A 57671-nucleotide genomic window follows, 5' to 3' on the forward strand; every position below is an offset into this window, starting at 1 on the left:
TAAGCGTGTGGCTACCTCTTTCGTGATCGACCAGGCAACCAACGATCTGATTATTAAGATAGCCAATCTCCTGCCGGTGAGCGTAGCTTCTACGATCGACCTGTCGAATATGGAACCGGCCGAAAACCAGGCAGCCGTATATGTGCTTCAGGGAGATCCGGAAGACCGGGATGCCAGACCGACCGCATCAAGCCTCGAAGTTTCTTCACAGCTCAAGTATGAACTGCCGGCTTATTCATTTTCTGTCATACGTCTGAAAATAAAATAAGAAAAGATGAAGAAAAATAAATGGACAATCTTTGTATTCCTCCTGTTGTTCGGCACTGCGCTGAGCTACGGGCAGGAATACAAAACCGGTCCGGAGGAAAAGGATTTTGCCGGTTATCTGTTTGCCTATTTCTTAGGCAATAAAGTGGAACAGGAAGCGGTTTGCTACGCCATCAGCCGGGATGGTTACAACTACCTCGCGCTCAATAATAACCAGCCTATCCTGGACTCCAAGCAGATCAGCTCTACCGGAGGTGTTCGCGACCCGCATATCCTGCGCGCGGCAGATGGCAAGACATTCTATATGGTGGTGACCGATATGACCTCTTCCAAGGGGTGGGACTCCAACCGGGCGATGGTATTATTGAAGTCCAACGACCTGATCAACTGGACATCGAGTGTGATCAACATCCAGCAGAAGTATCCGAACCAGGAAAACCTCAAACGTGTCTGGGCGCCACAAACCATTTTCGACCCGCATGCCGGGAAATATATGGTTTACTGGTCTATGAAACATGGAGATGGTCCGGATATCATCTATTATGCATACACCAATGAAGACTTTACTGATCTGGAGGGCGAGCCGAAGGTATTCTTCACGCCCAAGAACGGGAAATCCTGTATTGATGGTGATGTGGTCTATAAAAACGGACTTTATTATATGTTCTACAAAACGGAAGGACATGGTAATGGGCTTCGTCTGGCGATCACCGACGAATTGGGCGTCGACAAATGGATCGAGCAGCCAGGGTATAAGCAACAGACACGCGATGCGGTGGAAGGATCGAGCCTGTTCAAATTGATCAACTCCGACACCTACATCCTGATGTATGATGTCTATACGAAAGGCAAGTATCAGTTCTGCGAAAGCAAAGACCTGGATGTGTTCCGGGTGATCGATCAGGAGATCTCTATGAATTTCCACCCGCGTCATGGCTCTATCATCCCGGTAACCCGCCGCGAATTGAAAGCCCTCACCGACCGTTGGGGGGTGCCCGAAGGCTTTGAGATGCCGACAGATGTGAATCCGATCATCGAGGGCTATTATGCCGATCCGGAAGTGATGTATTCCAAGAAAACCGGGAAATACTATATTTATCCGACCAGTGACGGCTTTGAGGGCTGGGGTGGCTATTACTTCAAAACATTCTCTTCGCCCGACCTGAAAGAGTGGACAGAGGAGGCCGTTATCCTGAATCATCGCACCGATGTATCCTGGGCTGACGGAAATGCCTGGGCACCTTGTATCATCGAGAAGGAAGAGGGTAAGAACAAATACAAATATTATTACTACTTCAGCGGAGGCAAACCGGGAGAACCGAAAAAGATCGGTGTCGCTGTGGCCGACGATCCGGCAGGTCCTTTTGTGGATTCCGGCAAGCCGTTGATTGATTTCAAACCGGAAGGCATCAACCGAGGACAGGAGATCGACCCGGATGTATTCTTTGACCCGGTAGGGAAAAAGTATTATCTCTATTGGGGTAATGGCTATCTGGGCGCTGCCCAGCTCAACAAAGATATGGTTTCGATTAATAAGAAAACCATGAAAGTTATGACTCCGGATAAAACATTCCGGGAAGCCGTTTATGTTTTCTATCGGAACGGATTGTATTATTTCTTATGGTCGGAAGACGATACGGGCAGCCCGAACTATAAAGTTCGCTACGCGACAGCCAAATCGCCCCTGGGACCATTGACTATTCCCGAGAACAATGTCGTGATTACGCTGGATCCCTCCAGGGGAATCTATGGCACGGGGCACAACTCCATCTTGCAGGTGCCGGGAACCGACGAGTGGTATATTGTCTATCATCGCATCTCGCGCCCAAACGGCATTAAAATGCCTTATCCGGGAATCTACCGCGAAGTATGTATGGACAAAATGGAATTCAACGAAGACGGCAGTATCAAACAGGTGACTCCTTCGTTATGATATAAGATATGCGTGAGGCTCTCCTCACGCATATTTTTATTCGTTTGATTCAGAATTCGCCCTTTTTGAACCATTTCACACACAACTATTACTTTTTTTATTAGGATTTTTGCCAACAGTTTAATGACGCACACAAAATGAAAAGAAACATTTTATTATTCTTCTGTCTTTTATTGATCATGACCGGATGCTCCCCCAAGATCGGGACATTCGAGATCGGGGAAAACACCTTCCTGTTGAACGGTGAGCCTTACGTTATAAAAGCGGCGGAGATTCATTACCCCCGTATACCGAAAGAATACTGGGAACATCGCATACAAATGTCGAAAGCGCTCGGCATGAATACCGTTTGCCTCTATATTTTCTGGAATTATCACGAACCGGAAGAGGGACAATATGACTTCACCGGACAAAAAGATATCGCGGCCTTCTGTCGTCTGGCGCAGAAACACGGGCTCAACGTGATCGTACGTCCCGGTCCATACGTATGTGCCGAATGGGAAATGGGCGGACTCCCCTGGTGGTTGCTCAAGAAAAAGGATATCAAACTGCGCGAGTCGGATCCCTATTATATGGAGCGTACCCGCCTGTTTATGCATGAGGTGGGTAAGCAATTAGCCGACCAGCAGATCACGCGCGGCGGAAACATCATCATGGTGCAGGTGGAAAACGAATATGGAGCTTTCGGTGTCGATAAGCCTTATATCGCTGAAATACGCGATATCGTGAAAGAGAGCGGTTTTACAGACGTTCCTCTGTTCCAATGCGACTGGAACTCCAACTTCGAAAACAACGCCCTGGATGATCTTGTCTGGACTATCAACTTCGGCACAGGCGCCAACATCGACCAACAATTCGAACGGCTGAAAGAATTGCGCCCTACTACTCCGCTTATGTGTAGCGAGTTCTGGTCGGGATGGTTCGACCACTGGGGAGCGCAACACGAAACCCGTAGCGCCGAAGCCTTGGTGAACGGCATGAAAGAGATGCTCGACAAAAACATCTCGTTCAGCCTTTATATGACACATGGCGGCACCAGTTTCGGACATTGGGCCGGAGCCAACTTCCCGAATTTCTCTCCTACCTGCACCTCGTACGACTACGACGCGCCGATCAACGAATCGGGAAACGTGACGCCTAAATTCTACGAAGTACGCCAACTGCTCGAACGATACCTGCCGAAAGGAGAAAAGCTAAGTAAAATACCCGATTCCATTCCGACCATAGCGATTCCGGAGTTCGAACTCACGGAGGTAGCACCTTTATTTGATAATTTGCCCGAGGCGAAGCTGAGCGAAAAGATTCAATCGATGGAATGCTTCGATCAGGGGTGGGGAAGTATTCTCTATCGCACCACCCTGAAGGCCTGCGACAAGCCCCAGTCATTGATTATCACCGAGGCACACGACTGGACACAGGTGTTCCTCGACGGAGAAAAGATTGCCACTCTCAGCCGCATGAAAGGCGAAGGCATGGTGAATCTGCCGGCGGTCAAAGAGGGAGCGGTGTTAGATATTCTGGTGGAACCGATGGGGCGTATGAATTTCGGGAAAGGTATCTACGACTGGAAAGGCATTACCGAGAAGGTAGAACTGGTCAATGGCAAGGAAACAACCGAACTAACCAACTGGCTGGTCTATAATTTCCCGGTAGATCTCTCTTTTGTGCAAGGGAAAAACTACCAATCCGGCGGCATCGCAAAAGATATGCCGGCATATTACAAAGGCACCTTCACCCTGGATAAGGTGGGCGATACCTTTATCGATATGCGCAACTGGAGCAAAGGCATGGTGTGGATCAACGGCTACGCTATCGGACGCTACTGGGAGATTGGTCCGCAACAAACACTCTATATGCCGGGTTGCTGGCTGAAAAAAGGAGAAAACGAAATCATCATTTTCGACCTGGCATCCCCCACGAAAGCAACCGTTGCCGGACTGCGCCAGCCGATCCTCGATATGTTGCGCGGCAATGGCGCCTATACCCATCGTAAGCTGGGTGAAAACCTGGATCTGTCGGGCGAAAAAGTAGCCTATAAAGGAAGCTTCCGCCCAGGTCACGGATGGCAACATGTGACATTCGGCAAAGCGGAGAAGATACGTTACTTTGCTATAGAGGCGCTCAACGCGCACGGAGGCGACAATTATGCCGCTATGGCCGAACTGGAACTCCTTGGAGAAGATGGTAAGCCGGTGTCCCGTCAGCACTGGAAGGTGTATTATGCCGACAGCGAAGAGACCAATGAGGCAAATAATATTGCCACCAATGTGTTCGACCTGCAGGAATCCACCTTCTGGCATACCGATTATTCCAATACAAAGGCTCCCTATCCACACCAGTTGGTGATTGATCTGGGTGAAGAGAAAACCATCACCGGTTTCTCTTATCTGCCGCGTGCCGAAGCCAATGCGACGGGAATGATCAAAGATTATCGCATATATATGAAGATGAAACCTTTTCTGAAATAAACAATTACTCTAAAATCAGTCCGAAAACGAATCGGGCCTCCGTTTCTTTAACCCGCACAGGATATATACCTCGTGCGGGTTTTTTTTGCCATCTTGCCTAAAAAACGGATGAAAATGCGAAAATCAAAGTGTAAGCAACGGAGGCTATTTTCTAAGCAAATGGCATCTTTTTGCTTACACTTCGGTTTGTTAAAAAATGTTTCTCCCGGGAGTTTGTCTCCAAAGTCCCGGGTTTTCGGGGAAAAAGTCCTGCCGAAATATCAAAATGATATTTTGGGTTTTCGCTTTTCAGGGATATCTTCATTAAAAAAAATATCTTTGATGCAACTATTTTTCTTCTATTTTCATCAAAGAGATAGTGAGCATAAGTACTTATGAAAGAACAGCAGTTGATTGACGGATGCAGGCAAGGTGAATCATGGGCTCGTAAAGAATTATACGAGATCTATGCTCCTCTCATGATGAGCGTTTGTATGCGTTACGTCAACAACCGTGAAACGGCTCGCGACCTGCTTCAGGACGGATTTATAAAAGTGTTTACCAAATTCGGAGAGTATGCAGGGAAAGGGGCGTTAGGTGCCTGGATGCGCCGGGTGTTCGTGACGACGGCCCTGGAGTATCTTCGAACAACGGACGCGTTGAAGCTCAGTGTGAATATCGATGATGCCGCTATTCAATCCATGCAAATGGATGAATCGGCCTTAGACCGCCTGTCAACCGAGGAATTGATGCGATGCGTTGCTCAATTGCCGGATGGCTACCGAACCGTATTCAATATGTATGCCATTGAAGGGTTTTCGCATAAAGAGATCGCTCAGATACTCGGTGTAAGCGAGATCACCTCGCGTACGCAGTTTATCCGGGCAAGGAATGCCTTACAAAAAAGTGTACTTTCTTTAATTGATAAAGATCATGTCAGACAAAGTAGAACATAACGATTTGCCAGACCCGTTCAGCAGTTATCTGAAAGGAAGGCTGGAAGATCACCGGATGCCGGTCGAACCGGATCTCTGGGAGAGCTTGGAATCGCGCCTGAACGAAAGGAAAAAAGGGCGAACCGGCTGGATCATCGGTCTGTTGGCTGCTGCTTTGCTGACGGGTATGCTCTGGATATTCTTTCCGCAGACGGAGAGCGAAGAGCCGGTTCCTGCATTAGCCGAACAGCCGAAAACGGATTCATCGACTTCGGAGGTGACAACGACGGAGGTGATCGAAGAACCGATAACTGTTTCCGCTGAAAAGGAAAAGGTTTCTCCCCGGTCGACCGGCCGTTTACTGGCTGCTGTTGCGGAAAAAGAAGAGCCAACTGCGCCTCATACCATTTCGGACGAAGAGCCGATAGCGGTTGAACCTAATGAAAAAGAGGAACCTGCCCCCAAGAAAGAAGAAGCCGACAAAAGGAGAACGCCTACGCCCGAACGGGAACCGGCGGAACGCCGATTTACCTCTCGCCGGGAAACCGTGCGGAAAAAGAGGGAAGGCAACTGGCTGGTGGCCGCAGCGGTGGGCACCGGGCAGAGTGGATCGCTTGGTTTTTTCTCTACCGAGCAAACTTTGCCCCAAGAAGATTTCAGCAGTGGAGGAAGTATTCCCATTCCCAATCATCCGGCATTTAATACTTCTAGCGGCCTGAATTCTGAAGATTTCACCGACATTGATTATGCCCTACCGCTCTCTTTCGGCCTGGTTGCCCGCATCCCTATCAACCGGACATGGGCCATCGAGTCAGGACTGGTCTACACCTACCTTTCAACCAAAATGTCGGGGCATCGAAGCCGGACCTTGGAAGGACAGGTGGAACTTCATTACCTGGGTATTCCGGTCAATCTGGTAGCGAATGTATGGAACCAGGGGCGATGGAATGCCTATCTGTCGGGCGGGGTGATGATTGAGAAGGGACTTAATTCTATCTATACTGAGCGACGATTCTATGGCAACCGGATCGAAAACGTCACCGGGCGGACACGAATCGGCGGCGTGCAATGGTCGCTTAACGGAGCTGTTGGTCTCTCTTATCGCTTCTATAACAACTGGAGCCTATATGGCGAACCGAAAGTCTATTATTATTTTGATAACAACCAACCGATCAGCAGTCGCACAGAGAAGCCATTTGGTTTCGGGATCGGAGCTGGTGTGCGGTATCAGTTTTGAATTTTTAGATATGGGGTTGGTGAATTGGAGGAAATATTGGAAGATTTGCAGAAAGCACTATCTCGGCTCCCCTTCTTAGAAAAGAAGGGGGGGACCATCGCTTGCGATGGTGGGGTAGTTTGATATATTAAAAATCACACATTTATTCTGTTTTGTGTATTTGTGACTACCAAATGAATAGGAAAAATATTTATCAAGAATTCAAACTACCCCACCGCTGCGAGCAGCGGTCCACCCCCTTCTTTTCTAAGAAGGGGAGCTTTGGATACTTATTTCGGTACTCCTTGGATCTTCCAATATTACAAAACCTCCCCCCTATTGATTGACTTTATAATAAACTTATAATTAAAATGAATATGAAACGAATCAGTTTTTTTGCATTTGTCACGCTGGCCTCTCTTTTGAGCAGTTGCAGCGATATGGTGAAAGAGCGTGTAGAGTACATGATAAACGAACCGGTCTTTATGTCGATGGCTGAGTTTCGTTCGTCGGTCAAGGTGACCACTCGCTCGGAAGCGATTGAAGCACATGGCAAGATGTGTTTCTACAATGGCTATTTGTATATCTCGGAACCCGAAAAGGGAATTCATATTATCGACAATACGAATCCTGCCAAGCCACAATCGGTTGGTTTTATTGAACTGTTGGGGAATATGGATATCGCGGTGCGGAATGAAAAACTGTATGCCGACAGCTATATCGACCTGGTTTGGTTTGACCTGGCTACTCCGTCCAAACCCGAATACATTGGGCGGTTGGAAGGTGTTTTCCCGGATGCTTTGCCTGTGATCGATAATGAATTCGGGTATGATTATTCCCTTTGTAACCCCTCAACGACGGGAAATACCCAAATCGTTGTCGGTTGGAAATTGACTCAACGATCGGAAGAGGTGCAGTATTATCGCTACAACAATAATATGCCTATGATGGACAGTTCAGGTGCCTATTACGCTTCAAGCGGAGATGGTATGACCAATGGTGTGAATGGTTCTATGTCGCGCTTCGGCTTGTACGAGGATTATCTGTACGCGGTGATTGAGAACTATATGGCGATTTTCGATCTCTCGGGCGATCAGCCTAAGAAAGCGGTGGAGAGTATTCCGGTCGATTGGAACGTAGAGACAATCTTTCCCTACAAAGACTGTCTGTTTTTGGGTACGCCAACGGGCATGAGTATCTACTCGGTGGCCGATCCGCTGAAGCCGGAGCGTATGTCGACGGTCAGCCATGTGTTCGGATGCGACCCGGTGGTGGTCGAAAATGACCTGGCGTATGTGACGATCCATTCCGATAACTGGTGCGGACAAAACAACAATGAGTTGATGATTATCGACGTAAGCGATGTGCGCTCGCCTCGTCATATCGTGACCTACAATATGAAAAAGCCCAAAGGACTGGGCATTGACAACGGCACGCTTTTCCTTTGCGACGACGGCTTGCAGGTGTTTAAGGTGGGCGATCCACAACAACTGATGGCTAATCGGTTGGTGCATTATGCCGGCATGGAGGGATACGATGTGATCCCGTTTGATAATATCTTGATGATGATTGCCGACGATGGACTGTATCAATATGACTACAGTAGCCTCGATAAGATTACGAAGCTGAGTAAGATCGCATTCAAGTAAGCCACATAAACACAATAAAAAAACCGGTTCCCTTCAGGAAACCGGTTTTTCTTTGCTCTTCCTCTTGGACTTGAACCAAGGACCCTCTGATTAACAGTCAGATGCTCTAACCAACTGAGCTAAGGAAGAATGTAAACTGTTCATCAAACTCCTTTTTTGAACGGCGATGCAAAGGTAAATCTTATTTTTATATCTGCAAATATTTTGTTGAAAAATTGAATGAAATCGGCCGACTTTATGTTCTTCATAATGTACGATATTCTCCTGGAAGCTCGCATAAAAAGTCGCGCAAAAATGTCTGAATGATTATTTATTGTACTTTTGTTGAAAGTAACAGACAAAAAATATGTATTTCAAAGATATCATAGGACAAGAAGAGGTAAAAAACAGACTGATACAATCCGCCCGGTCAGGCATTGTGCCTCATGCGCAACTATTTACAGAGAATGGTGGTGCTGGTGCTTTCCCGTTAGCGCTTGCCTATGCACGCTATTTGAACTGCCAGGCACGCGGCTCGGAAGATGCTTGTGGAAAATGCCCATCCTGTTTGAAATTCAACGAACTGGCACATCCCGACCTGCATTTTGTCTTTCCTATTATTTCCAAAAAAGAGAAGAAAAAAGAGGTATGCGATGATTATATAAGTGAATGGCGCGAGTTCCTGTTGGACAGGCCTTACTTCTCGCTCGACGACTGGTTGAATGAGATGGACGCCGGCAATTCGCAGGCGATTATCTATTCCAAAGAGAGCGATGAAATCATACGCAAGCTCAGCCTGAAAATTTACGAGGCGGACTACCGCATCCTCTTTGTATGGCTGCCGGAGAAGCTGCATCCGACCTGTGCCAACAAATTATTGAAAATCATCGAGGAGCCACCTGCAAACACGGTGATCCTGATGGTATCCGAAACACCGGACCTAATCTTGGGAACCATCTTGTCGCGTGCGCAACGGATTCATGTGCGCCCCATTCAGACAGAAGCGATAGCCCAGGCACTGATACAACTCTACCACCTGGAGCCCCAAGACGCTATGCAGATCGCCCATCTGGCCGACGGTAATTTCCTGCAGGCTGTCGAGGCGATCAGTATGGGGGAGGAAAACCAGTTCTTCCTGGAGCAGTTCAAGGGCATGATGCGCAACTCCTGGTCGCGCAATGTGAAAGGTATGAAAGAGATGGGGGATCTGATGGCCGGCATCGGGCGCGAACGACAGAAAAACTTCCTCGCCTATTGCCAACACCTGATACGGGAGAACTTCATCTACCGCTTCCAGGCGCCTGAAATGAATTATATGAACAAAGAGGAAAGCCATTTCTCGGTGAAGTTTTCTCCTTTTGTAAACGAAAGAAATGTATTCGATCTGATGGACGAACTGGCCAAAGCCGAACGTCATATCACGCAAAATGTCAACAGTAAAATGGTCTTTTTTGATTTGGGACTGCGCATTACGGTTTTGATTAAGAAATAAGCAACAATGCTTTCTAACAAAAATAACACTATCTTTGAGATAGAAAAAATAACGACCATGACTACCTTTGAATTAGAATTAAAGCAATCGCTTATCCGTAAACTCATGCAAACGGACGACCAGTCTTTATTGGAAAAGGTGAAAAGTATTTTAATACCAAACCCGGCAGAAGAAGAAAAAGAAGACCTGTTCTATTTTTCCAATGAGCTGAAGGAAAAGATCCATACAGCAATGGAGCAAGCAGAAAATAATCAAACGATTGATAGCGAAAATGTAGATAAAGAAGTACAGAAATGGCTCGAAGAATAGTCTGGACCCAAAACGCGAACCTTACTTTGAAAGACACCTTACTCTATTTCAGGAAACGAAACGGAAATAATAAGTATAGTCGTCAACTCTATGATAAATTCAATGAAATCCTTCTTTTAGTAGCCCAAAGCCCGACAATAGGTGGGCAAACTGAGATTGACAATGTCAGATATATCATACCCCATCCTGATTATATGATCTTTTATCAATACGACACAAGAAAGATTACGGTTCTCACACTATGGGATTGTCGGCAGGATCCCAATAGATTAAAAACAAAAAATTCTTGATCCGGATACTTCATTTCTCCGAATCAAGAATTCTTCTTCAAAAAAGATTTTCTTTAAATACCTAATTTCGTACGGATCGCCTTTGGCAGAGCGTCTTTGTGTACGATGATATCCATTGTTTTGTATTTGGCAAATGTTTCAGACACATACCAGATTCCGTTATACTTACTGTCGGTTCCCCATGAATTCTTTACCATATAGAATTTCTTTCCGTTCTGGTCTTTGGCGATACCGAAGATCTGCATGCCGTGGTCATCGGTCGTTTGGTAGTTGTCATACGCCTTCTGACGCATCTCCTGGGTTACGGTTACTTCCTGCACACCTGGCTTTTCAACCATTTTACGCAGCTCCGCATTCTTTTCCGCCGCGCTCAATCCTACCCATCTGTCCTGATCGGAACCGGAGGTCTCAATCGCTTCTACATCCGGAGCTACGCCGATACCGTTGCGGGTAAAGCCAATTTCGCTCACGTCTGAAGCCCAGGCAATGGTGTAACCGGTATTGATAGCATGGTCGAACACCTGCATCAATTCGTCGATCGGCAGATTATACGAAGCAGACCAACGCCAGTTGTCGGGCACCTCTATGGGGAATGCGCTATAGAACGGCTCGTGCATATACGATGTCAATGACACATAATCATCCATATTCAAACCCAATTCTTTCGCATAAGTCTGCGGGGTATATTCTTTTCCGTTATACGTAAACGTCTCCGGCAACTTGCCCAGATAGGTATCTACCACGGCGTTGAATCCATCCTGCCAAACAGGCGAGAGCTTTCCGTTCCGGTTCTTGATCACCGCATCCACATATCCTCTGAGGATACCGACCAATTCGGAATGAACATGGGCATCTTCGCCATATTCTTTGCCTTCCATCACCGCTTCGGGAACGATACCGTAATGCTTGATCGCATAAATAACATCATCGAAAGCGCCGCCTTCGGCAAACTCCATCGTGCCATGCATGCGCACAAACTTCTCCGCTTTGTCGCGATAGGTGTGATTCACCACAAACATTTCAGATAGATTATGTTCGCCTTTCCCCATACGAATCAGTTCGGATTCGATAAATCCCAGGGTGGAGAAACACCAGCAGGTGCCTGTACGGCTTTGGTTTTGAACCGGCGTAATTTTTAGTTCTTTGACGGGAGTAAAAACATAGTCATTTGTTTCCTGTGCTTCCACAGAGGTAAGCGCGCACGCCAACAAGAGGGCTGCTACAAAAATCTTCTTCATATACTTGTATTTTAAGTTTAAACTATGAACGCAAATATACGACAAAGAGGCAGACATTCAATTATTTTGGCTACATTTGTCGCCTCTTTTGATGAATAATTAACACATGAAACAATGAAAATAGCCATTATCGGAACAGGAAATATTGGAGGCGCCATCGCGCGAGGATTAGTAAACGGCACTATTATCAACCCTTCGGATGTGACCTGTACCGCGCATCCCGAGTATGATTCTTTAGACAGATTGAAAGAAATCCACCCCGATATCCATGCCACATACGACAACCTGGAAGCAGTCAGCCAATCGGATATCATTATCATTTCGGTAAAACCCTGGCGGGTAGAGTCGGTTATTGATGAGATCAAACCGGTATTGGATTTCGATAGACATATGATATTGTCGGTAGCAGCGGGTATTACCTTCGACCTGCTGAACAGCTACCTGACCAAAAATATGGATTCCAAGATATCACCCACCATCTTTCGCATCATGCCTAATACGGCTATTGCCGTTATGAGCAGCATGACCTTCGTCTCTGCCCGGAACGCTTCGAAGGAGCAAACCACGCAGGTATTGAATATCTTCAAGGAGATGGGTGACGCTATGTTAATCGAAGAGCGCCTGATGTCGGCCGGAACCGCCCTGGCATCCAGCGGCATTGCCTTTGCCATGCGCTACATTCGCGCCTCTATCGAAGGCGGTGTAGAACTGGGCTTTTACCCACAGGAGGCGCAGGAGATTGTGTTGCAAACGGTCAAAGGAGCGGTCGATCTGCTTCAGAGAAACCGGAGTAATCCCGAAGCGGAGATCGACAAGGTAACCACGCCCGGTGGTATCACCATCAAGGGATTGAATGAAATGGAACTTTCCGGATTTACCTCATCCGTTATTCGTGGACTGAAGGCCAGCAAGTAAGCGATTCCAATCGTTTATCAGACTTTTCATATCAGGATATAACAAACCGGCTCCAGCATCTAAGAGTACGGAGTCGGACAGTGGTCCCGTATTGACAGCAATCGTAAAGATACCTGCTGCTACGGCGGCCTCTACGCCCATGGGGGCATTCTCCACCACAATCGCCTCGTGCGCCTTGACTCCTGCCTTCTCCAGACCCATCAGATAGGGCTCCGGGTGGGGTTTTCCGTACTTCACATCATAGGCTGTCACCATCTTTTCTATGGTAAATATCCCCGGGAAATGCCCATTCAATTTATCAATCAGGCTATATTGTCCCGAGCCGGTGACCAGAATCGCCTGCATCCCGGCATCTTTCACCTTCCGAAGCATTTCGAAAGCACCAGGCATAACCGCCTCTTCGTTATATGAACTAAAAAGAGCTGCCTTCTCGTCGTATATCAATTGCTTCTGCTCTTCCGTCGCACCATGTCCGAAGGTGCGATGATACAATATATCAATCGTTGCTCCTCCCGTACGTCCCTCCATCAGATAGAAGTCTTCGGGCGAAGAGATTAGGTTATATTTGTCTGCTATCTCTTTCCAGGCACGCGCATGATACGGCATGGAATCATACAGTACGCCGTCCATATCGAACAGAACCGCTTTGAGATCAATCGCTTTCAGGTTATTTTTCTGCAAATAGCTTTGCACAGCTTCTTTTATCATCTTCTTTATCTTACTATTTCTTTATTCCCCATTATCACCGCTTCCGGCCAGCTTCTCCGCGGCATCCAAGACTCTCATTCCGGTCGATAGCCACAGATCGATATCCATCGGATAATGCTGAGAGGTTCTTTCTTCGCTTCGTTTCCTTCCTAAGCGCACGATAACCGCATTCCTATCGGGTATGGCCAACACATATTGTCCCAATATACCGCGCATATACATCACGCGCATACCTTCAAAGCTAAGTTTCCAGAACTGGAATCCATACACCGTATTGGGGGTATCGTATTCTTTATATATAAGTGAACGGTCGGGCGTCATCGCCTCTTTCATATAGTCGGCAGAGACTAATTGCCATATGCCCCAGCGCCCTTCGTTGAGCATAAGTTGTCCGAAACGGGCAAAATCCCGGGCGTTGCTATTGAAACAGCAATAGGCTTTTTCTATTCCGTCTTTCTTATCTAAGCTCCACACGGCCGTTTCCTCTGCTCCCATGGGCGTCCAAAGCCTGCGCGAGACATAGTCGCTAATGGGTTCTCCGGTGGCCGCTTCTACAATAAAGGTGAGCAATTGCGTAACACCGCTCTGATACACAAAATTCACGCCCGGCTCCTCGACCATTTTCATATCGAAGGTCACCTGCTGAAGGTCATTCCCGTAATAGAGTTTTGTCGTAGGTGAAAAGGGAGAGGTGTAGGCCTCCTGGAAATCCACCCCGGCACTCATGGTCAACAGATGACGGATGGTCAACGTCTTCCCGTTGTATTCCGCAAACTCCGGATAGAAATCCCGTACCGGCTGGTCGACACTTTCGATAAATCCATCATCGATCGCGCATCCGATAGCCAGTGAAACGATACTCTTTGCCATCGAGAACGAATTGCTGTGCGACTGGGCAGAATAACCATCCCAGTATTCTTCGAACAACAATTTGCCATCCTGAATAACGACATACGCAACCGTTTCAAACTGTTCAAACCCAGGTAACACATCCTCCGGCAACGACAGCCGATTATATCCATCTGCCACCGGCCAGGGAGTAGGTTCTGCTGCTACGATCAGCCGGTTATCAAAGATCGGGTACTGATCGATCTTCGGCTGCAAATGAATCAATGCCTGCCGCAGATAATAATTCGAAGGCAAAGCCAAAAAGCCTGCCAACAACACAATCACTACCCCTATTACTAACGCAACCTTCTTCATAACATTCTTCATTGCTTTACGCTTCGCTAAGCGATTTCCGCTTCGCTCCAATTCATCACTCCTCATTCTTCATTCTCCTTGTACCAAGACGAATACATATGATAATTCTTTGCAATCTTCTGATTGATCTCTTTCGATTGCTCGGGATCTACCTTTTTCACAAACTTGGCAGGCACACCGGCATAGATACTGCCCGGTTCCACGATCGTATTGCTCAACACCACCGAGCCGGCCGCTACAATCGCCCCCTCTCCTATCACGGCATGATCCAACACCACCGAACCCATGCCTACCAAAGCGCCATCGCATATCGTAGCGCCATGAATGGTCACATTGTGCCCAATAGATACGTTGTCGCCGATCTCAATTGTCGATTTCTCATACAATGTATGCAAAACCGAACCATCCTGGATGTTGACCCCATCGCCAATACGGATCGAGTTCACATCGCCACGCAGGATAGCACCAAACCAGATGCTGCATCCTTTGCCAATCACCACATCACCGATAATAGTTGCATTATCGGCCAGGTATGTATCTTCTCCTATTTCGGGCGTAAAGCCACGAACTGATTTCAGTAAAGCCATCTTTTCTTTAATTATGAATTGTGAATTATGAATTATGAATTATAAGAATATAAGAAGGGTCTCCCCTTCATAATTCATAATTCACAATTCATAATTCGAGATATAGGCTTTGCCTAAATCTCGCTTGTTTTTTCTTTTAACCACGCCTTCTCTTCTTCGTTCAGCTGGGGGCTAAGCAATTCGTACACCATCTGATGGTATTTGTTGAGCCAGGCAAGTTCACGTACCGACAACATGGAAGGAATCACCAGACGGGTATCGATATGACACAGGGTAAGCGTTTCAAAAGTCAGGAATTTTCCCCATTCCGTTTCGCTGTCTTCCCGCACCAGGATCATATTTTCCGTGCGTATGCCATACTCACCGGTGCGATACATCGCCGGTTCGTCGCTCATCACCATACCCGGTTTCAATATCACCGGATTCTCCTCCATACGGATGCTCTGCGGCCCTTCGTGTACATTCAGACAATGGCCGATGCCATGACAGGTGCCGTGCAGGTATTGAATTCCGGCATCCCACAAAGCCTTACGGGCAAACACATCGATCAGACACCCCCGTATGCCGGCGGGAAACTTACATTTGGCAATCCCGATCATGCCTTTCAACGTGCGGGTAAAATCCTTTTTCATCTGTTCGGTCGGCTCACCCAGGGGAATCGTACGGGTAATATCAGTCGTTCCGTCCATATATTGCCCACCCGAATCCAAGAGATACAATCCTTCGGGCAACAAAGTCGCGTCGGTTTCCGGTGAAGGGGTGTAGTGAACAATCGCGCCATGCGCGCCATAACTGCTGATCGCCGCAAAGCTATCCATCAGGTAGAGGGGCTGCTCGGCACGCAAAGAGGAGAGTTTCGCCGCAGCGCTCAGCTCGGTTACCTTTTCTCCGGCTGCCATCTGTTTTTCCAGCCAGATATAGAACTTCGTCATAGCAAGACCATCTTTCACCAGCGCGTTGCGGAATCCTTTGATCTCCGTTTCGTTCTTAATGCTCTTCAGGTGGTTGGCCGGCGTGATATCGTCGATAATCGCACAAGCTTCCGGAATCGCCTTGTAGAGGGCATAATTGGTCTTCGCTTTATCGATAAACACCGTATAATCATGCGGTAAGCGCGAAATGTATGTGTATATCCGGGAATAATCCCCCAGGATCACGCCCTCTTTTTGCAGATTTTCGGCAATCTCTTTCGATACCTTTTGCTGATCGACAAAAAGAACAGTTTCTTTTTCCGACACGAATCCATAGGAAACAACAACCGGATTATAGGTTACATCTGTGCCTCGGATATTAAAGGTCCAGGCTATCTCGTCCAAAGCGCCTAAGATCAGACAGTCCGCTCCCTGCTGATGTAGTTGATCGTTGATCACATTCAATTTATCGGAAACCGACTGACCGGCCAGTTCCACCGGCATCTCAAACAACTGATTCTTTGGTATGGATGGGCGGTCTTCCCACAAATCACCCACCAAATCGTAGGATGCCTCCAAAGAGATATTTTTCTTAGAAAGCTTCGTCTGCAGGTTCAAGGCATCGGAAGCCCCATACGTCTGTCCGTCGAAACCGACAGTCTGCCCCTCTTTCAGCGCTGTCAATAGAAATTCGGGAATCGTCGGCGTTTCCGGAAGTGAAGCTTTATACAGTTCTATTCCTGTGCCGGCCAGTTGAATATCAGCCTGCAGAAAATAACGGGAGTCGGTCCACAGACCCGCTTTATCGGCTGTCACGACAATCGTTCCGGCCGATCCGGTAAAACCCGATATCCAAACACGCGATTTCCAGCAATCGGCAGGATATTCACTCAAATGTGGATCCGAACTGGGAATGATATAGGCATCCACCTTCTTCTCTTTCATTGCCCGGCGAAGGGCTTCAATACGTTCAGGAATACTTTTCAACATGGCATTTTTGTTTTTTGTTTTATCTACAAAGATAACGTCAACCAACCGATTTTGCCAATATTCACTAAACAATTATATCACGAGACTGACACAAAAGTCGATAATTACATGAATTGACATGCGTGATTTTTAGCTCCCATTACGGAAGGAACTCCATCATAAATCCATACGCATACGCTTTGTTGCCATCGATCGTGTACTTTTCCATGGTTCGGGCTCCCCAACCATCGTCGCCACCTACTCCGTGAATAGTCAGGTCGATGTTCAGATTGATAAAATCGCGGTGGGGCAGTTCGTGCGGATGCTCTGCCTTCTCTACATCATCTTCGCCATAAGGCCAGGCACGGAAGCAGAGAGGTTGAAGTCCGATGATTTTTATTTTCTTGCCACTATCGTTGCCGAGTGAGAACCAACGCACATCACTTCGGTTGGCATTATCCTGCGGAACGATATAGTGGGTGATAAAACTATCTAACGGCAAGCGGTAGAGACCCAACAGGGCAGCCGTTTTGCGATCGGGATAGTTCTCGAACTCGCCGCGTCCATACCATTCCACCTCGTCCATATCCGAAGCGAGACGCATCCGCATACCGAATTTAGGCATCAGGGGAATATTCTCTTTCTCCGGCTGATAAGAGGCCTCCATCTGTATGCGGCCAACGCCGTTCACGGTGTAGCGGAGTTGATATGCCGCTCCGATAGTCGGCAAAGAAAGGTCGAGATCGACGATAACCAAGCCCTCTTTCGTATTAACCCGGCAGGAGTTGACTACGCGTTGCGCACCGGCCTCTTTCCATGCGCCAAGGCGTTTGTTGTAGCCGTTGCGCAGCTGAACATCATTGGCTGGCTTCCAGAAATAGGGTTCCAGCGGAGCTTGCAAGATTTCGACTCCATTTACCTGCCAAGCGGTCAGGGCGCCGGTGACCTTTTCAATACGGAACAACGCGCTTCCGGCAGTGATTTCGATGACATCGGGCGTCTCTTTATAGACTGCCTTCCCTCCTTCGTTTGTCAGTTGGGGTGCTTCGAAACGGCTATATATTAATTGCTCCTTAGCCAGGATAAAACCTTTGTTGGCCCACAGGGTGGATTCTTTCAGGGTGGCATATACGTTTAAGAACAATTCGCCTTCGACATGGGGTTTTGCCGGAACGTCCATCACATCACCACGCAGGCGGAGAATGCCGCTACCGACTTTCTTGCCATCGCAAATCCACTCATAACTGTAATCGAACTCATCCAACGCCGTAAAGTCGAATGTATTGATCAGTTTGATACGCGTCTCTCCTTCCTTTTGAAACTGGATGTATTGATACACTTTCTGCACTTCATAGTAATGAGGATGGGGCACGCGGTCGGGCGATATCAGTCCGTTAATGCCGGTGGGACCATCGTGCGGATGGTCACCGAAGTCTCCGCCGTACGCCCAGAATTCACCAGGCATCAGCTTTAACAACGAAGGATTTTCGGGATAACGTAGCGGTGATCCGTCCAGTTTCTTGGGAATCCCCTGATCCACCCAACACCAGATGGCGGCACCGATAATGCTTGGATCGCCCTCGATCACATCAAGGTATTCCTTGAAATTGCCGATGGAGTTGCCCATGGCGTAGGCATATTCGCGCAAAAACACGGGGCGGTCGGTGATTCGCTCACCCAAGGCTTTCAAGGCTTCAGTACTTAGATATCCTTCATCGTAGACATCCGACACCGAACGGTCTGTATCGTTGTAGACCGGGCGAGTGGGGTCTAACGCCCGAACCGTGTCAGCCATGGCTTTCAGATTCAGGCCGCTTCCACCTTCGTTGCCGAGTGACCAGAAAATAATGCTCGGATGGTTTTTATCTCTTTCCAACATCGACACCGCTCGGTCTACATGAGCCAGCGTCCAGCGTGGATTATCGCCCAATGTCTTACTTCCCAATCCGTAGGCATGGCTTTCATGGTTGGCTTCGTCCATAACATAGAGGCCGTATCTGTCGCATAATTCGTACAATAAAGGCAGATGCGGATAATGCGATGTGCGTATCATATTGATATTGGCCTGCTTCATCAGCCGGATATCTTTCTCCATCGTCTCCGGATCTACATAGAAACCGGTGCGGGGGTGGTAGTCGTGGCGGTTCACACCTTTCAATTTAATGGGCTTGCCGTTGACTTTGAATATATCGCCTATAATTTCGATTTGGCGGACGCCCCAGTGATAATCGAAGGATTCGAGTATCTCTTTTTTATCCCGAAGCGTGATGTTCACCTGATAGAGATAGGGCTTTTCGGCCGACCAGAGGCGAGGATTTTCCAACAGATCGGATAGTTCTACCTGCACTTCGGCAAGGGGCTGAACTGTTTTCAGGTTATGGATCTTTGTTGAATTGAATGTTGTTCCGTTGGCATTCTCACCGGTGATATTGACAATAACTTGCAGGTCTTTCGCCTTCTTGCGATTTTGGTTTCTCACCCATACTTTTGTGCGGAACGTAGCCGACTTCATATCGCCTGAAAGATCGGTAGCCAGCGCATAATCCCGGATGTGCGTCTGCGGGCGTACCCACAATTCCACCGGACGGAATATCCCGCTAAGCCGCCACATATCCTGGTCTTCGAGATAACTCCCGTCCGACCATCGGTAGACCTCTACCGCCAGGCGGTTTGTTCCTGGCTTCACATAGTTGGTCACATCGAATTCGGCAGGCGACATGGAGTTCTGGCTATAGCCTACCTTCTCGCCATTCACCCAAACATACATAGCCGACTTTACCCCCTCGAAGTGAAGAAACAAGCGTTTGTCTTTCATCTGGGGCTCGACCTCGAAGGTGGTTACATACGAGCCGACAGGATTTCTGTTTTCGTAGCTATAATAATGCGCAGGCGGTTCACTGGTCACCTTCGGTTCGTCCTTTTGGAAAGGATAAGGTATGTTGGTATAAATGGGCTTGCCATACCCCTGCAGTTGCCACGAGCCGGGCACGGCAATCAGGTTCCAGCCGTCGGTGTTGTAGTCATTTTTATAGAAATCGACCGGACGGCTATCGGGATCGGGCGACCATTTGAACTGCCAGTTGCCATTGAGCGAGACAATTTCGCTGCAGGCACCCTTCCGGGAGGGCAATGTAAGGGTTGCATGATAGCGTTCTTTGTTGATGCCTATCACCTGGGGATTCTCCCAATCGGGCGCAAGCTGGGCATTGGCATAAGTAGCGCCCAGAAATAAGAAGATAAATAGTTTGAATTTCATGATTAGAATGTGGTCTACTCGTAAATAAGCATGTTTTGTATACTCGCAAAGATAATAAAGATAATGTAGACAATAGAAAGTTCAAAGGCTTAGGTTCATCCGAAAATGTTAAAATAGCGATTGTAAGCAAAACGGCCGTTTTGCTTACAAATCCATACGTTAAAAAGTGTTTCTCCCGGGAGTTTGCAAAAATAGTCCTGCGTTTTTGCGCGCAAAGTCCCGCCGAAATTACAAATCGTAATTTGCGGGTTTTGTCCGAAACGAACGAATTAACATTTGTTTACGTTTTTATTCCTTTACTTCTCCCGTATAAAGATATTGATAGGGGTTCCGGAGAAGTCCCAGTTGGCACGGATCTTATTCTCCAGGAAACGTCGGTAGGGATCTTTGATCCATTGGGGCAGGTTACAGAAAAAGACAAAGGTAGGCACCTGTCCGGCGGGCAACTGGGTGATATATTTGATCTTGATGTATTTCCCCTTGTTGGCAGGAGGCGGCGTTTGCTCGATAATAGGCAGCATCACCTCATTTAATTTCGCCGTAGAGACACGTTTGTTCCGGTTGTCATATACCTCTTTAGCCGTCTCCAATACCTTCAGGATACGTTGTTTTGTCAAGGCAGAGATAAAGAGTATCGGGAAGTCTGTAAACGGCGCAAAACGCTCCTTGATCGTATTGATATAATGGGTGATCGCCTTCTGGCTTTTATCGTCTATCAAGTCCCATTTATTCACACAGACCACCAGCCCTTTCTTATTCTTTTGGATCAGGGAGAATATATTCAGATCCTGGCTTTCTACACCGCGGACAGCATCGATCATCAACAGGCAGACATCCGAACTCTCGATCGCCCGGATAGAACGTATCACAGAGTAGTATTCGATATCTTCATTCACCTTGCCCTTTTTCCGGATACCCGCCGTATCGACTAAGTAGAAGTTCAAGCCGAATTTATCGTATTTTGTATAAATAGAATCACGGGTCGTACCGGCTATATCGGTCACAATATGGCGTTCCTCTCCGATAAAGGCATTGATAAGCGATGATTTCCCGGCATTCGGACGCCCTACGATCGCAATACGCGGCAGGTTGTCTTCCAGTTCTTCCTCTTTCTTCTCAGGCAACAGTTCGACAATCTTGTCCAATAAATCACCCGTATTCGAGCCATTCACAGCTGACACACAAAAGGGATCACCCAATCCGAAAGAATAAAACTCGGCAGCATACGGATGTCTCTCAAAGGTATCCGCCTTATTTGCCACCACAACGACCCGTTTTTTGGAACGGCGAAGGATAGAGGCCACCTTATCATCCAGGTCTGTAATCCCGTTCAGAATATCTACAACAAAGAGGATTACATCCGCTTCTTCAATAGCAATCTGTACCTGTTTGTTGATCTCTTCTTCAAAAACATCTTCAGAATTAACCACCCAACCGCCGGTGTCGATCAATGAGAACTCACGTCCCGTCCATTCGACCATACCATATTGGCGGTCACGGGTTGTACCCGCCTCTTCGTTTACGATAGCCTGACGCGTTTTGGTCAAACGATTAAACAAGGTTGATTTCCCGACATTCGGGCGACCTACGATTGCAACTATATTACTCATTTTTTAATTATGAATTATGAATTATGAATTATGAATTGGAGCGAAGCGGAAATCGCTTAGCCGAAGGCGCAGAGCAATTATGTATTATAAATCGCTTAGCCGAAGGCGCAGAGCAATTATGTATTATAAATCGCTTAGCCGAAGGCGCAGAGCAATTATGAATCGAAGATCGCTTAGCGAAGCGTAAAGCAATTGGAGCGAAGCGGAAATCACTTAGCACAGCGCAAAGCAATTATGAGTTATGCCCTGATCGAGTTCATAATTCATAATTTATAATTCATAATTCCTACCTATTCCATCGTGTATCCATATGAACGCAACAGATTGTCTCTGTTACGCCAGTCTTTTTCTACTTTGACAAACATCTCCAGAAAGACCTTCTTGTCAAAGAATCGTTCAATATCCTTTCGAGCCATCTGCCCTACCTTCTTCAAAGCAGCGCCTTTGTGGCCAATAATAATTCCTTTTTGCGAATCACGTTCCACAACGATCAGCGCCTTGATATGTATCATCTTCTCGTCTTCCTTAAACAACTCCACGATCACTTCCACCGCATAAGGAATCTCTTTCTGATAATAAAGCAGGATCTTTTCCCGTATAATTTCCGTCACAAAGAAGCGAGCCGGCTTATCCGTCAGTGCGTCCTTCTCAAAATAAGGAGGCGACTCGGGCATCAGCTCTTCGACCCGTTTGCGTATATAATCGATATTGAAATTGGAAAGAGCCGAAACCGGCAGTATCTCCGCCTTGGGCAACAGATCTTTCCATCCGGTCACCAGCTCTTCGAGCTTCTCTTGTGTCGTCAGATCGATCTTATTAATCAATAACAATACCGGACATTCCACCTTCTGCACCCGTTCCAGAAACACTTCGTTCTTATCGATCGTCTCGACTACATCGGTTACATACAATAAAACATCGGCATCGCCCAGGGCTGATTGCGAGAAATTAAGCATCGATTGCTGCAACTTATAATTGGGTTGCAACACACCCGGTGTATCCGAGTAAACGATTTGCATATCGTCGCTGTTCACAATCCCCATAATGCGGTGGCGAGTCGTTTGCGCTTTCGACGTAATGATAGAGATGCGTTCCCCTACCAGCCGGTTCATCAGCGTCGACTTCCCCACATTGGGATTCCCGACAATATTAACAAATCCCGATTTATGCTTTCTTTCCGTCATATCCCCATTTCAGGTAAACCGCGCCATAGGTAAAACCAGCACCAAAAGCAGCCAGGATCATATTATCCCCTTTCTTCAACTTCTCTTCCCATTCCCACAGGCAAAGAGGGATCGAACCGGCACTTGTATTTCCATATTTCTGGATATTCACCATCACCTGCTCATCGGTCACACCCAAACGGCGTGCCGCCGCGTCGATGATCCGCTTATTAGCCTGATGAGGCACTACCCAATGTATATCTTCATTCGTCAACCCATTGCGTGCAACGATCTCTGCCGCCACATCCGCCATATAGGTCACCGCGTGTTTAAACACATATTTACCATCCTGGTAGACCGCGTGCATATGCTTATCAACCGTCTCATGCGAAGAAGGATAAGCCGAGCCGCCCCCTTTCATGTAGAGGTATTCACGGCCGGTACCGTCGGTGCGGAGGATGCTGTCCATCAGGCCGATCGCTTCCGTAGTTGGTTCCATCATCACCGCCGCACATCCGTCGCCAAACAGCGGCGCCGTGTTCCGGTCGGTATAATCGGTTATCGCCGTCATCTTATCGCCCGACACTAAGATCACCTTCTTATAATGTCCCGAACGTATATAATTAGCAGCCGTTTCCAGTCCATAGATAAAGCCGGAGCAGGCAGCCTGCATATCAAAAGTAAGCGCATTCACGCACCCTGTTTCATACGCGACAATAGAAGCTGTGGTCGGGAAACCAAAATCAGGCGTAGTAGTAGCACAAAGCACCACCTCCACCTCTTTCGGATCCACTCCGGTCTTCTCCAACAATTGGTTGACAGCACGAATACCCATATAGGAAAGTCCCAGCCCCTCCCCTTTCAGGATACGGCGTTCTTTGATTCCTACCCGCGTGGTAATCCACTCATCGGAGGTTTCTACCAGCTTCTCGATGTCCGCATTCGTCAACCGCTCTTCGGGAACATAGCCTCCTATACCTGTAATAACCGCATTCAATCTCTCCATATATCTACTTTGTTTATGACTTAGTTGTTATGGCCTTCACGCACATTCGCCGGAAATATAAAAAAGCACGAAGGCTCTTCTTCTTCATAATTAATCATTAAACAATGTAACAATTAATCATTCCCAAGACCCTCCGTGCCTCTCTTTCCTTAAGGAACGCTCTCTCTTAAAGCGCTGCTGCTTTCTCGATAGCTAATTTACCTCTGTAATAGCCGCATTCACCACATACGGTGTGATAAATATGCCATGCGCCACAGTTAGGGCAGATGGCCATAGTAGGAGCTACCGCCTTGTCGTGCGATCTGCGCTTTCCTTGTCTAGCTGAACCTTGTCTTCTTTTAGGATGTGCCATTTTAGTTGTATTTAATTATTATTAATCTTCCAGTAAACCTTTCAAAGCATCCCAACGCGGATCGGTCGCGTCTACCTGCCCTTCATCCAAAGAGCTATCCGTGTCGACCACGTCATCATCCTCTTCGTCCGAACTACTTGCAGTATGCTTTTTCAATTTCGACGACATATTTTTGTTGCATTTGCCCGGCGCGTGAACATGCTTCATAGGTATGGCCAAAGCCACAAACTCATAGAGGAACCAGGCCAGGTTGATCGCCCCCTCTTCCTCCGGAATAACGACGATCTCGTCGCTCTCTTCCGCATATTCCTTACCGAACTTCACCACCAAGCGATTCTTTGTCTCCACCGGCAATTCCATATCGTCTAAACAACGGTCGCAGGGAACCATCACTGTCCCGTTCAATTCAAAGTCCATCTCAAAAGCCACCGACGTACGCTTCAGGGTCAATACCACATGCACCTTCCCTTTCTGCACCTCGTCTCCGTCAATGTCCATAAAGAACGTATTCCCCAATTGGTATTCGTAAGTATATACCCCCTGAGGCAGATTCTTTAGATCGATCTTATATGAATTAAACTTTCCCAAAACCGCTTTGTGTAAAAAACCTTGCAAAGGTATGAAAAAAATAAATCACTTCGACAAAGGAAGGGGAATAAATTATGAATTATGAATTATGAATTATGAGGTTCTCCTAATGGCGAAGCTTGATATTAAAGGATTGGCTTCTCCCTAAAAGTTCTATTTACCCTAAAAACTCAGCCCTATTTATCCTTTTTGCCTCTTTCTTTTGTAGTCTTAATTATAGCTGTTATGATACGCTTCAATTCTTCTGCGTCACAATATATACTTTGGAAGGCGATTTCATCCAGGTAACCGGAATAATACAGCAACTTCAGCCAATACAAGGTTTCGTTACATTCCTTTTGTGCTATTGCCAACTTATGAATGAAATCCGCTTCGCTTTCCGCATTTTCACTTTCACTCTGCAATGCTCCAATTGCTGTTCCCGAACGCATTAACTGCTTCGACAATATATACTCCTTCTTTTCTTCTACTAAGAACCTATACAGTTTCACTGTCCGCAAAGCAAACGCAAAACTCTTTTCCCGTACAATATTTTCTCTCATTTTCTCCATAGTTAAAGTTTCTCATCAAAATCTATAATTGCTCTGCGCCTTCGGCTAAGCGATTTCCGCTTCGCTCCAATTGCTTTACGCTTCGCTAAGCGATTTCCGCTTCGCTCCAATTCATAATTCATAATTCATAATTCGTAAGAATTACCTCTTCGGTAATTCTATACGAAACGTTGTCCCCCGTCCCACCTCGCTACTCTTGACATAGATTTTGCCATTGTGGTACGACTCGACGATGCGTTTCACCAAGGAGAGGCCTAATCCCCAGCCGCGTGCCTTCGTGGTGTAGCCGGGGCTAAAAACGGTCTTATAACGTGATTTGGGTATGCCTTTCCCGCTGTCGGTCACATCGATGCGCACCTCTTTCTGTACCTCTTCCATACGGATCAGGATCTCTCCCTGTCCGCTCATGGCATCGACGGCGTTTTTGATCAGGTTCTCCATCACCCAGGAGAAGAGCGAATCGTTGATCTTCACCCACACCGGATGGTCGGGCATCTCGGTCGTGATACGCACCTTCGCCGAGATACGGTTCTCCAGATACCCGATCGCGTTGCGAACCGAATCCACCAAATTCACCGGCATCGGATCCGGACGCGAGCCGATCTTCGAGAAGCGGTCGGCCACCATCTCCAGACGTGCCACATCCTTGCCCATTTCATTAAGCAATGCCGGATCAATCTCTTTCGTCTTCAGGTATTCCACCCAGGCAATCAATGAAGAGATAGGCGTACCCAACTGATGCGCCGTCTCTTTCGAGAGACCCACCCAGACGCGGTTCTGCTCCGCCCGCTTGGTACTCGCCAGGGCTAAGAAAGAGATCAGGATAAAGATAAAGACCACCGCCAACTGCACATAGGGATAGACACTCAAACGTTTCAGGATCACCGAATCGTCATAATAGAGGTAATGCACCGTCTCCTGGTCGATCTCCATCACAATCGGCGGATTCTTTGTTTTCAGCGAGGCGAGCTTCTTCTGCAGAAACAACTCCGGATCATCCTCCGGCGCATCTATATTTTTAGAAAAGAGGATACTGTCGTCTTCGCGGCATAAGATCACCGGGATCGTCCGGTTTCCTTCGATGATACGCAGGTAAAGCGACATATCGGTCTCCAACAGGTTCTGCTCCTTCAGCATCGAGCGTTGCGCCTCGGCAAATATCTCCATCTTCTCGCGCTCCTCGCCCGCCAATTGCTTGGTCAGCATATTCGAGAACACCAACGATGCCCCCGCAATCACCATTGCGACTAAGATAAAGAGGTATTTCAACCGTTGCCCGGTGTCCGATATAATTGCCATAAAGCAAAGATAGGGGAAATTAATTGGTAATTGATAATTGATAATTGATAATTGATAGGGGGAAGTGGTTAGTGGTTAGTGGTTAGTGATACAGATTGCGCAGATTGGGCTGTGGTTGGATCTTCAAATTGGAAAGAAATTGAAGGTTTGCAGAAAGCACTATCTCGGCTCCCCTTCTTAGAAAAGAAGGGGGGGGACCATCGCTTGCGATGGTGGGGTAGTTTGATATATTAAAATCACACATTTGTTCTGTTTTGTGTATTTGTAACTATCAAAGAAATAGGAAAAACATTTATAAAGAATTCAAACTACCCCACCGCTGCAAGCAGCGGTCCTCCCCCTTCTTTTCTAAGAAGGGGAGCTTTTGGATACTTATTTCGGTATTCCTTGGGAATCTTCACTTATTACCACATTTGAAAATAGTAGCCCATATATACCAAAAAAAGCGCCCCCGAATGGGAGCGCTTTCTGTATGTATCGTAATCTAACGGTCTTTTATGAATTAATAATCAACCATTAAGAATTAACAATTACTTCACCAACACTTTCGCAGCTTCGCCAGCTACCTTAACAACAGCCACACCTGCAGGAGCAGCGAATGTAGCAGCGTCAGAAGTGATCACCGTGTTAGCGATAACCTTACCAAGGATGTCAGTGATAACAACAGCCTGGCCAGCAGCACCTGTTACAGTGATTGTGCCATAAGCAGCGGTTACTTCAACAATACCTGCAGCAGGACCTTCGTTAGAAGTAGCTTCTTGGTCTGTTACTTCCCAGTTGAATACTTCAGCCATATCCCAAGCATATCCATACCAAGAAGCTGTATAATAATTCACAATTACCGGAACACCATTCTGATATTTGATCCAACCACCATAATCTCCACGAGGATAAATTCTACCACCGAATTCTACTATGGCTGCTTCAGCTAAAGACTCAGATTCAATCAGGAAGTCATTGCTGTTCGTATCCAAGAGACGGAATGAGAACAATACCGGAGAATACAATTTGTGAGAGGTGAATTCAGTTGCTCCTTCTTCCATTTTGAAGTTTTCGAAGTCGAACAATTTACCATCGATAATCAACGAGTCGATAGTTCTATATTCTTCACCTTCTTCAGCTTTGTCTGAATTCCAAACAACTTCAGCATCAACAAAGGCTAAGCGATAATAGCTATTATCCCAAACATATTTTTTGGCAGTTTCTGCGTCGTCAGAATACTTAGCAGTTTCAACCATATTCATCAACACGCGGATCACACGTTTGTCTACGGCTTCTTCACCCGGTGTGTACTTAGAGTGTCCGCAATCTTTTTCACCACATTCTGAGCAAAGCTCCCATTTTTCTTCCGAGCCATCTTTTTGAATATGATCTTCATCAACCGAGATCACATACTGCGGCATTTCTGTACCACGGATATAGCTCAGTTTCAGAGCAGCTTTTGTTTTATCGAAGTTTCTTTCTTCATCAACACCTAAGAAGTTGATCTGGCTTTCTCTTTTTACACCCGGTACCTGTACTTCGTTCGGGCCAAGAGGCTGAGTTGCATATACACTGTTAGCATCTTCATACAGATAGGCTCTTGTAGCATCATAGTTTGCACGGAAGATCTTCACGATGCTTGGAACATCTTTTTCATCATCTTCTGTACCGAACAAACGGTAACCGTTCTGATGTTCTGCGATACCCGGAGCTACTTTGAAAGCAGCAGTAGAAACCTGCGGACGGCTATCACCTACTTCACCAGTTACCAATTCCAAGGTAGACGGATTGATATTGATTTTGTGAGTATCATTGCCAAGCTGATACACCAAAGAATAGTAGCAGCTTGCTGCTTCGTCACCTTCATTGGCATATTCGTTGTTTTCTTTCAAGTGGAAACGGATACCGCCTGCGTTACGGATAGCGGCATAATCAGGCTGATACGTATTATTAGCATCATCTTTAATCTCAATGATTTCGTCTGACAATTCAAATACTTTGAAAGTAGAGTTATAAGTAATCACACGCCATGTAGCCGGACCGTTGTAAGTCAAGCTCGGAGTCTTCATAGCAATAAAATAATAAGAACGTTCCAACTGAACCAGATTTGCGATATAGTCAGCAGCTGTTGTAGTGGTCTGCGGAACATATCCATACGGAGCATTGGCATACGTAAAGTCACAACCAAGCAGATGGAAGGTAGTTGCAGATTCGTCTTTGCTGATAGTCATAGCATCGTTTGCATCCAATACGATAGCCTGGTCATTTTTCAACAAATTCAGATAACGCAAAGTAGCTGTTACCTTTGTAGAATCAGCATCTTTCACGCCATGATACCAGTAACCTTGTTTCGGATCAGAAATATTGGTGATCGGAGTCAATAAAATAGTATCACCGGAAGCTGTATAGCATGTTCCGTTTACAGTTGCGTCTTGCAATTCATACACATAATCGTTGTTGAAAATACGTCCGTTGTTGCCAGGATACTCACGGTTAACAGCAGTTACTTGAGTACCTTCTACGCTATTGTTTGTAAATACCCACTGTGCAGAAGGCATGTGCTGTGCATTTCTCAAATCTTTTGCAGTGAAATAGTTAATAGCACGACCTGCCATATTCATTCTCAAATCTTTACCAATCAGTTCAGGACTATTAGCACTACCAGTGATAGTCACAGCATACACACCGTTGGTGATTTTCTTTGCAAACTTAGCTGTCGCAACCTTTCTCGGGATGATAATTACGCGAGCTTCAGAAGCTTCCAGAGCAAGAGTATTTCCAAATTTAGCAGGATAAACAGCGGTTCGATCTGCGTTATAAGCCAATGCAAATACAGAGTCATTCCCAGCTACATTACTTAAGCTCATATAATAATGTGTAGCAACAGGTACAGAGGCGTTCTGACCATTGATCCACAATTTACTATAAGTTTCCGCACCGAAAACCGGGTTATCAGTTCCTGCCAGTGTATTACCGGTTACAATGTTCTTTGCATCAGGCATATTATAGGCTAAGAACTTGCTACTCGCAACATTTTGGAATGAGTAATAAGCCACTTCTTGTCCAGCAGGACGTTCGATAGCGATATCCCACAACGCTGAATCCAGCGCAGCAAAAGATTTCGGAGCGAATGTGCCTGTTACCAATTTAATCTTGCTTTGACCTTTTACTACTTCTTCAGACACTAAATAACCAATCGGCGCATCCATAAGTCCTGTAAAATCAATTGCATTTCTTTCTTGCAGTAGAGCATCATTACTAGGTGTAAGAGGCACCGCCCAAGCTTCCAATACATAACTACTGTCTGGCTTAAAAGCTTCAGGATAGCCTTCTTCCAAATCCACATCCGACTGTGCAAAAGCTCCAAAACTAATTGTTGCGATCATCGCAACCAATAGAGTAAAAAACTTTTTGTTCATAAAATTAATAATTAAAATTAATACTATAATGTTAATAAAATTGTCTGTTTCAAGGGGTTTTGCATTGCCTTCGTCTCTTCATTTTCATAGAGTTTTCACACGATTGGACACAACACATCCCACTTATAGGAAGCAAAAGTAGCCATAGTTTTCATAACCGCAACGCTTTGCGGCCTTTTTTTTCGCTTTTTAAACGGTTTCTTATCCGAAAACATCGGTTTTCTGTACAAACACCCCTGTTTAGACAACGAAACCGTTTTCGTCCCATTTACGCAAAAGCGACCGCTTACGCGATATCTGTCTGATTTCATTTATCTTATAACAGATTGCGGAAGGAAAAGGTTAAGTTAATGGATAATGGATAATGGATAATGGATAGACTTATCTATATTCTTTACGATTTATGCTCTTCCTATTTCTAATAAATATTTTGTGACAAAAACCTTTGTGCGACTTAGTGATACTTCGTGGTTAAGTCTTCATAACACGTACCATTAGTTCTTTTTTGAACCACCGAGGAATACGAAGGCGCACAAAGGTTTTGATATTTTTTGGGGGGGAGGGAGAGGGGTTTGTCAATTACCCCTTATCAATTATCCAATTGCGCGGGATACACCCTTTTCGCCCAGGCGAGGTTTTCGAGGTACCAGGCGTTGTGCTGGGGCAGGGATTCTCGCAGGGGGTAGATGGAAAGGCCGGAGAAGGTGCGTACCGGCAGGCGGCTCTGTCCCTGGATGATGACCTGCTCGGTGCAGTATTTTGTTTGAACCACCTCTGCCAGGGCGGCGTCGAAACGCGTTTTCTGTTCTTCGGTGGCCAGCCCTTCATTTACCATACGGGCTACCAGGTCTTCGATATCATAGAGCGAGGTGAGCGCGCTCGAGAAACGGGATAACACCTGCACGCCCTGAAGCGAGAGGCCATAGAGTGCTTCTTCGCCGGCTGCCGCGATAATCTCGGCCATCACCTCTGCCAGATCGTCTAAGGCAGCGGTCTTGATCACCGCCATATTGCCATAGGGATAGGTGTAGGTGGTATAGAAATCGTAGAAGCCTTTGGCAATGGCTGCCAGGTCGGCCTCGTCGGTGAAGTAATAGGGAAGCACCTCTTTGTAAGGGAAACCATAGCTAATGATCTCCGAAGCCGAGGCAAGAATATAGTCGGCTACATCTTTGAGTTCATAGACACACTCCACCCCGCCCATGCTGCAGGCATCGAACGAGAGGAAGTCGAACTGAAAGCCGCGGAGCGCGCGGGCCAGGTCGTAGATCTCCATGCGCTGCCCATTCTCCTCGCCAAAGGAACGCAGGTCTTTATAATCGGTCGGCATCCACGAGGTACCATGGCTCGAAAGGATCATACCGTAGCTTTTCGCCGGGAAATCACGCATCACATCCTCGACCACCGAATGCATAAAGTCCGGTGAAATGGCACTTATTTCATTGTATGTGCGGATCTCCTCCTCGACGACCTGCCCGTTTCGGTCCTCTTTGATACGGAAGAGACGCCCGGAGGCGGTGCCGTCCTTGGCGGTGGAATAGAACACGACGAGGTTGCCGTCGTTGAGGTTCTTACGGGTAGCTACGCTTTTCATATGCTCGATATTCGTCTGCATCGATCCACCCAGGTTACTGGAGACCATATAGACCAACAGGGTACGGGGAGGGGTCACCGTATACTCGTCTTCATCGCCGATATTACAACAGGAGAAAGCCAGGAGAAGGAAAGCTAACAGGGAAAGGATATGATATATCTGTTTCATATTTTCTTGTACTTTGGATTAGAGGGGGCAAAGATACGAATAAAAACTGTGATTACGCTGAAAACAGGATGGACTATGATTTGATTTAATTGATTTTATGGATTGGATAGGGGGGGGAATGGGGGGATAGGAGATGGGAGATAGGGTCAGATAGGGGGGGGGAAATGGAAAGATAGAAAGGGTACGCCCACAGGCGTTGAACTCCTAATAACCCCCAGTGAAGAGAGCAGAGCGAACGACTGGGGGTAGGCATAAAAGGATCTAACATCTCATGAACCCGAAAAGGGTTCAATTGTTTAATTCAACACCTTTCGGCGTTGGTTTGTTTCTACATTTGCTATCACCCCCAGTCGTTCGCTTCGCTCTCTTCACTGGGAGTTATTAGGAATTAAATCCCTTTCGGGATTTTCCTGAAACATCTTCAATTTCTTCCCTTTTTGAAGATTTTCCAATTTGACATTTTGCTCTGCACTTCGCTTCGCTCGTTAAGCGATTATCAAATTGTCAAAACCGCGGGAGAATTTTTCCGAAAACCCGGGACTTTGGAGACAAACTCCCGGGAGAAACATTTTTTAACAAACCGAAGTGTAAGCAAAAAAGGGGCAAATCGCTCGGAATTGCCCCTTTTTGCTTACACTTCGGTTTTTCGTTTTGAACCGGAAGCGAACGTTTTTTTCATCGTTTATTCCTTCGCAAAAAACGCATCAAAGGCGTGTGCGGAGGGTTGGAAATCGATTTGGCGGGTGAAGGCACATGATTCGCGGGCGCCGTGTTCGCGGTCCATGGCGGAGTCTTCCCATTCGATGGAGAGGGGACCCTGGTAGCCGATGGAATTGAGGGCGCGGATGATCTCTTCGAAATTGACCTTGCCGCGTCCTACGCTGCGGAAATTCCAATAACGACGCGGATCGCCGAAGGGCACATGTCCACCAAAGACACCGACCTGACGGGGGGTGTCGCTCCACCAGGCGTCTTTCATGTGTACATGGAAGATACGATCGGGGAATTCATAGATGAAATCGACATAGTCGACCCCCTGGTAGCCCAGGTGGCTGGGGTCGTAGTTGAACCCGAAGGCGGGGTGGTTGCCCACTGCCTCCAGCGCGCGCCGGGCGGAGAAGGTATCGAAAGCGATCTCGGTAGGATGTACCTCGAGGGCAAAACGAACGCCTAATTTTTGGTAGGCATCAAGGATCGGGATGAAACGGCGGGCAAACTCTTTATAGCCCTCTTCGATCATCGCTTCGGTCACCGGCGGGAAAGAATAGAGCAGGTGCCAGATAGGGCTGCCGGTGAAGCCGACCACGGTGTCGACGCCCAACGCCTTAGCGGCCTCGGCAGTACGGATCAGTTCTTCGGCTGCACGGCGGCTTACGCCTTCCGGATCGCCATCGCCCCAGATATAGGCAGGCAGGATGCCTTTGTGGCGCTCGTCGATGCGGTCGCACACGGCCTGCCCCACCAGGTGGGTAGAGATGCAATGCAACTGCATGCCGTAGCGGGCCAACAGGTCGCGGATGCCCTGGTAATAGGCGGGATCGGTCTGGCGGACATCCAGGTGGTCGGGAAGTCCCAGTTCAATACCGTCGTAGCCAAACTCTTTTGCTTTCTCACATACTGTCTCTAAAGAGAGATCACCCCATTGAAGGGAATACAATGTTACTGGACGAGCCATAATAATGATGAATTAAGAATTATGAATTTAATTATATAATAACTATCTAAAGCCTGGCTGACATTACGTAGCAGATAACTAACTAAAGCTCCCCTTCTTAGAAAAGAAGGGGGTGGACCATCGCTTGCGATGGTGGGGTAGTTTGATCTATAAAAAATATGCATTTATGTTGGTTTATACTCTGTATCAAAAAAAGAAAATAATCAGTTGTAAAGAATTCAAACTACCCCACCGCTGCGAGCAGCGGTCCCCCCCTTCTTTTCTAAGAAGGGGAGCTTTAGATAGTTATTCCTAGCACTTATCATTTTAAATACAAAGACAATAAAAAGTTATTATACCCTTATATTAACCTACTCAGAAGTGGTTTTCACAAAACTAAGGAAAAAAAATCTTACTTTTGCGGAGAGGGCATGAGATTCATCATTTGCTAAACATTTTTAACCTATGAGACCTACTTTCATCGTTGTTCCGGTATACCTTATTATATATAGTTTTTTTCTGGTTGCCTGCCAGGGGAAGAAAAGGTCGGAGGCGCAACCCCTACTCGACCAGGCGGAGGCGTTGATGCAGACCCATCCCGACAGCGCCTTACACATCCTGGCGGAAGAGATCGACACAAAGTCGCTCTCGCCACGGCAACAGGCCGATTGGGCTATCTTACTCACCCAGGCGGAAGATAAAAACCTGTTTACACATACGACGGACTCGACCATCCGGATCGCCCTATCCTACTACGAAAAGAAGAATCACCCGCTTCGGCTGATGCAGGCCTGTTACTACGCAGGACGTGTCTACCAGGACATGGGCGATGCCCCACGCTGCCAGGACTATTTCCTGAAGGCGTTGCAGACAGGCGCGGCAGCCGATCACCTTACGTTTGCCGGTATGGTGTACGGCAACCTGGCGCGGTTGTATATTTTCCAGGATGCCTGGCAGGAGGCGATGCCACAGTTGCAAGAGGCCGCCAGATGTTTCGGTGAAATGGGCGATTCTGTTCGCTTGTCATATATTTTCCGCGATATGGGACGCACGCTTTCGATGCTCGATCGCCCCGACAGCGCTGCCTGGTATTACGAAAAGGCGCTGGTTCATATTCCGCCCCAGGAAGAATTGTTTATCATCAACGAGTTGATACATCTGTACACCTGTCAGGAAGAATACACCCGAGCCTACGGACATATGCAAGAGCTTATGCCCGTGGTAGAGGCTGTGACGGAAGAAACAGACGCACTTATGCCGGTTTACCTGAGCATCGGCAACCTGTATCGCCACCTGGGAAAGGCCGATTCCGCTTCGTACTGGCTGCATAAGGTCGTAGACGAGAGTGTGTGGGGCGATGAGATACCACCTACCGAAACAGAGGTATCGGCCTGGTACTACCTGGCACAATTGGCACGCGAACAGCGCAACTGGGAAACATACGCCCGCTTTCGGGAGTCGCACGACAAAGTAGCGGAAGAGCTGATGGAGGCGACCTACCGGGAACAACTGGTCGAGATGCAATATCGATACGATTACGAGGTGCATAAAAATGAATCGGCACAGCTGCGCATCGACTATCTGTCGCAGGAGAGGGATTACTACCGGCTGGTGGTTCTGTCGGCCCTATTGTTGGCCGGATGCTGCGTGATATTGTATTACCTGCGGCGGCGGATACGAAAACACAGGGAACTGAAGAGCCGGATCCACGCGCTGACACGGGAGAGCGAGCAGTTGATCGGTCGCAACAACAAAAAAATCAAACAGTTGGAGAAAGAGATTGTCCGGTTGAAAACGGAAAACAACGACACCTTAGAAGAGGTATTGATACAAAAACAGCGCGCCGGGGAGTTGGAGAAATCGCCCATCGCACAGAAATACCTGCAAGGCAATCTGTGGGAACCCACCAACCAGGACAAAAAAGAGCTGCAGGAAACGGTCGACAGGATCTTCCCTTCGTTTGCCTTCCGCCTGCAAAAGGCCTTCCCCGATATGGATAAAACAGAGCGGTATCTCTGTTACCTGAATAAGATCGGCATCACTTCGAACACCAAAATAGCCCATTTCACCGGTATGTCGCCCACCGGCATCGCCTCCCGCCGCGACCGGTTGTATGAGCGCCATCTGAAAAGCAAATCGAACCGGATCATATTTAAAGAATTTATCGACTCCCTTTAAAATTATAGATTCTTTTACATCTCAGTCTTCTATTTTTACATTTGTTAAGGATTTTGCGTAGAACAGCTGTTTTTTGCGTAGAATTCCCTTCCTTCCGACCTGCGATGAGCCCTATTTTTGCAGGTATAATAAATTCTCAACACATAATTTTCAAGCTATGAAAAAGGTATTTACAACAGTTTTGTTTTTGGCTTTAGGGCTTATTCTCTCGGTATCCGTGTATGGAAAAGACAAAAAGATCGTCACCAAAGGACATTGGGGTGGCGGCATGATCCGCTCGTTGGTGCCTCCTCCTCCGGAAGCATACATTGGTGGCCATCTGCTTATGATCACCTGCGACAGCGTTCTGGACGATCTTCTGGTGACCGTTTGCGACGAAAACGGCGCAATTGTTCGCCGGGAGACTATTTCCATCGAAGTACCCGGCACCTGTAAAACGATTATAATACCCTATGTGCCCGGGAACTACCGGCTGTTTCTCAGCCATTATCACGGGCAGTTATCGGGGGATTTCGAAATAGAATAATTTTTCTTGTGATATTTCACCGCCTGGTAAGCGGTGGCAAAACCCTCATATTTTTAACCAGGCACTAACTATCCAACAGCACCAAGCGGCCAACAATCTCTACCCTTTACTCCAAGCCGTTTGGGCTGTTGTTTTTTTAACTGTGATTACACAGCATACAGGATGGACTATGATTTGATTTCTATTGATTAAAAAAGATTTTCCTGATTGTTTTTATAGCCAATCAGATCAATCAAAAAAAATCAGAAAAGATCTAATCATAGTCCATCTTGTATTCTGTGTAATCACAGTTCATTTTTCGTGCGCTATACCGCAAGGGAGTTACCCATCTCCTCTTGCCGGATGATAGCGCCCGCCGTTGTGACAGACGTCCTGTTTGTTGCCGGTGGGCAGAGGGGTCGGTAGGGGAACCCTAATCAAGCCCCGCCAAGACCTATTATGTATTACAAAAAACTGAAAAGGCTGTTCAACGGCCGCTCGCTTAGTGTGAAAAGCTTTTACCAAATCACGGCAACACTTCCCGAAACAGAAAGAGACGAGGCGATCAGGCTGGTTTACCAGGTGGCGCAGGCGGAATGGAAAACATGCAACGCGGCCTACCGGCAGTTTCTGATCCGCTTCTTAGAAAACGACTTGCAACGATTCCTTGATTTCCTGCGCCGGGAGAGCGCCTGGGGCGAATTATTGATTCCCCTGGAAGATCCCGAATGGACGATGTTGCTGCTGTTTGCCCTATTGGAGCAAAAAGAAGAGCGCAAAGCGGGGCGCCGCCTCCTGGCATTCAGCCTGTTATTATTTACCGGTTCGCGCTGGAAGATCAGTACCCTCTTGCAATACCGGAAGACCCGGCGCATCACTCCGGCGGATCTGTTGGATCTATTGGGATGGGTGAAGATGGGTGGATAATTGATAATTGATAATGGATAATTGATAATTGATAATGGATAATTGACCAGATGCCGGAAGGGGGGGGGGTGGGTTCTCTACTTGAGGTAGTGGGGAGGCTCCTTCCGGCTTATTTTCGCCGTACAAAAAAGGGTAAAGTATATCGGAAGATGAAATGGGGAACGAAAGAATTAGAAGCTGTTTTGAATTTTATTTGGAGCTTATTTAGTCTCATTTTTCGCTTAGTTGTGCCTTTGCTTTTGGGAGCATAGCGAGCTATGTGACTAAAAGCAAAGGTACAGATAAGCGGAAAAGGAGGCTGAAGAAGCCCAACAGTAAGTAAAAATAAACTATTTCATAAAATTCAAACAGCTTCTTAGTATCTTTCATTCTTTTTCAATAATTTTGCCTGTTGCCACCGAAACGGATAATAAACGATAGATATGAAACTCCCAAAACACATATGCTGTTTTATTTTGTTTGGGTATTGCGCTTTAACAGATGCCTATGCACAAAACACAAGGATACCTGTCGTGCCGATAAACCAGCCTGCGCAGGAAACGGCGAGAGACACCATTCGACCCATACAGATTGTGGAAGAGGATCTGGACCCCAGGATCGATTTGCGCGGACAGTTTGAGCGCCTGAACACCGGCTACACAACACCTTACCGGAAGCCGGATGCGTTGTTGCGCTTTATGCAAAAAGACAAACTGGACATGTCGCCGGAAGCCAAGCGGATCATCGAGCAGGTTTTCGATCCGGCGCATTATGTGCCGGAACATTATACGTTTAAGGATACGATTTTCGTAAGCCATTTGATGCTTCCTTTGGTTTTCAGGGGAATCCATATTCCGATCGACTCCCTTTCGCAGCTCGTGGCCAAACCGGAACAGAAAGATGCCTACGAACGGTTAGCACCTCCTCCGGCGGAGTTTTATCCGAAATATGCTTTGCGGCAGAAAACAAAAAATGACTTATACAAGTATATGGTAAAAAACCACCTGAGGTATTTCAAATATTCGGCCAGGGACTTGCCGGATGATATACTGGTGAAAACACCTATCATCAAGGATATCCGGGATCTGTACACAGATGCGCCTATACTGGTTAAAAAAGAGTTGCCTCCTGCCGAACCGGATACACTGATACGCTTTATTCCGAACCGGCGGTATTGGACCTCTGCTTTTCAGAGTTCGATTCATTTTTCGCAACTCTATATCTCGCCTAACTGGCACCAGGGAGGGGTCGGCAACCTAACTATCAATACCTTGAATATTATCAACTACGATTATAAGAAAGACAAGGTAAGCCTGAGCAATCTATTGGAATTGAAAATAAGCGTAAACAATGCACCCAAAGATACCCTGCGCAATTACAAATTGGGTGATAACTCCCTGAAACTACGCAGCAACTTCGGGTATAAGGCTTTCAGCAAATGGGATTATTCGGCAAGTGTAGAGTTTCATACCCTGTTGTTTGACAACTATATTGAGAACAAAGATCAATTATTGGCCTCTTTTGCCTCGCCGATGACTATTTCGTTCGGGGTGGGGATGAAATATAATTTAGACAAAAAGTTTACCGACAAACACAAAAAATTGAAACTATCGCTTAACCTGGATCCGTTTTCGTATGGGTTCTGGTATAGCGCAACCAGGAACAATATCGATCTGGGACGTTACGGTTTCCCCAAAATACCGGATCCGAATGATCCCAATAAAAAGATTTTCGACAATACCTACCAGACTTTCGGTTCTAATATTGAAGGTGTACTGAATTTCACTATGACCCGGAATATAACCCTCTATTCGCGTTTCAAGTATAATACGACCTACGAGCGGGTGATCGTGGAGTCTGAAAACCGCCTGCAGATGGCGATCAACCGCTATCTGAGCACCAATATCAATTTCTATCTCCGCTACGATGACGGAGTGGCCAAAAAAGATGATTTCGACAGTTATTTCCAAGTCAAGGAACAACTCACTTTTGGCTTAACTTATAAATGGTAAGAATTTGAGGGGCGAATGGTAGAAGTTTAAAAAATATATGTACTTTTGCGCTGATTTTGCTAAGTCGAGTTTGCAATCATGGATAACACGATACGTCACAACGGAATCATAGAGCGCCGGGAAGGGGATATTTTCTACGTTCGTATTCTTCAACAGTCAGCATGCGCCGGATGTCACGCGCGCGGTATGTGCGGAGCTTCGGAGAGCAAAGAGAAGGTGATTGAGGTGACCGATCGGACGGGACAGTTTCAGGTCGACGACGAGGTGGCCATTATAGGGCAGACATCGCTTGGATTACAGGCTGTTTTATTGGCATTCGGCATACCGGTTGTTTTGCTTATACTGGCTGTCGCCCTTTGCCTCCAAGTGGGCATCGACGAAACAACAAGCGGCCTGGCAGGGATTTTATTTCTTATACCTTATTATATTATACTCTATTTTATGCGTGCCAAATTGAAACGCCATTTTGTATTCACATTAGAAAAACCGAATAATATATCATGATAGTTATTGCCATTATTTCATTAGGACTTATGGGAGCTATTGGAGCCGTCTTTTTGTATGCGGCATCCAAAAAGTTTGAGGTGTATGAAGACCCACGTATCGCTCAGGTACAGGAGGCGCTTCCGGGTGCGAATTGCGGTGCCTGCGGATTTCCGGGTTGTGCCGGATTTGCCACGGCCTGTGTCGGTGCCGACACGATGGACGGATTGTTCTGTCCGGTAGGGGGAGCCGATGTGATGTCGCAGGTATCAACCATTCTGGGGAAAGAGGTGGATATGGCCGAACCGATGGTGGCCGTAGTCCGGTGTAACGGAACCTGTGCGGCGCGTCCGCGTCAGAACCAGTACGACGGAACCCGGAGTTGTGCGATAGCCTCTGCCCTCTATGGCGGTGAGACCGGCTGTTCGTTCGGGTGTCATGGTTTTGGCGATTGCGTGACGGTCTGCGATTTCGACGCGATCCATATCAATCCGGAGACGATGTTGCCCGAGGTCGACGAAGAGAAATGTACCTCATGCGGCGCTTGTGTGAAGGCCTGTCCGAAAAGCATCATCGAATTGCGGAAGAAAGGACCGAAATCGCGCCGTATTTTTGTGAGCTGCGTCAATAAGGATAAGGGCGCTCCTGCCCGCAAAGCCTGTGGTAATGCCTGTATCGGTTGCGGTAAGTGTGTGAAAGAGTGTGCTTTTGAAGCGATCACCCTGGAAAACAACCTGGCGTATATCGATTACACCAAATGCCGCCTTTGCCGCAAATGTGTGCCGGTATGTCCTACCGGAGCTATCCATGAGTTGAATTTCCCTCCGCGTAAGGAGAAAGCGCCGGAAATAGAAGGGACTCCTGTAGTAGAAAAAACAATATAATTACATAAGTATGCTAAAGACATTTCGTATCGGAGGTATACATCCCCCTGAAAATAAATTGTCTGCCGGAAAAGCCATTCAGTCGTTGGCTTTACCCAAGCAGGTTATTATTCCGTTGAGCCAGCATATTGGTGCTCCCGCCGTAGCCGTTGTAAAAAAAGGCGACGAGGTGAAGGTAGGCTCTTTGATCGGTCAGGCAAATGGGTTTGTATCGGCCAATATTCACTCTTCCGTATCCGGAAAGGTGAACAAAATCGACAACGTCCTGGATGCGAGCGGTTATCGCCGCCCGGCTGTCTTCATCGATGTGGAAGGCGACGAATGGGAAGAGGCCATTGACCGGCAGGAGGGCTTTGTGAAAGCCTTCGACCTGACCTCGAAGGAGATTATCCAGAAAATCACGGATGCCGGCATCGTCGGTTTAGGCGGTGCTACATTCCCGACACAGGTGAAACTGACTCCTCCTCCGGGCAATACGGCGGAGATACTGATAATCAATGCCGCTGAGTGTGAGCCATACCTGACAGCCGACCATTCGCTGATGATGGAAAAGGGGAATGAGATCATGACGGGCATCAGCCTGTTGATGAAAGCGGTGCATGTGAAGAAAGCCGTAATCGGTATTGAAAACAATAAAAAGGATGCCATTGCGCACCTGCAACATCTGCAATCCAACTACCATGGGATTGAAGTGATGCCGCTTAAGGTGCAGTATCCGCAGGGGGGTGAGAAGCAGTTGATCGATGCGGTATTGCGGCGTCAGGTGAAGAGCGGCGCATTGCCTATTTCGGTAGGGGCTGTGGTGCAGAATGTGGGAACTGCTTTTGCCGTTTATGAAGCGGTGGTGAAGAATAAACCGCTGTTTGAACGGATCGTGACCGTCACCGGCAAAGAGGTGGCTAACCCCGGAAACTTCAAGGTGCGTATCGGCACTTCCATCCAAGCATTGATTGATGCGGCCGGCGGATTGCCCGAGCATACAGGAAAGATAATCGGTGGAGGTCCGATGATGGGTAAGGCGTTGGCCAGCCCGGAGGTGCCGGTGACCAAAGGAAGCTCCGGCGTCCTGTTGATAACCGAAGAAGAGGCGAAACGCAAACCGGTGATGCCTTGTATCCGTTGTACGAAATGCGTGAATGTGTGTCCGATGGGATTGAATCCGACATTGTTGATGACGTCGACGGAGTTTACCAATTGGGATCTGGCTGAGAAGAACCACATTGCCGATTGTATCGAGTGCGGCTCTTGCTCCTACACCTGCCCATCGAATCGTCCGCTATTGGATCAGATCCGTTTGGGTAAAGGAAAGGTAATGGGAATCATGCGTTCGCGCAAAGCGTGAACGCAGTGGATAATTGATAATTGACAATTGATAATGGCTTTACGCTTTGCTAAGCGATTTTCAATTCATAATTTATAATTCATAATTCATAATTAAAAGATGAATCTATACGTTTCACCATCGCCTCACATTCATGGTGGGGATAGTGTCAGCAAAAACATGTACGGGGTGCTGATCGCCTTGGTTCCGGCTTTTCTCGTGTCGCTCTATTTCTTTGGGGTGGGCGCGTTGGTCGTAACGCTTGTCTCTGTCGTTTCCTGTATGTTGTTTGAATTTCTGATCCAGAAGTTCCTGATGAAAAAAGAACCGACCCTTTGGGACGGATCAGCTTTGTTAACAGGTCTCTTATTAGCCTTTAATCTTCCTTCCAACCTCCCGGTCTGGATCATCGTGATCGGTGCGCTGGCGGCGATAGGCATCGGTAAGATGTCGTTCGGAGGATTGGGAAACAATATTTTCAACCCCGCTTTGGTAGGACGTGTGTTCCTGTTGATCTCTTTTCCGGCGCAGATGACTACCTGGCCTGTTCCGGAGGTGATGTCGATGAACTACACCGACGTGGAAACCGGAGCAACCATTCTGACCATGCTTAAGAGCGGAAGCGGCGACCTGCCTACTTATACGCAGATGCTGATCGGCGAACGAGGAGGTAGCCTGGGGGAAATTGGCGCCATTGCCCTGTTATTGGGGTTGATCTTTATGTGGGTGCGCCGCATTATCTCCTGGCATATTCCGGTGTCTATCCTGGCAACGGTCTTCCTGTTTACCGGTATCCTTCATGCCGTGAATCCGGCCGAATATGCCAATCCCGTGGTTCATCTGCTGTCCGGTGGATTACTGTTGGGGGCGATCTTTATGGCAACGGATTATGTCACCTCGCCAATGAGTAAGAAAGGAATGCTTATCTATGGTGTTGGGATCGGCCTGTTAACCACCGTGATCCGTCTTTTCGGCTCCTATCCCGAAGGCATGTCGTTCGCGATACTGATCATGAATGCCTTTACGCCATTGATCAACAGCTATGTCAAACCTAAACATTTCGGAGGAAAGTAACGATGGCCAAACTGAAATCTACATTACCTAATATGCTCTTGTCGCTTACCATTATTTGTGTGTGCGCGGCAGGTATACTGGCAACGGTCAATCAGCAGACATCCGGACCGATTGCCCTCTCGAAAGCGGCTGCTTTGGAGAATGCAATCAAAGAAGTGACACCCGATTTCGACAACAGCCCGCTGGCTGAAGCCTACAAAGCGGTTACCTCCGATGGTGATTCGCTATTGATCTATCCAGCCACCAAAGGCGGACAGTCTGTCGGCGTAGCCGTGGAAAGCTTTACGATGAATGGATTCAGCGGTGAGATCCGCGTGATCGTCGGATTCGATGCAGACGGAAAATTATTGAACTATTCGGTATTGCAACATGCGGAGACTCCGGGACTCGGATCGAAAATGCAGGAGTGGTTCCGTACGGATAAGAACAAACAAAGTGTGATCGGGCGTTCCCTGGCAGATGGCAATCTGTCGGTGACGAAAGATGGTGGCAATGTGGACGCTATTACGGCATCGACCATTACCAGCCGAGCCTTTTTGCAGACCATAAACCGGGCATACAGCGCTTATAGAGGAACCGATGCCGCGACAGGTGCTACGTCAGCAACGACTGACGCGACCACCGAAGCAACAGAAGCAACTGAAACAACCGAGGAAGGAGGCGAAAATGAATAATAAAGTAAAGATATTAACAAACGGAATTCTCCGAGAGAACCCGATTTTTGTATTGCTGTTAGGGATGTGTCCCACCCTGGGGACGACCTCTTCCGCTATCAACGGGTTGGGTATGGGACTGGCAACCACCTTTGTATTGATCTGTACCAATACGGTTATATCGGCTCTGAAGAACCTGATCCCGGATCAGGTGCGTATCCCTGCCTACATTGTGGTGATCGCCACCTTCGTGACCGTATTGCAGATGTGTATGGAGGCCTACGTGCCTTCCCTGTATGCGAGCTTGGGTATCTTTATTCCGTTGATCGTTGTGAACTGTGTTATCCTGGGGCGTGCCGAAGCCTTCGCGGCTAAGAAATCGGTATTCTCCTCTACCTTAGACGGAATCGGAATGGGGCTTGGCTTTACATTAGCTCTGACCCTGCTGGGAGCTATTCGCGAATTATTGGGAACCGGTAAGCTCTTTAGCTTTACCCTGGTGCCGGAAGAATACGGAGCGTTGATATTTGTATTGGCTCCGGGTGCGTTTATCGCTTTGGGCTACCTGATCGCTCTTGTGAATAAAATTCGTAAAGTGTAATACTGAAACAGATCTGTTATGGAATATATATTGATATTTATTGCCGCGGTTTTTGTTAATAATGTGGTACTGGCCCAGTTCCTCGGTATCTGCCCCTTCTTAGGCGTGTCAAAGAAAGTGAGCACGGCCGCCGGTATGGGAGCCGCTGTGACCTTTGTCTTGACGATAGCCACCTTGGTGACCTTCCTGATACAAAAGTATGTATTGGATGCCTATGGCCTGGGGTATATGCAAACAATCGCTTTCATTCTGGTGATTGCCGCTTTGGTGCAATTGATGGAAATTGTTTTGAAAAAAGTTTCACCCGCTCTTTACCAGGCGTTGGGTGTGTTTCTGCCCTTGATAACCACCAACTGCTGTGTGCTTGGGGTCGCTATCCTGGTGATCCAGAAGGACTATAATTTGTTGCAGGCAATTGTATATGCAGCCTCGACAGCCATTGGATTTGCGTTAGCTTTGATTATCTTTGCAGGTATTAGAGAACAACTGGAAATGACCCGTTTGCCAAAGGGACTGAAAGGTATACCTATCGCCTTGATTACAGCCGGCTTGTTGGCTATGGCGTTTATGGGTTTCTCCGGTATTGTCTAAACGACAGTAAGGACTTTCATAAACAACAACCAAAATGAAGAAAAAAATTTTAGTGACAGGAGGAACCGGTTACATCGGATCACACACCGTAGTGGAGTTGCAGCAGGCAGGGTACGAAGTGATTATTATCGACAACCTGTCGAACTCCAACATCGAAGTGTTGGATGGTATTGAAAAGATTACCGGTATTCGTCCTGTATTTGCCAAACTTGACTTGAATAACAAAGAGGGGCTACGTGATGTATTGAAATCGAACCCGGGCATCCAGGGTATTATTCATTTCGCAGCCAGCAAAGCAGTAGGCGAGTCTGTACATAAGCCATTGCTTTATTACCGTAACAACATCGTGACCCTGATCAACCTATTGGATCTGATGCCTGAGTTTGATATCAAGGGAATTGTATTCTCTTCCTCTTGTACGGTTTACGGACAGCCTGATATTCTTCCTGTAACAGAAGATGCTCCTATTAAGCCGGCTCTGTCGCCTTACGGAAACACCAAGCAGATCAACGAAGAGATTATCCGCGATGCTATCTACGCGAATCTGCCCTTCAAGAGCATTATCCTTCGCTATTTCAACCCGATCGGAGCACATCCGTCGGCAGAGATCGGCGAGTTGCCGAACGGCGTACCACAAAACCTGGTGCCATTCGTGACACAAACTGCCATGGGAATCCGCCAGGAATTAAGCGTATTCGGCGACGATTACAACACACCTGACGGTTCTTGTATCCGCGACTATATCAATGTGGTCGACCTGGCGAAGGCGCACGTGATCGCTATGGATCGCATGTTGGAGAATAAATCGGAAGACAAACTGGAAGTATTCAACCTGGGAACAGGTCGTGGCGTTTCGGTTTTGGAACTGCTCCATGCGTTTGAAGCCGGAACGGGCGTAAAGGTCCCCTACAAGATCGTAGGCCGCCGTGAAGGTGATATCGAAAAAGTGTGGGCAAACCCCGAACATGCCAACAACGTATTGGGTTGGACAGCCAAGGAAACGGTTGAAGATACCCTAATCACTGCCTGGAGCTGGCAAAAACGTTTGCGCGAAAAAGGCATTCAATAAGATGATAGAATAGCTATATAATAAGAAATCCCGGAGGAAACCCCGGGATTTTTTTATGATCATTCCCCATCAGGGTGATTTGGAGTTAGTCTTCCCAGTCGTATTGCACACGCCATTTGTCGTAAAGGGGATAGAGTTTGGCCGGTCGGTTATTGTACCAACTATACCCATTACGGCGTTCGGAGCCAATCTCCTCCAGATGCTTTCGAGGTATGCCGTCGCGGTCGCAAACAAAAGGTTCGCCCTTTTCCAGATCGTAAAACCGTGCCCATATCGGATCGGCCTCCGGGTCTTCGACTAAACGAACTGTCCGTTCTCCATCGATCATCACACCTCGTTCGTAACGCAGACCTGTCAGTTTGTAGGTGTCAAACCATTTCATGGCTCCGGTAATTGCTTTTTTGACCGATGCGTCCGGATGGGGGAGGCTCATCAGTAGATCGACAATGGCGGCACTCTCTTGCGAGCAATAGGAGGGGAGTTCATAGCTGCGCGCATACGTCGGCAACAAGGTCTCACGGTCGTGCTGCTGACACCAGATGGTGGGTTGCCCGTCTACGATAATCTGTGTTTTCAGGATGCAGCTAATGGCTCGGTTGAAGGAGTCCGATAGCCGCTGGGATAGCTCCTCGTCTACCAGATTGCCTTCGTAAGGCGATTGTCTGTTCATCATATCGCGAAAGAGGAAAAGGATGTTCACAATAGCGTCATCGTTGTAGGTGATAGCTACCTGGTAGCCACGTGTCTCCGGCCAGAACTGAGGCCATCCGCCATTATCGTACTGACCGTTTAACAGGTAATCGATCCCTCGGCGAAAAGCATCGCGATAGCGGGTTTCCCCGGTTTGTTGATACAAACGTGCCAGGTAAGTCATTTGCATCGTAGTCGCATTGTTGTCGATGGTCGAGTCGTCGCGTCGGGCTTGTTCTTTCAATAGTTGTTCTCGTTCTTCCCCGCTCAGTTCCCGGGTCATATCGATATTCTTAGGCCAACCGCCTGTAGCGCGTTGGTAAAGGAGTAGCTGATCGCCTATGCGACGCGCCTCTTCGGTTTGGAAAAACGCTTGGCTGGTTTCCCGTAAAAGATGTTGTTTGTCTACATGTTGTTGCGCCGTCAGGGCAAACGAACAGGTTGTCAGGAAGAAAAAGACGAACAGGAAGTTGGCGTGTCGCCTGTTTGATTCGTTAACTGGTTTCATAATCGTATGATGGCGGTAAAAAATTTCATATACAGTCGGTGGTAAATGTAGTTGTTTTCTTCTGAATAGGCAATAACAGAGGAAAGGAACAGAAACGAAGAAGGGGTCGACCGGAAACCGGACAACCCCTTTCTACGAGAGCGGAAGACGGGGCTCAAACCCGCGACCCTCAGCTTGGAAGGCTAATGCTCTATCAACTGAGCTACTTCCGCAAATTGTTTTTTTATGTGGGCAGTGATGGATTCGAACCACCGAAGTCGAAAGACAGCTGAGTTACAGTCAGCCCCATTTGGCCACTCTGGTAACTGCCCAAAATGCGTTTCTCTAAACGCAGTGCAAAGGTAAGATTAATTTCGCAATTTGCAAGAAAAATCTGCCATTTTTATTGCGGTTACAGCCGCTTCTTCTCCTTTATTTCCATACTTTCCACCGGCACGATCCTCGGCCTGCTGCATATTATCGGTCGTTAATAGTCCGAAAATGAATGGGATATCATACATCAGGTTCAATTCAGTCACGCCCTGCGTCACACTGTCGCATACATAATCAAAATGCGGGGTATCGCCGCGCACAACGCATCCCAATACAATCACCGCATCCAATTCTTTGCTTTCCGCCAGTCGTTTCGCTCCAAAGGTCAATTCGACGCTTCCCGGCACCCGCCCAATCAGAATATTGCTCTGCTTCACCCCATGTCTTTCCAACACATTGCATGCCCCTTCGAGCAGCTTCTCTGTTATAGCGCGGTTCCATTCCGCCACCACGATCCCGACATTCATCTCTGAAGCGTCCGGGACGCTATTGAAATCATACGCTGATAAGTTTTGATATGCTGTTGCCATATTCTTTTAACTTAAAAGAGGATGTCTCGTTTTGACCAAGACATCCTCTTGAATGTGTTTATTTCATTTGGAATAATTACTTGCCTAATTCGATGGCGCGCGTGATATATTTATCGATATCAACCGCTTCCATGGAATTGAAATACTTTTCTTTGATGGTGGTATATACCTTCTCCGCCTCTTTATACTGACCAAGGCTTTCGTAAGCAGCACCCGCTTTCTTTAAAAAGGTCGGGCTAACCACGCTATTGTCGGCCATCTTAGCTGCTTTCTCGAAATAAGAAATACCCTCTTTCACCTGTCCCATGTTCACATAGCAATCGCCAACCTCGCCAAAAACAGCCGGAGAGATCATCTGGTCTTTCGCACTAAAGGCTTTCAGGTTCTTTATCGCCGCGTCGTTTTCTCCCAGGTGGTAGTAGCTGATTCCTGCATAGGCTTTTGCTAAATTACCGGATTTAGTACTGCCGTATTGTTTGATAATACTTTCAAAGCCTTCGTAATCGACACCATTTCCATGCAGTGCAAGCGCAAACGAGTCACGCAAAAAGTAATGTTCGCCTTTGAAAAGAGCGGCTTCCGCTTTCTTCTCACGCGGAATCAGGTATCCGTGGTGTACTCCCAAAATAATTGCCACAACAACGGCCACAGCCAACACACCATACATCAGGTGTTTTGAATATTTTTCCATAAACTGCTCCGAGCGTGAAACAATTTCACCTACTTCTACTTCACTTTTGGTAGCGCCTTTTTTCTTATTGGTAACCATAATCTATTTAAGATGTTTATTAATTCTCTTCTGTCACTCCGAAAGCCTTTTCGGATTCAAAGCGCAAAAGTAGTTTTTTTTATGGAATAAACTACACTTACGAGCTATATTTTTTTAATTTTGTACGATTAAAACGGCGCGGATGATACTTCATAAACTCTCTGTTCTCAACTACAAGAATATTCTCCAAACGGAAGTGGCGTTTTCTCCTAAAATGAATTGTTTCTTTGGGAACAACGGCATGGGGAAGACCAACCTCTTAGACGCAATCTATTACCTGTCGTTCTGTAAAAGCCACCTCCATACAAACGAGAGCCAGATCATCCACCACAACGAAGACACCTGCGTCATCCAGGGCTTTTACGAAACCGATGGGCGTACCGAAGATATCTTCTGCGCCATGCGTCGCCGCCAACGCAAACAATTCAAACGCAACAAGAAGGAATACGATAAACTCTCGGAACATATCGGGCTGATCCCGTTAGTCATGGTTTCGCCTGCCGACTCCACCCTGATCCAGGGAGGAAGCGAAGAGCGCCGCCGTTTCCTGGATATGATCATCTCCCAGCATGATCCCTCCTACCTGCACGCGCTCATACAATACAACAAAGCATTATTACAACGCAATGCTTTATTGAAAGAGCAATCGCGCGACTATTCGCTTTACGATGTGATCGAAATGCAACTCGATCGCTACGGCCTCGCAGTATACGAAAAACGGAAGCAGCTGATCGAAGAGTTTATTCCTCTTTTCAACCAATACTATCAGGCCATTTGCGGAGAGGCAGAAACAGTCGGACTCACCTACCGTTCTCAACTGATGCAGGCCGATTTGAGCGAGCAGTTGGTTGCCAACCGCGAGCGCGACCTGATCCTGGGTTACACCTCTTCAGGTATCCACAAAGACGAATTGGAAATGACCTTAGGCGCTAACCTGATCCGCCGTATCGGCTCACAAGGACAGAACAAAACCTACCTGATCGCCCTGAAGCTGGCGCAATACGCTTTCCTGTTGGAGAAAGGAGGCTCCAGGCCTATCCTGTTATTAGACGATATTTTCGACAAATTAGACGCCAACCGGGTGGAGCAGATCATTCAATTAGTCGGCAACGACAGCTTCGGACAGATCTTCATCACCGACACCAACCGTAAATACCTCGATGAGATACTGGCGACCATGCCACACGACTATGCCCTGTTCCAGGTCGAACAAGGTGAAGTAACCAATCTGACACCCAAAGAATGAAACGCAAGAACACACAAACATTAGGCGAGGTATTGCGTGATTTTCTGGAAGAGAACCGCGCCTTGCGCTCGAAGATATACGAAACCCGCATCGAACGATCGTGGGGCGAGGTGCTTGGCCCGATGGTGATGCAATACACCCGCAACCTTTATGTGCGCAATGGCGTATTATATGTGTCGCTCACCTCCGCCGTATTACGCAGCGAGCTCACCCTTTGTCGCGACCGCCTGGTGAAAAGCCTGAACGAACACGCCGGAGACGAAGTGATTAAAGAGATTGTGATACGGTAGGGGCTGCTTCATTAGCCGAGATCATGTTCGTCCAATCTGTTTGCCCATAGATACCTATTGGTTTCTTTCACCAGCACTTTCGACAAAAGTAATAATGAGACGAGATTGGGAATAGCCATCAGGGCATTCATACAATCGGAAAAGTTCCACACCAGAGCCAGGTTAGTAACTGAACCAACGAAGATGGCCGCAATCCAAACGATCCGATAGAGTTTGATCCACTTCCTTCCGCCAAGGTATTCAACTGCTTTCTCGGCATAATAAGACCAGCCTAATATAGTGGAAAAAGCAAAGGTGATGATGCCGACAGACAGAATAATGGGCCCTACGGTCGGAATCTTGTCGAAGGCCGCCTTAGTCAATGCAGCCCCCTGCGTGTAGTCGATATCCGGATGCGCGATAATGCTGCTCACCAGAACCAACCCCGTCAGTGCGCAAATGATGACGGTGTCCCAAAAAGTACCGCTGGCCGACACCAATGCCTGGCGTACCGGATTGCGTGTCTGGGCGGCAGCCGCCACAATGGGAGCCGATCCCATCCCCGATTCGTTCGAGAATAACCCTCGGGCAATCCCATACCGGGCAGCCATCAATACCGTAGCGCCCACAAATCCACCCCCGGCAGCTCGCGGCGTAAAAGCCGATGTCATAATCAACGAGACGGTTTCGCTCAGGTAGGGCGCATTCATATAAAGGATAAAGAGGCAGCCGGCTACATAGAATACCGCCATAAAGGGCACAAACGCCGTACACACCTTAGCAATGCCTTTCACGCCAAACAAAATAACCAAGGCAACGCCAATACTCAAGACAATCCCGGTTACATACAGCGGAATATCCCACGTTTCGTTCAATAACATAGAGATGGAATTGGCCTGCACACTATTGCCAATACCAAAGGCCGCCAGCGCGGTAAAGACGCAAAACAAGACGGCCAGCCACTTCATCTTCAGCCCCGTGGCCAACGCATACATCGGACCACCGATCATCTCCCCATTCTCGCCTTTCACCCGGTATTTCACCGCAAGCAGTCCTTCACCGTATTTAGTAGCAATCCCAAACACACCCGTGATCCAACACCAGAACACCGCCCCCGGTCCTCCCAGGCTGACGGCCGTAGCCACCCCGATAATATTTCCGGTACCGATCGTGGCCGCCAAAGAGGTTACCAACGCGCCAAATTGACTAACGTCGCCCGCGGCCTGTTTATCGCGGGTCACGGAAAGGCGTATAGCGGTGAATATTTTTCGTTGCGGAAATTTCAGGATAATAGTTAGAAACAAATGGGTACCCAAAAGCAAAATAATCATGGGCCATCCCCAAAGGAAAGAGCTGAGTTGCTCAAACAAGTGGTTAACAAATTCCATACGTTCTTTATTTCAATTGAACAAAACTATTATACCTCTATGGAAATACGCACTTTCCCCCCTAATCCCTTCTCTACAATATCATATAGAGTTTTAAGTGTTAAGTTGCTCCCATTGTTTTCAATGCGGGAAATGTATTCTCTCTTCTTATCCACAAGTTCTGCTAATTCTGCCTGGGTAAGATGCTTTTCTTCTCTGGCTTGCCGCAATTGAAGTCCGATCTTAAACCCTTCAAAATCCCGTTCCAGGTTATCCCGGCGTTCAGTTCCAATGGAACCATACACGTTGTCTTTTATCTCTTTCCAGCTTTTTGTGTTCATAATCTTCTTTGGCCTGTTTTCCGGCTCAGGCGTACCTATTTAACAATTAATCTTTTAATTTTTCTTCATAATATGAGGTCATAAGCTTTACGGCCTTTTGGATCTCTGACTTAGGTGTTTTCTGGGTTTTCTTCTGGAAGCCATTTAATAAAACAACTAATTTTTCTCCATCAAAAAAGCAGAATACACGCCAAATGTTTGAGCCTAATTGAATCCGTGCTTCATATAACCCCTCCGATCCTACAATATGTTTCAAGTAATTAGAAGGAACTCTTTCCAGCGTTTCGATTGCCTCGATTATCTTGAATATCTTATCCTGAATCTTTACTGGTTGCCCAAGCAAAAACTCCTCAAAATAATCTTTATAAGCAATAACCTCTCTTACTTTCATTACACAAATGTAACTTATATATTACATTTCTACAACTTTATTGAGTTAATAGATGTATTTTTATGGAAGAAGATCATTTAGTTGCTTGCATAATAATCAAAAGGTTATTATATTTGTAGTAATCAAAACCATTTGACTATTAACTAACCAAATCTAACAACATGACAGAAAAAGAAAAACAGGAGCTGATCCAACAAAGAGACAACCTGAAACTGCTCTTTTAGTTCCATACCGGGAACAGGCTGATAAAGGACAACGCAGAGTTTGAACAACACATTAACGATATATTGGATCTGATTACAGAGATTGAAGAGAAACTAAAAAATAAATAATAAAGCCCCTTGGGGAACAAAACGTATAGAAGATGAAAACAATATCAACATTTTTGCCCACCGGTGAAATGCAGGCTGATTTTGAAACATATAAAAACATGTCGCCGGCAGAGCGTGAACACTTTCAAAACAAGCGGGCAGAGCGGGTGGAGTCTATGACGGCAGACGAAAAGCAAGCTTTCTTGTCGGATACAAAAAAGGGATTATCTGCCATAAAAGAGGAGCTGCAGGGGATAAATATCTCCCTGGAATTGGGCGATGTAGTGAATGCTATCTCTTTAAGTTATATTGCAAAAACCTATTTCGGGAAAAGCAAAGGCTGGCTTTACCAACGTATCAATGGATATAAGGTAAATGGAAAAGCCGCTCAGTTTACCGAAGAAGAGCGAAAACTATTTGCCGCTGCTCTTCACGACCTAAGCAAACGCATAGAAGACACCGCGCTTAAATTTGCTTAAGATCAAGGTCTATGATAAAACAAAAGGCTGTCCCCATCCGGGAACAGCCTTTTCGTTTATGATTATGTTATCTACTTTCTTACTTCTTGTAAGTCTTGTAGCCATAACGTGCCAGAGAACCCAGTTCTTCTTCGATGCGAAGCAGTTGGTTGTATTTGGCCATACGGTCAGAACGGCTCAGTGAACCGGTCTTGATCTGTCCTGAGTTGGTTGCTACGGCGATGTCGGCGATGGTAGCATCTTCGGTTTCACCTGAACGGTGAGACGTTACTGACGTGTAACCATTGCGGTGAGCCATTTCGATAGCATCCAATGTTTCGGTCAATGAACCGATCTGGTTTACTTTGATCAGGATAGAGTTGGCACAACCCATTTCGATACCTTTCTGCAGGAATTCAACGTTAGTCACGAACAAGTCGTCACCTACCAACTGACATTTGTCACCGATCTTTTCGGTCAACAGTTTCCAGCCTTCCCAGTCGTTTTCGTCCATACCGTCTTCGATAGAGTCGATCGGGTATTTGCTAACCAATTCAGCCAGGTAGTCGGCCTGCTCGGCAGAAGAACGTTTCGCGCCGTTAGGACCTTCGAATTTGCTGTAATCGTAAGTATCTTTTTTGTTGAAGAACTCAGAAGAAGCACAGTCGAGAGCGATCGTTACATCCTTACCCGGAACATAACCGGCAGCTTCGATAGCTTTCATGATAGAGTTCAATGCGTCTTCAGTTCCTTCCAATGTCGGAGCGAAACCACCTTCGTCACCTACAGCCGTGCTCAAGCCACGATCGTGGAAGATCTTTTTCAAAGCATGGAATACTTCAGCACCCATACGCAGACCTTCGCGGAAGCAGCATGCGCCTACCGGACGGATCATGAATTCCTGGAATGCGATCGGAGCATCCGAGTGAGATCCACCGTTGATGATGTTCATCATAGGAACAGGCAATACGTATGCGTTGGTTCCACCGATGTAACGATACAACGGAAGATCCAGGTAGTTAGCAGCAGCCTTCGCAACAGCCAAAGAAACACCTAAGATAGCGTTTGCACCCAGCTTAGACTTTGTTTTTGTGCCGTCCAGTTCGATCATTTTATAGTCGATCTCGCGTTGGTTCAATGCGTTCATGCCCAACAAGGCCGGAGCAATCACTTCGTTTACATTCTTTACTGCATTCAAAACACCTTTACCCAGGTAACGTTTTTTGTCACCGTCACGCAATTCGATCGCTTCGTTTTCACCCGTAGATGCTCCGGAAGGAACAGCTGCGCGGCCGAAAGCGCCGGAAGCCAAAAATACATCTACTTCTACTGTTGGATTACCACGTGAATCCAAGATTTCTCTTCCTGTAACCTTAATAATTTCCATGTCGAAAAACTTTAATAAGTTGGTTTATATATAAATACATTCGTAAACATAGTGGAATACGCCCATTCCGAACGCGACCGCAAATTTAGCAAATAAAACACTCATATCCGTGCCTTATTCATTATTTTTTCAACCACCCGCCTAAAAGCCCAAAACCCACCCCAAGCCCCAAAGCAAAGTACCAATAAAAAACTCATTCCGCTTTACAAAATGACACGTTAAAGAAGAACAATCGCTCAGCTCAAAAAACCAAAGCGATTCAATGTGAACAAACATTAAAACATCCATTCCCAACAAAACCCCAAATTTACGATTTGTAATTTCCGAGGGACTTTGCGCGCAAAAAAGCGGGACTTCGGAGACAAACTCCCGGGAGAAACACTTTTTAACGTATGGATTTGTAAGTAAAAGAGGCGTTTTGCTTACAGTCCGTATTTTAACATTTGAGAAAGGAGACCTCTCCCCTGCCCCTTTGCTTTACGCTATCGCTAAGCGACCTCCGGTTCTCCACAAGAGAGGGGAATAGTTACTGAATTTTCAAAGAGGAAAGAAATTGAAGGTTTGCTTTACGCTTTCGCTAAGCGATCTTCGATTGCAGAAAGCCCGGAAGGGATTTAACTCCTAATAACCCCCAGTGAAGAGAGCGAAGCGAACGACTGGGGGGTGATAGCGAATGTGGAAACAAACCAACGCCGAAGGTGTTGAATTAAAGGTCGGTCTTAGCCAATTGAACCCTTTTCGGGTTCATGAGATATTAAGTCCTTTATGCAGCACCCCCAGTCGTTCGCTTCGCTCTCTTCACTGGGGGTTATTAGGAGTTAAACGCCTATGGGCGTACCTGCTTACCTTCACATATTACAAGATTTGAAGGCATTCCCACATCAATTCAACACCCTCTTTTGAATATCACCAACCAGGCTGCTGGCGCCAATGCGGAACAGGGTAGGGGTGAGCCATTCTTCGCCCAGTACCTCTTGGGCGATGGTGTAGTATTTCACGGCCTCTTCCGAGGTTCGGATACCTCCGGCAGCCTTGATTCCTATGCGCTTTTGGGTGATGGCATAGTATTGGCGGATCACCTGGCACATGGTGTAAAAGGCCTCGTGGGAAGCGCCCGGATACTCTTTTCCGGTGGAGGTTTTGATGAAATCAGCACCGGAATAGATAGCCAGGATCGCGGCTTTTTGAATGTTTTCTGCTGTGGCTAAGGCACCCGTTTCCAGTATTACCTTCAATTGCGCCTCTCTGCAGCTATCTTTGATCTCCTGAAGCTCTTCGGTCAGTTCATCGAAGTTTTCCTCCATAAAATAGCCCAAATTGAGTACTACGTCGATCTCTTCGGCTCCCTGCATCACCGCCATGGCCGTTTCGGCTATTTTCACCTCGACAAAGGTCTGCGACGCGGGAAATCCGGCTGCTACGGAGGCTATTTTCACCTTCTGGGCGGTGAGCGCCTGCTTGACGGTATCGACAAACAAAGGATAGGTGCAAATCGCTGCTATGTTTGGTATTTCAGGGTTTGTTCCTTCGAAATCGTTTACCTGGTCGACCATTGCCCAGATACTTTCCCGGGTGTCTACCGAGGTGAGCGAGGTGAGGTCGATGCATCCGTGAATGCGTTTCAATACCTCCGGCGTGAAGTTCTTTTCGAAGTTCTTTTCGAGGATATTCGCTACTATTTCTGTGATTTTCGCATCCGGTTGGGTCGGTTCGAAGCGGTCGAACGCCTCCTGGAATTTATTCGTTTCTGTCATGATCTTATAGTTTATCGTTGTTTTTATGTCGTTCGTTATCGCGGGATGTCTTCTTGGCGAGGTTCTTTTCGAATGCCTCCGTCAGGTCTACGCCGGTCTGGTTGGCCAGACAGAGTAGAACCCAGAGTACATCAGCCATCTCATCGCCTAAATCCCTGTTTTTATCACTCTCTTTGAAGGATTGCTCCCCATAGGTGCGCGCCATAATCCGCGCCAGTTCGCCCACTTCCTCGGTCAATAGAGCCATATTGGTCAACTCATTGAAATACCGCACCCCGTACTCCTTTATCCACGAATCAACCCGTTCCTGTGCCTCCCGTATCGTTACTCCCATTATCAATTATCAATTATCAATTAATCATTCGTTTTCGTATCAATAACAATGGTTACCGGCCCGTCGTTGAGCAATTCTATCTGCATATCCGCGCCAAACTCGCCCGTGGCGACCTCTTTCCCGGTGAGGGAGGAGATCTCGCGGCAGAACGCCTCATACAGCGGTATGGCGACTTCTGGTCGGGAGGCACGGATATAGGAGGGGCGGTTTCCCTTTTTGGTGGATGCCTGCAGGGTAAACTGGCTGACAACCATGATTTCCCCGTTGATTTCCATGACGGAACGGTTCATAACGCCCGCTTCATCATCGAAGATCCGCAAGTTGGCCACTTTCTTTGTCAGCCATTCGATATCTTCCTGGCTATCACGGTCTTCAATACCGATAAATACCAATAATCCTTCTCCGATACGGGATTTTTCGACGCCTCCGATCGTTACGGAGGCATACTTGACGCGTTGGATAACTGTTTTCATCTTTTCTATCTATGGTAATGCCTCTTTTATCAAGGCTGCTTTGGCCGGGCCGACTACCTTTGTTAATTCTTCAATATCGGCTTCCCGGATCCGTTTCACACTCTTGAAATGGCGCAATAAGGCCTCTTTTGTCTTTTCTCCGACCCCTTTTACCTGGTCTAATTCAGATCGTGTCTGTCCTTTGCTGCGCTTGTCTTTATGGAAGGTGATGGCAAAGCGGTGTACTTCGTTTTGCATCATCTCCAACAGGCGGAAAAGCGGGCTCTGACGTGCCAGTCCCATGCTTTCGGGCGGTGTGCCGAAGAGCAGGTCGGAGGTGCGGTGTTTGCGGTCTTTGGCCAGCCCCGCAATGGGTATAGTAAGCCCCAATTCGTCCTCAATGACGGAGCGAACCACCTCCATTTGCCCTTTGCCACCGTCGGTTATAATCAGGTCGGGTAGGGGTGTCTCTTCGTTCAAGGCGCGACTGTAACGCCTTCTCACCACCTCTTTCATCGAAGCGTAATCGTCGGGTCCCTCTACTGTTTTGATGATGTATTTGCGGTATTCTTTCTTGGCCGGTTT

The 57671-nt window shown here is 47.2% G+C and carries 50 protein-coding genes, 3 tRNA genes and 1 pseudogene (2 of these 54 cut by a window edge); 24 read left to right on the plus strand and 30 right to left on the minus strand.

Annotated elements, in window-relative coordinates; translation table 11 throughout:
• The 6 genes from M2137_RS00565 to M2137_RS00590 form a co-directional block, all read left to right on the plus strand.
• Positions 1-268 carry the 3' end of an alpha-L-arabinofuranosidase C-terminal domain-containing protein gene (locus M2137_RS00565; RefSeq protein WP_280764517.1) on the plus strand. Its footprint begins 2339 nt before the window's first position, so the window shows 268 of its 2607 coding nt (coding positions 2340-2607); the start codon falls outside the window, past its left edge; its stop codon occupies positions 266-268.
• A 6-nt stretch (positions 269-274) separates the two neighbouring features.
• Positions 275-2200, plus strand: a complete 1926-nt coding sequence (locus M2137_RS00570) for a family 43 glycosylhydrolase (protein ID WP_280764518.1) — start codon at positions 275-277, stop codon at positions 2198-2200.
• 137 nt (positions 2201-2337) lie between these two features.
• Positions 2338-4668, plus strand: coding sequence for a beta-galactosidase (locus tag M2137_RS00575; protein ID WP_280764519.1), 2331 nt, complete (start codon positions 2338-2340; stop codon positions 4666-4668).
• Between the two features lie 374 nt (positions 4669-5042).
• Positions 5043-5603 carry a sigma-70 family RNA polymerase sigma factor gene (locus M2137_RS00580; RefSeq protein WP_280764520.1) on the plus strand — a complete coding sequence of 187 codons (561 nt, stop codon included), beginning with the start codon at positions 5043-5045 and terminating at the stop codon, positions 5601-5603.
• Entirely contained in the window at positions 5581-6819 is a 1239-nt protein-coding gene (locus M2137_RS00585; protein ID WP_280764521.1) for a porin family protein, read from the plus strand. The genes M2137_RS00580 and M2137_RS00585 overlap by 23 nt, the downstream gene beginning before the upstream one ends.
• A gap of 356 nt (positions 6820-7175) precedes the next feature.
• Positions 7176-8447 (plus strand): hypothetical protein, encoded by a 1272-nt coding sequence (locus M2137_RS00590; RefSeq protein ID WP_280764522.1) that lies wholly within the window; start codon positions 7176-7178, stop codon positions 8445-8447.
• 55 nt (positions 8448-8502) lie between these two features.
• Here M2137_RS00590 and M2137_RS00595 read toward each other — a convergent pair.
• Positions 8503-8576 (minus strand) — tRNA-Asn (locus M2137_RS00595).
• Between the two features lie 217 nt (positions 8577-8793).
• On the opposite strand from M2137_RS00595, the gene M2137_RS00600 reads away from it, so the two are divergent.
• Together M2137_RS00600 and M2137_RS00605 are read left to right on the plus strand one after the other, a co-directional pair.
• Complete coding sequence (locus M2137_RS00600; RefSeq protein ID WP_280764523.1) at positions 8794-9918, plus strand: DNA polymerase III subunit delta; 1125 nt, start codon at positions 8794-8796, stop codon at positions 9916-9918.
• A 57-nt stretch (positions 9919-9975) separates the two neighbouring features.
• Positions 9976-10227, plus strand: a complete 252-nt coding sequence (locus M2137_RS00605; RefSeq protein WP_280764524.1) for a hypothetical protein — start codon at positions 9976-9978, stop codon at positions 10225-10227.
• 343 nt (positions 10228-10570) lie between these two features.
• On the opposite strand, the gene M2137_RS00610 is transcribed toward M2137_RS00605, so the two are convergent.
• Positions 10571-11755, minus strand: a complete 1185-nt coding sequence (locus M2137_RS00610; protein WP_280764525.1) for a C1 family peptidase — start codon at positions 11753-11755, stop codon at positions 10571-10573.
• Between the two features lie 114 nt (positions 11756-11869).
• On the opposite strand from M2137_RS00610, the gene proC reads away from it, so the two are divergent.
• Positions 11870-12670: a pyrroline-5-carboxylate reductase gene (proC, locus tag M2137_RS00615; protein WP_280764526.1), complete on the plus strand. Its 801-nt coding sequence runs from the start codon at positions 11870-11872 to the stop codon at positions 12668-12670.
• Here the strand turns inward: proC and M2137_RS00620 are convergent.
• The 15 genes from M2137_RS00620 to M2137_RS00690 form a co-directional block, all read right to left on the minus strand.
• Entirely contained in the window at positions 12635-13378 is a 744-nt protein-coding gene (locus tag M2137_RS00620; protein WP_280764527.1) for an HAD-IA family hydrolase, read from the minus strand. The two genes, proC and M2137_RS00620, sit on opposite strands and share 36 nt — an antisense overlap.
• Before the next feature lie 21 nt (positions 13379-13399).
• Complete coding sequence (locus tag M2137_RS00625) at positions 13400-14581, minus strand: serine hydrolase (protein ID WP_280764528.1); 1182 nt, start codon at positions 14579-14581, stop codon at positions 13400-13402.
• A 62-nt stretch (positions 14582-14643) separates the two neighbouring features.
• Positions 14644-15168 (minus strand): gamma carbonic anhydrase family protein, encoded by a 525-nt coding sequence (locus tag M2137_RS00630; RefSeq protein ID WP_280750993.1) that lies wholly within the window; start codon positions 15166-15168, stop codon positions 14644-14646.
• A gap of 113 nt (positions 15169-15281) precedes the next feature.
• Positions 15282-17069: an aminopeptidase P family protein gene (locus M2137_RS00635; protein ID WP_280764529.1), complete on the minus strand. Its 1788-nt coding sequence runs from the start codon at positions 17067-17069 to the stop codon at positions 15282-15284.
• A 139-nt stretch (positions 17070-17208) separates the two neighbouring features.
• Complete coding sequence (locus M2137_RS00640) at positions 17209-20304, minus strand: glycoside hydrolase family 2 TIM barrel-domain containing protein (RefSeq protein WP_280764530.1); 3096 nt, start codon at positions 20302-20304, stop codon at positions 17209-17211.
• 296 nt (positions 20305-20600) lie between these two features.
• Positions 20601-21914, minus strand: a complete 1314-nt coding sequence (gene der, locus M2137_RS00645; RefSeq protein ID WP_280764531.1) for a ribosome biogenesis GTPase Der — start codon at positions 21912-21914, stop codon at positions 20601-20603.
• 290 nt (positions 21915-22204) lie between these two features.
• Positions 22205-23098 carry a GTPase Era gene (gene era / locus M2137_RS00650; protein ID WP_280764532.1) on the minus strand — a complete coding sequence of 298 codons (894 nt, stop codon included), beginning with the start codon at positions 23096-23098 and terminating at the stop codon, positions 22205-22207.
• Positions 23079-24083: a beta-ketoacyl-ACP synthase III gene (locus M2137_RS00655; protein ID WP_280764533.1), complete on the minus strand. Its 1005-nt coding sequence runs from the start codon at positions 24081-24083 to the stop codon at positions 23079-23081. Before M2137_RS00655 ends, era begins: the two co-directional genes overlap by 20 nt.
• A 166-nt stretch (positions 24084-24249) precedes the next feature.
• Positions 24250-24435 (minus strand): 50S ribosomal protein L32, encoded by a 186-nt coding sequence (gene rpmF / locus M2137_RS00660; RefSeq protein WP_280764534.1) that lies wholly within the window; start codon positions 24433-24435, stop codon positions 24250-24252.
• 21 nt (positions 24436-24456) lie between these two features.
• A complete protein-coding gene (locus tag M2137_RS00665; protein WP_280764535.1) occupies positions 24457-25023 on the minus strand; it encodes a DUF177 domain-containing protein in 567 nt (188 codons plus the stop codon).
• A 176-nt stretch (positions 25024-25199) separates the two neighbouring features.
• A complete protein-coding gene (locus tag M2137_RS00670; RefSeq protein WP_348538020.1) occupies positions 25200-25574 on the minus strand; it encodes a four helix bundle protein in 375 nt (124 codons plus the stop codon).
• A gap of 141 nt (positions 25575-25715) precedes the next feature.
• On the minus strand, positions 25716-26873 hold the full coding sequence (locus M2137_RS00675; protein ID WP_280764536.1) for a HAMP domain-containing sensor histidine kinase: 1158 nt from the start codon (positions 26871-26873) through the stop codon (positions 25716-25718).
• A 530-nt stretch (positions 26874-27403) separates the two neighbouring features.
• Positions 27404-30274, minus strand: coding sequence for a DUF6383 domain-containing protein (locus M2137_RS00680; RefSeq protein WP_280764537.1), 2871 nt, complete (start codon positions 30272-30274; stop codon positions 27404-27406).
• Between the two features lie 589 nt (positions 30275-30863).
• Positions 30864-32036 carry a clostripain-related cysteine peptidase gene (locus M2137_RS00685; protein WP_280764538.1) on the minus strand — a complete coding sequence of 391 codons (1173 nt, stop codon included), beginning with the start codon at positions 32034-32036 and terminating at the stop codon, positions 30864-30866.
• A gap of 682 nt (positions 32037-32718) precedes the next feature.
• Positions 32719-33711 (minus strand): sugar phosphate isomerase/epimerase family protein, encoded by a 993-nt coding sequence (locus tag M2137_RS00690; RefSeq protein ID WP_280764539.1) that lies wholly within the window; start codon positions 33709-33711, stop codon positions 32719-32721.
• Positions 33712-34155: 444 nt separating this feature from the next.
• Between M2137_RS00690 and M2137_RS00695 the strand changes: the two genes are divergently transcribed.
• The 12 genes from M2137_RS00695 (at position 34156) to galE (ending at position 45967) form a co-directional block, all read left to right on the plus strand.
• Entirely contained in the window at positions 34156-35868 is a 1713-nt protein-coding gene (locus tag M2137_RS00695; protein WP_280764540.1) for a hypothetical protein, read from the plus strand.
• Positions 35869-36025: 157 nt separating this feature from the next.
• Positions 36026-36394: a DUF3244 domain-containing protein gene (locus M2137_RS00700; RefSeq protein ID WP_280764541.1), complete on the plus strand. Its 369-nt coding sequence runs from the start codon at positions 36026-36028 to the stop codon at positions 36392-36394.
• Between the two features lie 438 nt (positions 36395-36832).
• Positions 36833-37300 carry a hypothetical protein gene (locus M2137_RS00705; RefSeq protein WP_280764542.1) on the plus strand — a complete coding sequence of 156 codons (468 nt, stop codon included), beginning with the start codon at positions 36833-36835 and terminating at the stop codon, positions 37298-37300.
• A 422-nt stretch (positions 37301-37722) separates the two neighbouring features.
• Positions 37723-39291, plus strand: coding sequence for a DUF3078 domain-containing protein (locus M2137_RS00710; protein WP_280764543.1), 1569 nt, complete (start codon positions 37723-37725; stop codon positions 39289-39291).
• A 78-nt stretch (positions 39292-39369) separates the two neighbouring features.
• The gene (locus M2137_RS00715) at positions 39370-39795 is read left to right on the plus strand and encodes a SoxR reducing system RseC family protein (RefSeq protein ID WP_280764544.1); all 426 of its coding nucleotides are present in this window, start codon (positions 39370-39372) and stop codon (positions 39793-39795) included.
• Complete coding sequence (locus M2137_RS00720) at positions 39792-40658, plus strand: Fe-S cluster domain-containing protein (protein WP_280764545.1); 867 nt, start codon at positions 39792-39794, stop codon at positions 40656-40658. Before M2137_RS00715 ends, M2137_RS00720 begins: the two co-directional genes overlap by 4 nt.
• 10 nt (positions 40659-40668) lie before the next feature.
• Complete coding sequence (gene rsxC, locus M2137_RS00725) at positions 40669-42000, plus strand: electron transport complex subunit RsxC (protein ID WP_280764546.1); 1332 nt, start codon at positions 40669-40671, stop codon at positions 41998-42000.
• Between the two features lie 99 nt (positions 42001-42099).
• Complete coding sequence (locus M2137_RS00730; RefSeq protein WP_280764547.1) at positions 42100-43053, plus strand: RnfABCDGE type electron transport complex subunit D; 954 nt, start codon at positions 42100-42102, stop codon at positions 43051-43053.
• Positions 43054-43055: 2 nt separating this feature from the next.
• Positions 43056-43727, plus strand: a complete 672-nt coding sequence (locus tag M2137_RS00735; RefSeq protein ID WP_280764548.1) for an RnfABCDGE type electron transport complex subunit G — start codon at positions 43056-43058, stop codon at positions 43725-43727.
• Positions 43720-44307: an electron transport complex subunit E gene (locus M2137_RS00740; RefSeq protein ID WP_280764549.1), complete on the plus strand. Its 588-nt coding sequence runs from the start codon at positions 43720-43722 to the stop codon at positions 44305-44307. The genes M2137_RS00735 and M2137_RS00740 overlap by 8 nt, the downstream gene beginning before the upstream one ends.
• A gap of 18 nt (positions 44308-44325) precedes the next feature.
• Entirely contained in the window at positions 44326-44898 is a 573-nt protein-coding gene (rsxA, locus tag M2137_RS00745; RefSeq protein ID WP_280764550.1) for an electron transport complex subunit RsxA, read from the plus strand.
• Positions 44899-44932: 34 nt separating this feature from the next.
• Positions 44933-45967: a UDP-glucose 4-epimerase GalE gene (gene galE / locus M2137_RS00750; protein WP_280764551.1), complete on the plus strand. Its 1035-nt coding sequence runs from the start codon at positions 44933-44935 to the stop codon at positions 45965-45967.
• 88 nt (positions 45968-46055) lie between these two features.
• Here the strand turns inward: galE and pelA are convergent.
• From pelA to M2137_RS00775, 5 genes and pseudogenes are all read right to left on the minus strand, one after another.
• Positions 46056-47165: pseudogene (pelA, locus tag M2137_RS00755) on the minus strand (pectate lyase); the annotation flags it as partial.
• A gap of 139 nt (positions 47166-47304) precedes the next feature.
• Positions 47305-47377, minus strand: a tRNA-Gly gene (locus tag M2137_RS00760).
• A 16-nt stretch (positions 47378-47393) separates the two neighbouring features.
• A tRNA-Tyr gene (locus M2137_RS00765) sits at positions 47394-47476 on the minus strand.
• Between the two features lie 36 nt (positions 47477-47512).
• Positions 47513-48007, minus strand: a complete 495-nt coding sequence (gene ribH, locus M2137_RS00770; RefSeq protein ID WP_280764552.1) for a 6,7-dimethyl-8-ribityllumazine synthase — start codon at positions 48005-48007, stop codon at positions 47513-47515.
• Positions 48008-48083: 76 nt separating this feature from the next.
• Positions 48084-48776, minus strand: coding sequence for a hypothetical protein (locus tag M2137_RS00775; protein WP_280764553.1), 693 nt, complete (start codon positions 48774-48776; stop codon positions 48084-48086).
• A 142-nt stretch (positions 48777-48918) separates the two neighbouring features.
• Between M2137_RS00775 and M2137_RS00780 the strand changes: the two genes are divergently transcribed.
• Together M2137_RS00780 and M2137_RS00785 are read left to right on the plus strand one after the other, a co-directional pair.
• Positions 48919-50022, plus strand: a complete 1104-nt coding sequence (locus tag M2137_RS00780; protein ID WP_280764554.1) for a DNA replication/repair protein RecF — start codon at positions 48919-48921, stop codon at positions 50020-50022.
• A complete protein-coding gene (locus tag M2137_RS00785) occupies positions 50019-50312 on the plus strand; it encodes a DUF721 domain-containing protein (RefSeq protein WP_280764555.1) in 294 nt (97 codons plus the stop codon). Before M2137_RS00780 ends, M2137_RS00785 begins: the two co-directional genes overlap by 4 nt.
• A gap of 11 nt (positions 50313-50323) precedes the next feature.
• Here M2137_RS00785 and M2137_RS00790 read toward each other — a convergent pair whose 3' ends face one another.
• The 3 genes from M2137_RS00790 to M2137_RS00800 are packed head-to-tail and all read right to left on the minus strand — an operon-like array spanning position 50324 to position 52390.
• Complete coding sequence (locus tag M2137_RS00790) at positions 50324-51679, minus strand: sodium:alanine symporter family protein (RefSeq protein ID WP_280764556.1); 1356 nt, start codon at positions 51677-51679, stop codon at positions 50324-50326.
• A gap of 29 nt (positions 51680-51708) precedes the next feature.
• Positions 51709-51999: a helix-turn-helix transcriptional regulator gene (locus M2137_RS00795; protein WP_280764557.1), complete on the minus strand. Its 291-nt coding sequence runs from the start codon at positions 51997-51999 to the stop codon at positions 51709-51711.
• A 46-nt stretch (positions 52000-52045) separates the two neighbouring features.
• On the minus strand, positions 52046-52390 hold the full coding sequence (locus tag M2137_RS00800; RefSeq protein WP_280764558.1) for a type II toxin-antitoxin system RelE/ParE family toxin: 345 nt from the start codon (positions 52388-52390) through the stop codon (positions 52046-52048).
• Positions 52391-52754: 364 nt separating this feature from the next.
• Here M2137_RS00800 and M2137_RS00805 point away from each other — a divergent pair, with 364 nt between their 5' ends.
• Complete coding sequence (locus M2137_RS00805; protein WP_280764559.1) at positions 52755-53180, plus strand: DUF5053 domain-containing protein; 426 nt, start codon at positions 52755-52757, stop codon at positions 53178-53180.
• Positions 53181-53259: 79 nt separating this feature from the next.
• On the opposite strand, the gene eno is transcribed toward M2137_RS00805, so the two are convergent.
• From eno to uvrC, 5 genes are all read right to left on the minus strand, one after another.
• Entirely contained in the window at positions 53260-54546 is a 1287-nt protein-coding gene (gene eno / locus M2137_RS00810; protein ID WP_280750341.1) for a phosphopyruvate hydratase, read from the minus strand.
• A gap of 881 nt (positions 54547-55427) precedes the next feature.
• Positions 55428-56300 carry a deoxyribose-phosphate aldolase gene (gene deoC / locus M2137_RS00815; protein WP_280764560.1) on the minus strand — a complete coding sequence of 291 codons (873 nt, stop codon included), beginning with the start codon at positions 56298-56300 and terminating at the stop codon, positions 55428-55430.
• A 4-nt stretch (positions 56301-56304) separates the two neighbouring features.
• Positions 56305-56634 carry a nucleotide pyrophosphohydrolase gene (locus M2137_RS00820; protein ID WP_280764561.1) on the minus strand — a complete coding sequence of 110 codons (330 nt, stop codon included), beginning with the start codon at positions 56632-56634 and terminating at the stop codon, positions 56305-56307.
• Positions 56635-56654: 20 nt separating this feature from the next.
• Positions 56655-57107 (minus strand): D-aminoacyl-tRNA deacylase, encoded by a 453-nt coding sequence (gene dtd / locus M2137_RS00825; RefSeq protein WP_280764562.1) that lies wholly within the window; start codon positions 57105-57107, stop codon positions 56655-56657.
• Positions 57108-57116: 9 nt separating this feature from the next.
• On the minus strand, positions 57117-57671 hold the end of the coding sequence (gene uvrC, locus M2137_RS00830) for an excinuclease ABC subunit UvrC (RefSeq protein WP_280764563.1). It continues 1254 nt past the right edge of the window; only the last 555 of its 1809 coding nucleotides appear in the window; the start codon falls outside the window, past its right edge; it ends in the stop codon at positions 57117-57119.

The sequence above is a fragment of the Parabacteroides sp. PFB2-10 genome (assembly GCF_029893085.1).
GTDB lineage: Bacteria > Bacteroidota > Bacteroidia > Bacteroidales > Tannerellaceae > QVMG01.

What these genes read in the sequence shown, in the direction of transcription:
- M2137_RS00570 (WP_280764518.1), top strand. Translation starts at nt 275, where the DNA reads ATGAAGAAAAATAAATGGACAATCTTTGTATTCCTCCTGTTGTTCGGC.
- M2137_RS00575 (WP_280764519.1), top strand. Translation starts at nt 2,338, where the DNA reads ATGAAAAGAAACATTTTATTATTCTTCTGTCTTTTATTGATCATGACC.
- M2137_RS00580 (WP_280764520.1), top strand. Translation starts at nt 5,043, where the DNA reads ATGAAAGAACAGCAGTTGATTGACGGATGCAGGCAAGGTGAATCATGG.
- M2137_RS00585 (WP_280764521.1), top strand. Translation starts at nt 5,581, where the DNA reads ATGTCAGACAAAGTAGAACATAACGATTTGCCAGACCCGTTCAGCAGT.
- M2137_RS00590 (WP_280764522.1), top strand. Translation starts at nt 7,176, where the DNA reads ATGAAACGAATCAGTTTTTTTGCATTTGTCACGCTGGCCTCTCTTTTG.
- M2137_RS00600 (WP_280764523.1), top strand. Translation starts at nt 8,794, where the DNA reads ATGTATTTCAAAGATATCATAGGACAAGAAGAGGTAAAAAACAGACTG.
- M2137_RS00605 (WP_280764524.1), top strand. Translation starts at nt 9,976, where the DNA reads ATGACTACCTTTGAATTAGAATTAAAGCAATCGCTTATCCGTAAACTC.
- M2137_RS00610 (WP_280764525.1), bottom strand. Translation starts at nt 11,755, where the DNA reads ATGAAGAAGATTTTTGTAGCAGCCCTCTTGTTGGCGTGCGCGCTTACC.
- proC (WP_280764526.1), top strand. Translation starts at nt 11,870, where the DNA reads ATGAAAATAGCCATTATCGGAACAGGAAATATTGGAGGCGCCATCGCG.
- M2137_RS00620 (WP_280764527.1), bottom strand. Translation starts at nt 13,378, where the DNA reads ATGATAAAAGAAGCTGTGCAAAGCTATTTGCAGAAAAATAACCTGAAA.
- M2137_RS00625 (WP_280764528.1), bottom strand. Translation starts at nt 14,581, where the DNA reads ATGAAGAAGGTTGCGTTAGTAATAGGGGTAGTGATTGTGTTGTTGGCA.
- M2137_RS00630 (WP_280750993.1), bottom strand. Translation starts at nt 15,168, where the DNA reads ATGGCTTTACTGAAATCAGTTCGTGGCTTTACGCCCGAAATAGGAGAA.
- M2137_RS00635 (WP_280764529.1), bottom strand. Translation starts at nt 17,069, where the DNA reads ATGTTGAAAAGTATTCCTGAACGTATTGAAGCCCTTCGCCGGGCAATG.
- M2137_RS00640 (WP_280764530.1), bottom strand. Translation starts at nt 20,304, where the DNA reads ATGAAATTCAAACTATTTATCTTCTTATTTCTGGGCGCTACTTATGCC.
- der (WP_280764531.1), bottom strand. Translation starts at nt 21,914, where the DNA reads ATGAGTAATATAGTTGCAATCGTAGGTCGCCCGAATGTCGGGAAATCA.
- era (WP_280764532.1), bottom strand. Translation starts at nt 23,098, where the DNA reads ATGACGGAAAGAAAGCATAAATCGGGATTTGTTAATATTGTCGGGAAT.
- M2137_RS00655 (WP_280764533.1), bottom strand. Translation starts at nt 24,083, where the DNA reads ATGGAGAGATTGAATGCGGTTATTACAGGTATAGGAGGCTATGTTCCC.
- rpmF (WP_280764534.1), bottom strand. Translation starts at nt 24,435, where the DNA reads ATGGCACATCCTAAAAGAAGACAAGGTTCAGCTAGACAAGGAAAGCGC.
- M2137_RS00670 (WP_348538020.1), bottom strand. Translation starts at nt 25,574, where the DNA reads ATGGAGAAAATGAGAGAAAATATTGTACGGGAAAAGAGTTTTGCGTTT.
- M2137_RS00675 (WP_280764536.1), bottom strand. Translation starts at nt 26,873, where the DNA reads ATGGCAATTATATCGGACACCGGGCAACGGTTGAAATACCTCTTTATC.
- M2137_RS00680 (WP_280764537.1), bottom strand. Translation starts at nt 30,274, where the DNA reads ATGAACAAAAAGTTTTTTACTCTATTGGTTGCGATGATCGCAACAATT.
- M2137_RS00685 (WP_280764538.1), bottom strand. Translation starts at nt 32,036, where the DNA reads ATGAAACAGATATATCATATCCTTTCCCTGTTAGCTTTCCTTCTCCTG.
- M2137_RS00690 (WP_280764539.1), bottom strand. Translation starts at nt 33,711, where the DNA reads ATGGCTCGTCCAGTAACATTGTATTCCCTTCAATGGGGTGATCTCTCT.
- M2137_RS00695 (WP_280764540.1), top strand. Translation starts at nt 34,156, where the DNA reads ATGAGACCTACTTTCATCGTTGTTCCGGTATACCTTATTATATATAGT.
- M2137_RS00700 (WP_280764541.1), top strand. Translation starts at nt 36,026, where the DNA reads ATGAAAAAGGTATTTACAACAGTTTTGTTTTTGGCTTTAGGGCTTATT.
- M2137_RS00705 (WP_280764542.1), top strand. Translation starts at nt 36,833, where the DNA reads ATGTATTACAAAAAACTGAAAAGGCTGTTCAACGGCCGCTCGCTTAGT.
- M2137_RS00710 (WP_280764543.1), top strand. Translation starts at nt 37,723, where the DNA reads ATGAAACTCCCAAAACACATATGCTGTTTTATTTTGTTTGGGTATTGC.
- M2137_RS00715 (WP_280764544.1), top strand. Translation starts at nt 39,370, where the DNA reads ATGGATAACACGATACGTCACAACGGAATCATAGAGCGCCGGGAAGGG.
- M2137_RS00720 (WP_280764545.1), top strand. Translation starts at nt 39,792, where the DNA reads ATGATAGTTATTGCCATTATTTCATTAGGACTTATGGGAGCTATTGGA.
- rsxC (WP_280764546.1), top strand. Translation starts at nt 40,669, where the DNA reads ATGCTAAAGACATTTCGTATCGGAGGTATACATCCCCCTGAAAATAAA.
- M2137_RS00730 (WP_280764547.1), top strand. Translation starts at nt 42,100, where the DNA reads ATGAATCTATACGTTTCACCATCGCCTCACATTCATGGTGGGGATAGT.
- M2137_RS00735 (WP_280764548.1), top strand. Translation starts at nt 43,056, where the DNA reads ATGGCCAAACTGAAATCTACATTACCTAATATGCTCTTGTCGCTTACC.
- M2137_RS00740 (WP_280764549.1), top strand. Translation starts at nt 43,720, where the DNA reads ATGAATAATAAAGTAAAGATATTAACAAACGGAATTCTCCGAGAGAAC.
- rsxA (WP_280764550.1), top strand. Translation starts at nt 44,326, where the DNA reads ATGGAATATATATTGATATTTATTGCCGCGGTTTTTGTTAATAATGTG.
- galE (WP_280764551.1), top strand. Translation starts at nt 44,933, where the DNA reads ATGAAGAAAAAAATTTTAGTGACAGGAGGAACCGGTTACATCGGATCA.
- ribH (WP_280764552.1), bottom strand. Translation starts at nt 48,007, where the DNA reads ATGGCAACAGCATATCAAAACTTATCAGCGTATGATTTCAATAGCGTC.
- M2137_RS00775 (WP_280764553.1), bottom strand. Translation starts at nt 48,776, where the DNA reads ATGGTTACCAATAAGAAAAAAGGCGCTACCAAAAGTGAAGTAGAAGTA.
- M2137_RS00780 (WP_280764554.1), top strand. Translation starts at nt 48,919, where the DNA reads ATGATACTTCATAAACTCTCTGTTCTCAACTACAAGAATATTCTCCAA.
- M2137_RS00785 (WP_280764555.1), top strand. Translation starts at nt 50,019, where the DNA reads ATGAAACGCAAGAACACACAAACATTAGGCGAGGTATTGCGTGATTTT.
- M2137_RS00790 (WP_280764556.1), bottom strand. Translation starts at nt 51,679, where the DNA reads ATGGAATTTGTTAACCACTTGTTTGAGCAACTCAGCTCTTTCCTTTGG.
- M2137_RS00795 (WP_280764557.1), bottom strand. Translation starts at nt 51,999, where the DNA reads ATGAACACAAAAAGCTGGAAAGAGATAAAAGACAACGTGTATGGTTCC.
- M2137_RS00800 (WP_280764558.1), bottom strand. Translation starts at nt 52,390, where the DNA reads ATGAAAGTAAGAGAGGTTATTGCTTATAAAGATTATTTTGAGGAGTTT.
- M2137_RS00805 (WP_280764559.1), top strand. Translation starts at nt 52,755, where the DNA reads ATGAAAACAATATCAACATTTTTGCCCACCGGTGAAATGCAGGCTGAT.
- eno (WP_280750341.1), bottom strand. Translation starts at nt 54,546, where the DNA reads ATGGAAATTATTAAGGTTACAGGAAGAGAAATCTTGGATTCACGTGGT.
- deoC (WP_280764560.1), bottom strand. Translation starts at nt 56,300, where the DNA reads ATGACAGAAACGAATAAATTCCAGGAGGCGTTCGACCGCTTCGAACCG.
- M2137_RS00820 (WP_280764561.1), bottom strand. Translation starts at nt 56,634, where the DNA reads ATGGGAGTAACGATACGGGAGGCACAGGAACGGGTTGATTCGTGGATA.
- dtd (WP_280764562.1), bottom strand. Translation starts at nt 57,107, where the DNA reads ATGAAAACAGTTATCCAACGCGTCAAGTATGCCTCCGTAACGATCGGA.